Source organism: Streptomyces sp. NPDC002104 (assembly GCF_053593795.1).
The window spans coordinates 110,942-165,428 of sequence record NZ_JBSFDF010000003.1 but is presented as its reverse complement, the minus strand read 5'-3'; the positions used below and the strand labels follow the sequence as shown (position 1 = coordinate 165,428).

Genomic DNA, 54,487 nt, shown 5'->3' with positions numbered 1-54,487 from the left:
CCCGTTGAACGCCACCGACGAGAGCACCAGCGCCAGCAGCAGCCAGATCCAGTGGGACGCGTGGAAGGGGTAGTCGAAGATGACCGCGGCGACGGCCAGGGCCAGCAGGCTCTGGGCCAGTACGAGCGAGACCCCGGCCAGGAGTTTGCCGGCCAGGAAGCGCGACCGGCGCAGCGGCCAGCTCCAGAGCTGGGTGGACACCCCGCTCATCTCCTCCTGGAACATCGCCATGCCCGTGGTTCCGGAGGCGCTGACCACCGACATGGACAGCACCATGGGGAGGAGGAACACGGCGAAGGGGAGGGTTTCGCCGCGGTAGGTGATGTTCCCGACGACGTTGCCCAGCGAGGTGTTCACCAGGAGCAGGTACACGAGCATGGGGGTCAGACCGAGGATGAGGTTGACCCTGTTGCGCGCGAGGAGCGCGTACTCGCGGTAGAACACGGCGGTGAAGTCGGCCGGTTTGCCCGAGGCGACGGGTGCGGTGGTCTTGAATCCGAGGTCGGCCACGGTGTCAGCCCTCGTTCCCGGTCATGCGCAGGAAGACCTGCTCCAGCGAGTCGGTGACGGTGGAGATTCCGGAGATCGCGACGCCGGAGTCGTGGCAGTGCTGGGACAGGTGCGGCAGTACGTCCCGGACCTGTGCGTTCTCGATGCGCACCTCGGCGTCCTGGACCGTGGCGGTCAGTCCTGCCGTGACCGCCCACTCCTTGACGACCTTGGCGCCGACCGCGTCGTCGACGCTGACCAGCAGGTGGGCGCCGCCGAACTCCCGGACCAGTTCGCTCGGCTGGGCGAAGCGGACCACCTTGCCCTGGTTGATGACCAGGACCCGCTGCGCGTTGCGCTCCAGCTCCTGGATGATGTGGCTGGTCCAGATCACGGTCATGCCGTACTCCTCGCGGAGCCACCGCACGAAGCGCTCGATCTGGTGCCGTCCGGCCACGTCCAGACCGGCCGACGGCTCGTCGAGGATGAGCAGTTCGGGGATGGTCAGCAGGGCACGTACGAGCTGCAGCCGCTGGCGCTGTCCGCCGGAGAGCTGGAAGACGAGCCGGGACAGGTGGTCCGCCAGGCCGAGGTACTCGGCCACCTCCATCGCCCAGGGGCGGGTGGTGCGCCACGACAGGCCCTTGAAGCGGGTGGCGATCAGCAGGTTGTCCAGGGCCGAGAGCATCTCGTCGTAGGGGGCGGACTGGTGCATCGCGCCGATGCCCGTCTTGGCGGCGACCGGGTCGCGGGCCGGGTCCACGCCGAACACCCGGATCCGCCCGGTGGTGGGAGGGGTGACGCCGCAGATCATCTTCATCAGGGTGGTCTTTCCGGCACCGTTGGGTCCCAGCAGCCCGATGGTCTCGCCTTTGGCGATGTCGAATGAAATACGGTCGACTGCCGACGTTTCTTTTCCGCGATAACGCTTGGTCAGTTCCTCGGCGTTCACCACACCATGTGCCACGGTCCGCCCTCCAGAATGTGATCGATGTTCCTCTTGGTGTTTCTCCGGTCGGTGTTTCTCCGGTGGCCGATCAGGCTTGCTGCGGCTGGACGTTACGCCCGCGGGACCGCACGGGAGCGGCCACGGCCCAAGCTGCCTCGGAGCTGCCTCCGTTCTGCCTCCTGCCGCGCTGAACCGTTGGCTAGCATGCGCAGATGAGCCGTTCGGAACAGACGGAAGACCGTGACGGCAGATCCGTTGTGGTTCTGGTGAATTGCGCGGGCGGCCGTGAATTGGAGGTCGTACGGGATGCTTTGACGGGCCCTCTGGAAACTCCGGCTCTATTGATCCGGCAGGACGAACTCATGTCGACGGCGATGTCTCTGGACGTGGACACCGGTCTGCTGGACGTCGGCGGGCGCCGGGTCAGACCGGCCGTGGTGTGGGTGCGGCACGGTTCGGCCTGCGCGCTGATGGCGCAGGCGAGGCCCGCCGGTTCGGTGAATCCGCTGCGGGCGGAGTCCTGGTCCGGGTTCCTGCGGCAGGTGGCGGACACGGCGGACACGGCACTGCCCGGCGGCACGGTCGTCGGGCCGGGCCAGCTGGCGCGGGCGCGCGCTCTGGGCGTGCGCACGCCCCGTACTGTCGTCACCAACGACGTGCCGGCGGGGGCGCGCCAGGTGGGGGCGCCCACCCTCGTGGTGAAGACTCCGGACTTCCGGCTGTTCGAGCCGGACCGGCTGGGCTGGAAGGCCTGCCTGCCCTCGGTCGCGGGCCGGGAGGCGGTGGAACGGGGCTCGGGAACGGCCCCGGGCGGCCGGGGAGGGCGCCCGGTCGTGGTCCAGGAGTACGTGCCGCACCAGCGCGAGCTGCGCGTCTACCAACTCGACGGCGGAATCTGCGCCTTCGAGGTTCGAAAGCCCGATCCGTCGAGCCCGATGACGGATCCCGACAGCGTCACCGTGACGCGCGTCGACTGCCCCCGCTCCGCGGCCGAGGCGGTACGCACCCTGTGCGCCGCCTGGAACCTGCGCTACGGGGCGTTCGACCTGCTCGTGTCCGACACCGGGGACGTGGTGTTCCTGGAGGCCAACCCGGACGGGGACTGGCTCTGGTTCGAACGCAAGGCGCGCTGGCACGGCGTCTCGTTCATGGCCGCCGTCATGGTCCGTGAGCTGTTCGTACGCAGTACGTCGTGAGGAGCGCGCCGTGTGGAGTGCGCCGTGAGGAGGCGTCGTGAGGAGTGCGTCGTGAGGAACTCGCGCCGGTGACGGCGTTACGGGGTGCCGAGATCTCCAGCCGGGGCCTGGTGCTCGTGGCCCTGGTGGCGCGGGGTCATACGACCGACCGCGTGGCCCGTGCGCTGCGCCTGAGCAGGCACACCGTGGGCGAGGAGATCAGTGTCCTGCTCGACCGGTTCAACTGCAGGAACAGGGCGGAGCTGGTGGCCTACTGCTACGTCCACCGGCTCCTGCCGATCGATGTCTGGCCGCCGCCGTGCGGCCCCGTGAAAGGGGTGGGTGACGTGTTCGACCCTCTGACCGCTCTGCGCGAGGCCGGGCTTCCGGTCGACCAGTTGAGCACCGCTCAGCGCGAGGTACTGGCGGGCCTGACCGAGGAGGAGACGTCGGTCGTCGTATCGGTCCAGCTGCGGCTGGTCGAGGCGGATTCCGGTGCGGACGCCGAGGTGTGGGCGCACGACCTGAAGCTGCTCTGAGCCCCGCATGAGCCGGAGACTGGTGGTCGTCCTGTTCCTCGATCTGGTCGGGTGGACCCGGCTCGCCGAACGCGTGGACCCGGAGCCGCTGCAACGGCTGCTCGACGAGTACTACGAGATCTGCTCGGTCGCGGTGGAGGAACACGGCGGCGTCGTCGAGAAGTTCATCGGCGACGCCGTCATGGCGGTCTTCGGAGCCGACACCTCCCAGGAGGACGACGCCCCGCGGGCACTGCGCACGGCCACGCGGATCCGCGCCGAGGTCCGCGGCCTGCGCACGCCCGCCACCGGTGCGGCCCCGGTCGAGGTCCACTGCGGAATCGCGGCGGGTGAGGCGCTGGTGACGCGTTCGGCCCGGGCCGGCATCCGGGTCGTCGGCGACGTGGTCAACCTCGCCGCACGCCTCCAGTCCCTGGCCGTGGCCGGGGAGATCATCGTGAACGAGACCGTGGCGCATCTGGCCCGCCCGCACTACACGATGGTCCCGGTGCCGCCCGTGGCGCTGAAGGGCAAGTCCGCACCGGTCCCCGTGCTGGTGGTCACCGGTGAGGCGGCCGCGGACGGGGCCGGCGAGAACTCCCTCATGGTGGACCGCGGCGCCGAACGCCACCGGCTGCGCCGGATCTACCACCGGGTGGCCCGGGACCGGCGCGCGGAACTGGTGACCGTCCTCGGGCCGCCCGGCATCGGCAAGACCCGCCTGGTCCGGGAGGCCGTGGACGACCTCGTGGCGGCCGGGGCGACGCCCGTCGCCGTGTTCGGCAGCTGCCAGGCGTACGGGACCGCCGGGAACTACGGGGCCCTCGTCGAGATGCTGGACGCGCTCACCCGGCGGGCGCCGTCCTGCGCCGAGTTGCTGCGGACGGACGAGCGGATCGCCGGAGTGCTCGCGGCCCTGCGCGACGCCTCCCTCCCCCGGCGGGCCGGTGCCGTCCCGGGCCCGGGCGTGGAGGAGGTGTCCTGGGCGACCCGCGAGCTGCTCACCGCCGCGGCCCGCGACCCGCTCGTCGTGGTGTGGGACAACCTCGCGTGGGCCGGGCAGTCGCTCCTGGGGCTGATCGGCGAGCTGATGGACGGGCTGCGCGAGCTTCCGCTGCTGATGGTCTGCGTGTCCCGGCCGGAGCTCGCCGGGAGGGAACTTCCCTGGTCGCCGCAGGCTCCCGGGGCAGCGCCGGCTCCCGGCCCGCGGGAGGCGGACGTGATCGAGCTCGGAGCGCTGGTCCCGGCCGACAGCGCGCGGCTGGCGTTCTCGCTGGCCGGGCCCGGAAGCGGCGGCGAGGTGGAGCTGCACGGGCTCGACCTCGCCGGGCAGGTGGACCGGGTCGCCCTGTACAGCGCGGGCAATCCGCTGTACATCCGGCTGATGATGGACTGGCTGCGGAACGGCCGGACCGTCGACGAGGTGCCGCCGAGCATCACGGCCATGGTGGGGGCGTTGATCGACCGGCTGCCCGCGCCGGGCCGGCGGCTGCTGGGCGCGGCTTCGGTGATCGGCCCCTCGTTCACCCTGGAGCAGCTCGCGCTGCTGGGCGAGCCGGCTCCGGCGGCGGCGGTCGCGGAACTCGCCGGTCAGCGGCTGTTCCGGGCCACCGCGGAGGAGGGCGGCTACCGCTTCGTCCAGCAGCCCGTGCACGAAGTGGCGTACGGCCGGCTGGAGAAGGAGCAGCGCGTCACCTGGCACCGGCGGCTGGCGGAGCACGGTTTCAGTCCCGGCTTCCATCTGGAGGCCGCCACCCGGCTCCTCGGGGGGCTGCGCCCCGACGATCCGCAGCTGCCCGGGCTGGCCCGGGAGGCGGCCGGGGCCCTGCTGGGCGAGGGAACGGTGGCGCTGCGCCGGCGTGACGTGCCGACGGCGATCGGACTGCTCGAACGGGCGCTCGTCCTGGCGCGGGGCGGGCCCGACCGCTGCCGGTCGGTGGCGGCCGTCCGGCTCAGCGACGCCCTCATGCTGTCCGGGGACACCCGGGGGGCGCTGGAGGTCGTGGAGGAGAGCACGTGGCGCGACACCGGGACCGCCGGCGGGACCGGGACCGGCGCCGCCCCGGACACCGCCCCCGCTCCCGCCCTGGTGCGGGTGCAGCGGCTCCTGCTGGTCGCCCGCCGCGGCAGGGTCTCGGATGCGGACGTGGAGGGGCTGCGGGCCGTACTCGACGGCGAGGAGCCCGACCGGTCGGCCCTGTGCCGGTTCGAGCAGCTGCGGATGCTGATCCACCTGGACCACGGCCGGTTCGGGGAGGCCGAGGAGGCGGTGTCCGCCGCGCTCGCCCACGCCCGGGCCGCCGCCGACGCGTACGAGGAGGACCGGCTGCTGGTGGCCCTGTGCGAGATCCGGCAGTGGTCGCCGAGTCCGATGGCGCAGAAGCTCGCGGGCTGCGCGGAGCTCCTGGAGCGGTTCGCCGCCGACCGTTTCCTGGCCCTGCCCGCGCTGGCCGCCCGCGCCCGCTGCCTGGCGCTGACCGGGGACCGCAGCGGTGCACGGTCGGCGCTGACCGAGGCCGAGTCCGTCGTCGTACAGCTCCGGCTGACGATGGGGCGGGTCCTGGTCGATCAGGTGGCGGCGCTGGCCGCCTCGCTGGACGGTGAGCACGCGGAGGCCGAGCGCCGCTTCGGCCGCGCGGCGGACGCGCTCGAACGGGCCGGCTACGTACCGGTCGCGCTGACCATGCGGGTTCAGGCGGCCCGCGAGTGCGGCCGCCGGGACCGGCCGGAGGAGGCGGCCCGCAGGATCGCCGAACTGCTGGCGCGGCGCGAGGAGATGGACGTCCGGGGCCGGATCCTGTGCCTGACGGCCGCCGTGCTGGGCGCAGCGGCGCGGGGCCGCGCCGAGCCGGTGCGCGCCGAGGTGCCCGCCGAGGTGCTGCGTGCCGAGGTGCTGCGCCTGCTCCGGGACCTCGACGACCCGTGCCTGCGGGGCGAGGTCTGCTTCGACCTGGCCCGGGCCCACCGCCTGCTGGGCGAGGGGACCGAGGCCCGGGCCATGGCCGGGCTGGCGGCCGACAGCTACGCGGCGGTCGGCGCGGTGAAACCGCTGGAGGCGGTACGGGCATGGATGCGGGCATGGAGGTGAACGGCGCGCCCTGGCGGCGCGAGCGGCGGCCGCACGCGTCGGGGATGCCCGCGTGGAGCATGCCGGCCGGCGGGGACCCCGAAGACCCCCTGCCGACGGCCCTGTTCGAAGGGATCGGCCCGCGCTGGGCGTGGGAGGGCGCGAGCGGAGAGGGCGTACGGGTCTGCGTGCTCGACAGCGGCGTCCAGGCCGGGCATCCGCTGGTCGGTACGGTCGAGCGGGCCTGGCAGGTGGTGACCGCCGAGGGCCGGGCTCCGCGCGTGGAGGAGTGCGAGGCGCAGGACGGCGCGGGCCACGGGACCGCCTGCGCGGGGATCATCCGCTCCCTCGCGCCCCGGGTGTCGATCAGTTCGCTCAAGGTGCTCGGCGACGGACGGGCCGGCAGCGCCTCCGCGCTGATCGCCGGGCTGGCCTTCGCGATCGAGGAGGGGTTCGACGTCATCAGCATGAGCCTGTCGACGACCCGGGTCGAATTCCGCGACCGGCTGGCCGAGTTGTGCGACCGCGCCTACTTCCGCCGGACCGCGGTGGTGGCGGCGGCGCACAACCTGCCCCTGGAGAGCTTCCCCTGGAACTTCGCCTCGGTGATCTCCGTCGCCAGCCACGCCGAACCGGACGGCATGCGCTTCTACTACAACGCCGCTCCCCCGGTCGAGTTCCGTGCCCGGGGGGTGCGCGTGCCGGTGGCGAGCCTGGGCGGCGGCACGGTCCGCAACACCGGCAACAGTTTCGCGGCGCCGCACATGGCCGGGATCGCGGCCCTCGTCCTGAGCAAGCATCCGTGGCTCACGCCGTTCCAGCTCAAGAGCGTCCTGTACCACTGCGCCGCGAACGTCCACGCAGAAGGAGAGGGAGAATGAAACCCTGGCCGCACGATCTGATGGCCACCGAACGCCGGCTCCTGCAGTCCGTCGTCACGGTGGCCCGGTACATCTACGGGGCGGCCGCGTCCTCGGTGTTCATGGTGAGCCCCGACACCGGCGAGCTGATCTTCGCGGCGGTGGCGGGAGAGGGCGAACAGGGCCTGGTCGGGCGGCGCTTCGAGCCCGGCACCGGAATCGCCGGCTGGGTGGCGGCCAGCGGACAGCCGCTGATCACGGACGACGTGGGCGCGACGGACCGGTTCGCCCGCGATGCCGCGGCCTCCACCGGATACGTTCCCGCGAGCATCATGGCCGCCCCGCTCATCGCGGACGGGGAGTGCATCGGTGTGATCGAGGTGCTGGACCGCCACGTCCACGGCGAGCACGCTCCCGGGCGGGAACTCGACGACATCGAACTGCTGGGTCTGCTCGCCACGCAGGCCGCCCTGAGCCTCGCGCTGCTGCGGCGCAGCGAGCAGGCCGCGAGCGGCGGGCCGCGCCTGGGAGAGCTGGTGTCCCGGCTGTCCCAGCACGCGGTCGTCGACGCGTCCGACCCCTTGGCCGTCTCCCTGCTGAGCATCTCGCTGGATCTGCTGGACCGGGGTTCGCACCCGGGTTCGAAGGTGGTCTGACGGCCGAAGGAGACGGAGCGCAGACGCGGCGCAGACGCGGCAGCGACGCGGCGGCGACGCGGCGGCGACGCACCGGAGACGCGGCGGGAACGGGTCCCTCCTACCCTCCTGGCCCATGGTCCACCGTGCCGAGGCCGAGGCTCCGTCGTTCCCCGATCTGCTGCGCTCCCAGCGCGTCCGGGCCGGGCTCACCCAGCGGACGCTCGCCGACCTGTCGACGATCAGCCCGCGGACCATCCGCGCCCTGGAGTCGGGCCGGGTGAACGCGCGGATGCAGACCGTCCGGCTGCTCGCCGACGCCCTGGGTCTGGACGGCCTGGCGCGGGAGCTCTTCGTCACCGCGGGCCTGAGCGGCGGCGCGGGGCCCGCTCCGGCCGGGGCCGAGCCCTGCCCGGCGGTGCCCCGGTCCGTCAACGCCCTCCTGGGACGGGACGTCGAGGTCCGGGCGATGGTCGGCGCCCTGGAGTCGGACCACCGCCGGATGGTCTCGATCTCGGGGCTCGCCGGCGTGGGCAAGTCGCGGGTGGCGGCGGAGACGGCGGCCCGGCTCGGCTCCCGGCGCGGCTGGCCGGTGCTGTGGATCGGGTCGGGAACGGTGGCCCCGGCCGCTCAGGGCACGGCCTTCGGCCCCTTGCTGCGCTCCCTGCGCCTGCTCGTCGAGTCGGGCGCCCAGGACGTGTCCGCGGTGTGCCGGCTGATCGGCCGGCACGAGCTGCTGCTCGTGCTCGACGGGGTCGCGGACGCGCGGGACCCGGTCGGCGTGGAGGAGCTGCTGGCGTACTGTCCGGGCATCCGGGTGGTCAGTACGTCACGGGCGCCGTGGAACGCGGCCGGCGTCCAGGGGACGGTGCTCGCGCCGCTGGCCGTCCCCGGTCCGGACGCGGAGGGGACGGGGGCGGGGGCGGGGGCGGGGTCCCCGGACGTCCTGGCCGCCGTTCCGTCGGTGCGGCTGCTCGTGGACCGGCTGTCGGAGGTCCGGCCGGGATTCGTGCTCGGCCGGGCGGACGCGATGGCGGCGGCGCGGCTGTGCCGGACCCTGGACGGCCTGCCGGCCGCGCTGGAAGCGGCGGCCGCGGGCTGCGGGGTACTGAGCCTGCGCCGGCTCGCGGACATGCCGGCGGCCGAGCTGCTCGAACTGCCGGCGGCCCATCGGCCCGTCGGTGCGCCCGGGACGATCGGCTGCCCGATCCGGTCGGGGGTCGACCGGCTGGACCCCGAACCCCGCAAGCTGCTCGGTGAACTGGCCGAGTTCAAGGTGGCGTTGACCGTCTGCGAGGCCGCCGAGGCGTTGCGCCGCCCGATGAGCCGGCTGGTCGACGAACTGGGCGCGCTGACGGGCGGCGGCTTCGTCCGGGCCGCCCACGAGGAGGCGGAGACCCGCCTGCACCTGCCGAACTTGGTGCGGGCGGCCCTCACCTGAGGGGGCCTGAGGGGATACGCGCATGAATCAGCCCAGGTGCTCCGCGAGGAACCGCTCCACGGCGGCGTAGTAGGCCTGCCGGTTGGCGGGCCGGGCCAGCCCGTGCCCCTCGTCGGGGAACAGCAGGTATTCGTAGGGAAGTTGTTTGGCCTCCAGGGCCGCGACGATCTGCTCGGCCTCCGCCCGGGGCACGCGGACGTCGTTGGCGCCCTGGACGATCAGCAGCGGGATGCGGATCTCGTCGACCCGGGACAGCGGGGAACGTTCCCACAGCATGGCCCGCTCCGTCTCCGGGTCCCCCACCTGCGCGTGCATGAAGGAGCGCAGCGCGGTGCGGTAGGGGGCTCCGGCCGCGAGCAGCGTGAGCAGGTTCGACGGGCCGCAGAGATCGATCGCGCAGGTGAACACCTCGGGGGTGAACGCCGCGCCGACCAGGGCCGCGTAACCCCCGTACGAGCAGCCCATAATGGCGATCCGGGCGGGGTCGATGCCGCCGCCCGCGACGAGGTGGTCGACCGCGTCGAGCAGGTCCGTCTGCATCGCGGCGCCCCACTGCTTGGCGCCCAGGTTGCGGAAGTGCTTGCCGTAGCCGGTCGAACCGCGGAAGTTGACCTGGACGCAGGCGTAGCCGCGGTTGGCCAGGAGCTGCGCCTCCTCGTCGAACGCGAAGGTGTGGCGGGCCCAGGGCCCGCCGTGCACGTTCACCACCGCGGGCAGGCCCGTGCGTTCGGCTCCGGGCGGCCAGGTGACGTAGCCATGGACGGTGACACCGTCGCGCGCGGTGAACGCGAAGGGTTCCATCCGGGCCAGCGTGTACGCCTCCAGCTCCCGCTGGTGGCTGAAGAGGTGACGCAGCGTCCCGGCCGGCCGGTCGTAGACGTAGTAGAGGACGGGGCCGGCTCCGGTCACCACCGACACCGTCCACAGCCGGTCGCCCCGGTCGGTGCGGTCCACGTAGATCTCGCCGTCGACCGACAGCAGTGCGAGCTCGCCGCGGATCCGGCCGATGTCCTTGCCGAACTCCTCGTCGAGGAAAACCCGTTCGTCGCGGTCCTTCGCGAACAGCACCGCTTGCGGCCGGCGGCTCACCGGGTCGAACTCGACCTGTTTGACGTCGTACACCGGGTCCTCGGCGAGCAGGGTCCGCCGCCCGGTCGCGAGGTCGACGGCGAACAGGCGGCCGGCGTTGGCTCCGATGGAGGACAGGAGGTGGACGGTGGCGCCGTCGCGCGAGAAGCCGACGACACGCGTCCCCATGGCGTCCTCGTAGGGCACGTCGAGCCAGGGCGGGGCGCCGTCCGGTCCGCCCGGAGCGCCCGGTCCGCCGGGCGGGTCGAGGTACACGGACAGGCCGCCGTCGGGCTTCATCACCGTGCCGCCGCGCACCCGCAGGTCGGTGTCCACGATCCAGCTGAGGTACCCGGGGTTCTCCGCGACCTTCGTGAGCCGGTCCGTGAGCAGGTCCAGGGCGTAGACGTCGTGCAGCCCCGGCCGGTCCTTGTTCAGTGCGATCAGCAGGGTCGTCGGGTGCCACCGGTTGTGGGCCAGCACCCTCGCCTGGACGCCGTCGAAGGGGGTGGCGCAGCGCTCCCGGCCGGTGACCAGGTCGACGAGGTGGACCCGCCAGCTCTCGTCGCCGTCCTGGTCGCGCAGGTGGAAGAGGGTGCGGTCGTCGTGGCACAGCCCGTACGTGCGGATGCCGCGGCCGCGGTCGTGCGTGACGGGCTCCGCCTCCCCGGGGCGGTCGACCGGCGCCGACCACACGTTCAGCACGCCGTCGTCCGGGGCCAGGTAGACGAGCCGGGTCCCGTCCGGGGAGATCTCGGGCACGAGGCGGGACGGGTTGCCGAACAGGACGGAGTGCGGGATCAGCGGTACGGTGCGCGCGGTCACGGTTCCCTTCCCGGGGTGGGTGGTTGGACGCCGCGCTGCGAGAACCACCAGTCGCGCAGACCGGGGAACTGCGCGACCGCCTCGTCGGTGTCGAGCGGCGGGGCCGCGGGGCGGCCGGCGGAGGGTGCGGGGAGGAGGGCCGCCCCGGACGGCACGAGCGTCTGGGCGCGGAACAGCCGGGTCATCAGCACGGGACTGCCGAGCACCGCCCGGGAGACCCTGGCCCGCATCAACTGCCCTGCTGCGGAACGGGTTCCCCGCAGAGACCCTTCCCCGGGTCCCTCCGCGGGCCCTCCGGCGATCCCTTCCGCGGGCCCTCCGGCTGGCCCGTCCGCAGGCCCTCCCGCTGGCCCGTCCGCAGGCCCTCCCTCGGGCCCGTCCGCAGGCCCTCCCGCGGGGCCGGAGCCCTCCGCGACGGCCCGCGCACGGTCCTGTTCGGTCGCCATCCGCCAGGACTCCGAGGCCGTCTCCGCCACCGCGGCCTGGACCGCGGGCAGCACCGAGGGTTCGGCGCCGCGCTCGCTCAGCTCCCGGTCCAGCCGCAGCGCGCCGAGCAGCGCGACGGACATCCCGTGCGAGTAGACGGGGTTGACCGCCGTCAGCGCGTCGCCGATGACCAGGAAGCCTTCGGGCAGGGGCAGCCGTTCGAAGAACCTGCGGCGGTTCGCGGTGGCCCGGAACGGCCGCACCGGGCCCAGGGGTTCGGCCGCGGCGAGCAGGTCCGCCGCGATGGGCGAGCGCAGCGAGCGCGCGCACCGGGTGAATCCCGGCTCGTCCGAAGGCGGTCGGGCCTCGCGCGTGCCGGTCAGCGTGAAGATCCACCGGCCGTCCTCGATGGGGAACAGCGTGGCCCCGTACCCCGGACGGCCGTGCTCCGGCCGCGGGTGCACCATGATGGCCGGGAGGCCGGCGGCGAGGGCGGCGGGCGCCCGGTAGATCCGGGTGGAGTACGCCAGCCCCGGGTCGACCACCTCCTCCTCGACCCGGGGTCCGCCGATCGCGGTCAGCCAGCGTCCGGCCAGGGAACGCCGGCCCGTCGCGTCCACCACGAGATCGGCGCCGAGGGTCTCGCGGGAGCCGTCCTCGTGCGCGACCACGACGCCGGTCACGCGGGACGCGTCCCCGGTGAGTCCCAGGACCCGGGTGCGTTCGCGTACCGTGACCGCCCCGTCGGCCAGGGCCCGCTGCCGGATGACGTGGTCCATCAGCCAGCGGCTGCACGAGACCATGTACGCCCCGGTCTCGTGGCGGCGGAACCAGCCGTCCGCGCTCAGGATCAGCGCTCCGTCCGGCAGGCCCCGGCGGTGCGCGCCGCGGGCGAGGAGCGCCTCCAGGGTGCCGGGGAGCACCGCGTCCAGGGCTTCGGCGCCGGCGGTCACCAGCACGTGGCTGTGGTACGCCTGCGGCAGCTCCGGCCGGATCCCCGGGCCGGCCGGGTACCGGCCGCCCTCGACGACGGTGACCTCGTCGGCGTGCCGGGAGAGCACCTTGGCCACCAGCACCCCCGCGAAGCCTCCGCCGAGGACGACGGCCCTGGTCATGACCGGGCGGCCGGCTCGCTCCGTGGGGACCGCGTGCCGGCCTGCGTCTCCTCGAGGAGGCCCGCTTCGACCATGGTGCTGATGAAGGCGTCCACCTCCGCGCGGATGCGGGCCGTCATCACCGGGTTGTGCCCCCCGAACAGCAGGGACAGGTTCCTGATGACCGTCTCCCGGTCCCCGTCGCTCTCCACGAGCGCCCAGATCTGGGCGGCCGTGGCGTTCAGGGTGCGGAAGTCGCCGGACTCGCTGTGGTAGAGCGAGATGCCGTCCCCGCTCTCCTGCCAGATCACCGCGTCACTGATGTGCAGGGACATCGCCCAGCCTCCTGTTCACCGGCATGATCGGAATCAGTTCGCCCACCTTGATCGCGGGCACGGGCGCCGGCGGGCGGACCCAGGTCTTCCACTGCTCGTGCGCCTCGTGGACCTCGCCGGTGGCGACCAGTCGCGGGACGGTCATCTCCTCGCCGCTCAGGGCGAGTTCGGCGCGGGTCACCCCGGTCTCCTGCCAGAGCTGGGTGGTGACTCCGTGCCGCAGGATCCGGCACAGGTGGCGGCTGTTGCGCCGCAGGTCCCCGGACTCCGACATGTGCGCGGCCCGGCAGCCGCCGCCGCAGCTCGCCTTGATGTAGCACTTCTCGCAGTCGGCGTGGAACTCCCCGCCGTACACGGTGCTCCGGCGCATCGAGGTGAGCACCGTACTGGCGAAGATCTCCGACAGCCGCTGCTTCCTGATGTTTCCGGCGAACTCCCCCTTGCCGGTGACGAGTTTGCACGGGTAGACGTCGCCGAGGGAGTTGACATAGATCTCGTGCCCGCCCATGCCGCAGTTGCCCTTGACCGAGCACGCGGTGACCGGCCTCGGGCCGTCCGGCTTGAGCTTGCCGGCGACCGGCGAGGTCCAGACGAGCTGCTGCACGTCCAGGTGGTCCTGCCACCCGAAGTCGTAGGTGTCGTCGGCGCCCCGGCCCAGGTCGTTGTGGTTCATCAGGCGGACGCTGTGGATCTCGATCCCGTCGAGGAAGGAGGCGAAGTCCTCCAGCTCGTGGATGTTGTCCGAGGTGACGATGTGGTTGATGGCCGGCGCCACCCCGGCCTCGTTGAGGAGCTGGATCGCCCGGTGGGTCTTGGCGAAGGCGCCCTTGCCGCGGGTGCGGTCGTGAGTCTCGGCCGTCCCTCCGTCGAGGCTCACGGTGACGGCGTCGAAGAGCTCGGCGAACCGCCGGGCCTTCTCCGCGGTCCGGATCATCGTCGCGTTGGTGATGACATTGGCCTTCAGGCCGCTGTTCTTGGCGTGCTCGACGATCTGGAACAGGTCCTTGCGGAGCATCGGCTCGCCGCCGGTGAAGATGATCGTCCCGGCGCCGAAGTCGGCGATCTGCGAGACCAGGTCCAGGGACTCGGCGGTGTCGAGCTCGCCCGGAAGGCACTTCTCCGAGGAGGCGTAGCAGTAGGGGCAGCGCAGGTTGCAGCCGTCGGTGATGGCGTAGTACGCGACGCCCAGGGGCGGTTCGCTCAGCTTGACCTTGGGCTTGTTGCCGTTGAAGTACACGATCCAGCTCAGGATGAGCTTGGCGAGGACGCGTTCCGTCTCCTCGTTCTGCTCCAGCGCCGGCTCCTCCCCGCGGGCCCGGGCGGCCGCCAGGGTCTCGAGGACCCGAAACTCACGTCCGGAGAGGACGCGCCGGGCGGCCACCTCCGGGTTGACCACGAGGTGGTCCTCACCGTGCACGAAGTACGTCAGGTCGTTGGGCACCTCGAACAACGACAGGTTCCGAACCAGGTTTCCGCGCATCCCGCCTCCTCTCTGGACTGGCACAGGCGCGGCCCGACGCGGAAGGCCGCCGGACCCCGCCTGTGGAACGGTCAGTTCTCGGCCTGGCCCGATCCCGACCAGAGGCCGCAGGCACACAGCATCGCGGCGTCGAAGCCCTCCTTCGTGGCCTCCGGGGAGGTCCAGTCCTGGGAGTGCGCCACCACGTCGGGCAGGATCGCCGCGAGGCGGGTCTTCGTCGAGATGAGGACCTTGGTCTCCTCGGGGGTCAGGCTGGCGTAGAACTCCTCGAGAGCGGGCGCCATCGTGCCGCCGATGACACCGGCCGCACGCAGGGACTCCAGGGCGTTGAAGGACATGCTTCCACCTTTCGCTGTCGCGTTCGATCGGGGACGCAACCGAGACTGCGCGCGGCGGACCCGTGAAACAACCCCACGAATGTGGGTTGTGCGGGAGCCGCGAAGGGGACATACGCAGCGCGGGCGGGACGTCCTGCGCAGGCGACGGGGACGGCTGGAACGCACCGCTCACGGGTGTTGACGGCCTCCGGACCGTGCCTCACGCTCGTACCACGGCCATTGTGAAGCTCATGTGAAGCGAACGTGGAAATCGGGACCAAGGGAACGCCCACCCGGCGGCCGGCGGCCCAAAGGGCGACCCGAGAGGTGCGATGAACCCCACCGGTTTAGGCATCGTGCACATATCGCTGCTGCCAGGCTTCGTCTGCCGCACCGGCCAACGGGTCGCCGATCTCAGCGACATCCAGCAACGGCTCGTCGCGGCCCTGGTGCTCGCCGACCGTCCGCTCAGGCGCGTCGACCTGGCCGGCCGGCTGTGGCCCGACGCCCCGGCCGACCGGGCCGGCGCCCGGTTGAGACAGACCCTGTGGCGGCTGAATCAGGCCACGGCCGGTGGCCTGTTGCGGGCCTCGCACACCACCATCACCCTCACCGATCACGTCGAGGTGGACTACCGGGCGGCGGCGCGGCTGATCGCGGCGGTGTCCGGGGCGGTCGGGGCGGTCGGGGCGGTGGCCGGCGGGGACCGGCTGCCGCAGGCGTGGAGCGTCCTGCGCAATCCGCTGCTGAACGACTGGGACGACGACTGGCTCGTACCGTTCCAGGAGAAGTGGAGGGTCCAGCGCGTCCAGACGCTGGAACGCCTCGCCGAGAGGTACCTCCAGCGCCGGCAGCACGCGGCGGTGCTCGAACTGGCCGACGCCGCCACCCAGGCCGACCCGCTGCGGGAGGGGCCCCGGCGGATCGCCGTGCAGTCCTGCCTGTTCGCCGGCGAGGTGGCCGACGCGCACCGCCGCTACCGCGGCTATCAGGAACTGCTCTCCGCGGAGCTGGGCGTGGCGCCGAGCGGGGCCATCCCGCAATTGCTCAGGCAGGACCGCGAGCGCCAGCTCGCCCTGGCGGCGGAGCACTGACCGGGAGGCCCCCGGTCGGCGCAGTCCCTCCGGTCGGCGCAGTCCCCGCGGGCAGCGCCGTCCCCCCGGTCGGCGCAGGCCCCCCAGGCAGCGCAGACCCCCCGGTCAGCGCAGGTCGGCCCGGGCGGCCGTGTCGTCGATGGTGTCGTCGATGAAGCCGCCCGACTGGTGCTGCCACAGCTTCGCGTAGGCGCCCTCGGCCGCGAGCAGCTGGTGGTGCGTGCCCTGTTCGGCGATCCGTCCGTGGTCGAGCACGACGAGCTGGTCCATGGTGGCGACCGTACTCAGCCGGTGCGCGACCACGACCGCCGTCCGCCCCTCCATCAGCCGCCACAGCGCGTCCTGGACCAGGACCTCGCTCTCGGAGTCCAGGGCGCTGGTGGCCTCGTCGAGGAGCAGGATCGGTGCGTCGCGCAGGATCGCCCGGGCGAGGGCGACCCGCTGGCGCTGCCCGCCGGACAGCTTCACCCCGCGCTCGCCGACCATGGTGTCGAAGCCGTCCGCCAGGGCGTCGGCGAACTCCGTGACGTGCGCCGCCTCGGCCGCGCGGCGGATCTCCGCGTCGGTGGCGTCCGGGCGGGCGAAGGCGATGTTCTCGCGCAGCGTGCGGTGGAACATCGCCGGGTCCTGGGGGACGTAGGCGATGAGGCTGCGCAGGTCGGCCTGAGCGATCCGGCTGATGTCCTGCCCGCCGATCAGGATCCGGCCCGCGTCGATGTCGGTCATCCGCAGCAGCAGCCGGGTGAGCGTGGTCTTGCCTCCGCCGGAGCGGCCGACGAGGCCGAGCTTCGATCCTGCGGGCACGGCCAGGTCCAGTCCGTCGAAGAGGGGCTTGCCGCCCTCGTGGCCGAAGGTCACCCGGTCGAAGCGCACGTCCGCGGCGGGCGGGCGGCGCAGCGGCTCCGGCTCCACCGGGTCGAGCACGGTCGGCGGGGTGAGCAGCAGTTCGGTGAACTGCGCGGCCTCCGTCATCGAGCTCTCCAGGCGCCGGTAGATCTGGTTGAACTCGAACATGATCCGCGTCGCGCCGGCGTAGTAGGTGAAGGCGACGATGACCGCTTCCACCCCGTGCGCTCCCCCGCCGAGCACGATGGCGAGCATCAGTCCCAGCACGTTGGTGGCCACGGACAGCGGTGCGACCAGGGTGTCGATGCGCAGGTTGCCGTAGTCCCACGAGCGCAGGGTGAGCTTCCTCGACTCCGCGACCCGGGTGCGGTGTTCGGCGGCCTCGCGCGGTTCGGCGGCGAAGGCCCGGACGGTGTCCATGTTCATCAGGCTGTCGGCCACGTGGCCGGACACCCGGGCGATCGCCTCCTCCCGGCGGGCGACGAGCACCTGGCGGCGTCGGATCAGGGGCACCACGCACAGCGCCGTGACCGCGATCATCGTCAGCAGCCCGACGACGAGGAGCGGGTCGTACTGCCACAGCACCACCGAGGCGAACAGCAGCGGCACGAAACTGCCCATGACCGAGAAGGTCAGCGTGTCGACGAACTCCTCGAAGCGGGAGGCGAAGCTGAGGACCCGTTTCGTCAGCGATCCGGCGAAGTTGTCGTGGAAGAACGCGGCGTCCTTGCGGAACAGTTCGTCCATCGCGGTGACGTAGAGCTGCTCGATCCCGCGGGCGTCGAGGCGGTTCAGGCAGTGCAGCCCGATGCGCCAGAACGCCTCCGAGAGCAGCAGGACGCCGGCGAAGCCGAGGACGTAGGGCGTCGCCCAGCCGAGGGTTCCGCCGACGCCCGCCGCGACTCCCTCCCCTCCCGCGATCCGGCCGACGAGCTTCGCGACGACCAGCGGCGCGAGGTAGTGGAGGCCGATGTTGCCCAGCGCCGGGAGCAGCATCGCGGGAGCGGTCAGCCACCGCAGGCGCACCAACTCCCGGCCGTAGTAGCGAAGTGCGAGGAGTACGGGACTCCTGCGCGGTGGATGTGCGTTCGGTGAATTTCCGTGCGATTCGGGCGATCCCATACCAACCCTGCCTTCTCCGACCGTCCTGCCAGAAAGCGGAGTGTCCCGCACGGGCGCCCGCGCGGTCCAAGGCTTTTCGGGCGACAGCCCAAAACCGGCCGACCTTCGTACCGAACCCGACCGGCGTTCGCCTGGTGTACGCGCCGGCGTCACGTCAGGCTCCCTTGGCCGAACCCCGCACGCGCTGTGCTGGGGTACCCAGTCACCCCTCACCACGGAGGTCGTTCGCGCCATGGCAGAACTCAATCGGCGGCGTTTCCTGCAGCTCGCGGGCGGAACCACCGCCCTGACGATGCTGGGCGAGAGCATCGCCCGGGCCGCCGCGATCCCCGCCCAGGGGACCACCGGCTCCATCGCGGACGTGGAGCACATCGTGGTGCTCATGCAGGAGAACCGTTCCTTCGACCACTACTTCGGCGCGCTGCGCGGCGTCCGCGGCTTCGGCGACCCGCGCCCGGTGACCCTGCCCAGCGGCAAGTCCGTCTGGCACCAGTCCGACGGCACGAAGGAGACGCTGCCCTTCCGGCCGCCCTCCGAGGACCTGGGCATGGAGTTCCTCCAGGGCCTCAACCACGACTGGGCGGGCGGCCAGAGCGCCTTCAACCACGGCAGGTACGACAACTGGGTCCCCGCCAAGACCGCCACCACGATGGCCCACCTGACCCGTGAGGACATCCCCTTCCACTACGCCCTCGCGGACGCGTTCACCATCTGCGACGCCTACCACTGCTCGTTCATCGGCTCCACCGACCCCAACCGCTACTACCTCTGGTCGGGCCACACCGGCAACGACGGCAAGGGCGGCGGCCCGGTCCTCAACAACGCCGAGGCCGGATACGGGTGGACCACCTACCCGGAGCGCCTGGAGGCGGCCGGAGTCTCGTGGAAGGTCTACCAGGACATCGGCGACGGCCTGGACGCCGCCGGATCATGGGGCTGGATCGAGGACGCCTACCGGGGCAACTACGGGGACAACTCGCTGCTCTACTTCAACAGTTACCGGGACGCCCAGCCCGGCAGCCCGCTCCACGACAAGGCCCGTACGGGCACCAACGCCGCGGCGGGCGAAGGCTACTTCGACAAGCTGCGCGCCGACGTCGTCGGCGGCACCCTGCCGCAGATCTCCTGGATAGCCGCCCCCGAGGCCTTCAGCGAGCACTCCAACTGGCCCTCCAACTACGGCGCCTGGTACATCTCCCAGGTCCTGGACGCACTCACCGCCAACCCCGACGTGTGGGCCCGTACCGCCCTGTTCATCACCTACGACGAGAACGACGGCTTCTTCGACCACGTCGTCCCGCCGTACGCCCCCGCCAGTACCGCGCAGGGCCTGTCGACCACGCCCACCGCCCTGGACGTGTTCCCCGGCAAGGCCGGCTACGTGGCCGGACCCTACGGCCTGGGCCCGCGCGTGCCGATGCTCGTCGTCTCCCCCTGGAGCACGGGCGGCTACTCCTGCTCGGAGACCTTCGACCACACCTCGGTCATCCGCTTCATGGAGCAGCGCTTCGGCGTCCACGAGCCCAACATCTCGCCCTGGCGCCGTGCTGTCTGCGGCGACCTCACCTCGGCCTTCGACTTCGCCCGCAAGGACACCTCCCCGGCCCCGCTGCCCGGCACCGACGGCTGGTTCCCGCCGGACCGCGAGCGCCACCCCGACTTCCGGGCCACCCCGCCGGCCCGGGCGGCCATGCCGCGCCAGGAGAAGGGCCTGCGCCGCACCCGCGCCCTCAAGTACGCCCCGTACGTGGACGGCGCCGCGCTCGTCTCCGAGGGCAGGTTCCGGCTGACGTTCAGCGGCGGCCCGGAGCTGGGCGCGCAGTTCTACGTCACCTCCGGCAACCGCACCGACGCCCCCTGGACCTACACCACCGAGGCCGGCAAGTCGATCGCGGACACCTGGAACACCGCCTACTCGGGCGGGTCCACCGACCTGACCGTGCACGGCCCCAACGGTTTCCTGCGCGGATTCCGCAACCCCGGCACCACCCCCGGCCCCGAGGTCACCGCCCGCCACGACGCCAGGACCGGCAACCTGGACCTCGTCCTCACCAACGCCGGCCCCACCACCGTCACGCTGACGCTCACCAACGCCTACGGTGGCGGCCCGAAGCGGCTCAAGGTCCCCAAGGGCGCCACCGTCCGGCACACGGTCTCCCTGAAGAACACCCGCCGCTGGTACGACGTGACCGTCACCGCGTCCGGCAACCCGGGCTTCCTGCGCCGCTTCGCGGGCACGGTGGAGACCGGCCGGGCGGGCCTGTCCGACCCGGCGATCCTGACGGGGCCCTCCTCCTGACACCACGACCCGGCCGCCGCCACCCGCCAGGTTGACCGCCACGAGCCGGGCGGGCTGATCAAATGCCTTCTACGGCAGCATGCGGCGGGTGGCGGGCGGAGGAGGCACGTGGCGGACCAGGACGAACCGGACGGACCCGGCGGACTCGGCGAACCGGGCGGCCTCGGCGGACCGGGCGGGCCGGAGGCGCGGCTGCGCTCCATGGACGAGGCCCTGGACCGGATCGGCACCTCTTCCGACGAGCACCAGACCTGCCGGGAGCTGGCCGGATTCCTGCTCCGCACCCTGTGCGACGCCGCCGCCGTGGACCTGATCCGCCCCGGCGGACGGACCGAACGCGTGGCGGCGGCCGGCGCGGCGGCCCTCCTGGAGGGTTCCGCCGCCGGGAGCGCGCCGCTGGTCCGGGCGCTGGACCGCGACCTCCCCCTGGAGACGTGGACCGCGGGCGCCGGTACCACCCGCGCGTACGCCGCCTCGGTCCCCGTGGCGGCCCGGGGCGAGCTGTACGGCAGGCTCCTGACCATCCGTACGCGGGGGGAGTACGGGGACCACGAGCTGGCGACCCTGCACTTCGCGGCGCGCCTGGCGGCCATCCACCTGGGTCACGCCCGGCGCCTCGCCGCGACCGAGAAGACCGCACTGGACCTGCAGCGCGCCCTGGTCGCGGAACCGGGCCGGCCCCACCCCAACCTGGACATCGCCACCCGCTACCTGCCCGCCGGGGCCCGCGCCCTGGTCGGCGGCGACTGGTTCGAGACGATCCGCCTGCACTTCGGCCGCACCCTGCTCGCCGTCGGGGACGTGATGGGGCACGGCCTGGAGGCCGCGGTCGACATGAACGCGTACCGCTCCGTGCTGCGCGAGGTCGCCTCCACCGACCTCGCCCCGCACCGGGTCCTGCGCCAACTCGACTCCCTGTCCGCGTCGGACGCCACCCGCAGGCCCGCGACCTGCCTGCTCGTCCGCGTCGACCCGGCCCGGGGCATGGCCCTCTACGCCAGCGCGGGCCACCTGCCGCCCGCCCTGTTCACCGGAGACGGCACCGGGGAACTCCTGGACGTACCGGTCGGCCCGCCCCTGGGCACCGGCGTCGGCGGCTACGAGGCCCTGGCCCGCCCGCTCACCCCCGACCAGACCCTGCTCCTGTACACGGACGGCCTGGTGGAGCGGCGCAGCGAGGACATCGACACGTCCCTGGCCAGACTCGCCGCGCTCCGCCTGGGCTCCCGGACGAGCCTCCCGGAAGTGGTGGACGCGGTCTGCGCCGGCCTGGACGCGGCCCACGCCGAGGACGACGTAGCCGTACTCGCCGCGCGCCTGCACCAGCGGCCGCCCCATCCCGCCTGAGCGGCCCCGGACGCACGAAAGGCCGCCTTCCCATTTCTGAGAAGACGACCTCCGACTCGCGTGAAGCGAAGTCGGGACGACAGGATTTGAACCTGCGACCCCTTGACCCCCAGTCAAGTGCGCTACCAAGCTGCGCCACGTCCCGATGTGCTTCTGATCTGGGGTTTCCCCCGTCCCGGCGGCACATGCAGAACATTACCCCACACCGGGGGGTGTCCATGCACCGGTTATCGGCGTGAGGGGGATGAAGCGAGGATGGAAGGGTGAACGCACGGGATCGGGACGATGAGGGGCGGGCGCGCAGCGCCAGGCCCAGGGACGGGCTGGGGCGGCCGCTGCCCTACGGGGCACAAGGGGTGGAGCGGCAGCCCGAGGGAGTGGTGCGCACGCCCGGGGAGACGGTGGCGCAGGCGCAGCGGCTGCTGGACGCGGGGATGCCCTTCCACGCGCACGAGGTGTTCGAGGACGCCTGGAAGTCGGGGCCCGGTGCCGAGGCGCCGCTGTGGCGGGCGCTGGCCCAGCTGGCGGTCGGGCTGACGCACGCGGCGCGCGGGAACGCGGTCGGCGGGGCCCGGCTGCTGCGGCGCGGAGCGGACGCCCTGGCCCTGGCCGGGCAGGACGGGCCCGGAGGCGGCCCCCCGTACGGGATGGACCTCCCCGGGCTGGGCCGCTGGGCCCGGGCGCTGGCCGTACGGGTGGAGGCCGGCGCGGCCGTCGACGCGGCGGCCGAGGCCCCGCGCCTCACGGGCGGCCCCGGCCCGGCCTGAGCGCGGAGCCGCAGGGCGCAGGCGCACGGCGGCAGCGGGCGGTCCGGTCCCGGCGGCCCGCCCGGGCCCGGGCGTGCGGCCGCCTCGGGCGCTACGCCGGCTGGAGGAGGTCCCAGCGGTTTCCGTAGAGGTCCTGGAAGACGGCGACCGAGCCGTACGTCTCGTGGCGCGGCTCCTCCAGGAAGCGGACGCCCTCCGCGGTCATCCGGGCGTGGTCGGCGGCGAAGTCGTCGGTGTAGAGGAAGAAGCCGACGCGGCCGCCCGTCTGGTCGCCCACGCGGGAGCGCTGCGCGTCGTCCTTGGCGCGGGCCAGCAGGAGCGCGGACTCCTTGGCGCCGGGCGGGCGCACCACGACCCAGCGGGAGCCGTCCGGGCGCGCGGTGTCCTCGGCGAGGTCGAAGCCGAGCGCGCGGGTGTAGAAGTCGATGGCCTCGTCGTAGTCGTGGACGACGAGGGCGGTGAGGGCGAGGTGGGAGGACATGCCCTCATTGTGCGCCGAGGAGGACCACGTCCAGGGTGCGGGGGCCGTGCACGCCCTCCACCCGGTCCAGCTCGATGTCGCTGGTGGCGGAGGGGCCCGAGATCCAGGTCAGGGCGCGGGCGGGGTCCAGCAGGGGCAGCGCGCGGGGGACGGAGTCCACCACCTGGCCGGGGACGCGGACCACGCAGATGTGGTGGTCCGGAACCAGGGTGATCCGGCGCCGTCCCTGCTCGGGGCCGCCGTCGAGGACGATCGTGCCGGTCTCGGCGATCGCCAGGGCGCAGCCGGTCACCACGCTGTCGACCGCGTCGAGTTGCTGCGGGGTGGAGCCCGCGCGGTCGTGGACCGGGGTCGCGCCGGCGGCGGCCGTCCAGTGCGGGGGCAGCCCGGGCGGGACGAGGACCGAGGCCGCGCCCCGTTCGGCGAGGAGGCGGGCGATCAGCGCGCCGATGCCGTCCTCGCCGACCCGGTGCACCTTCGCCCGGTACTCCGCGAGGTTCGCGGCGAGGAGGTCGACGCTCTGCGCCGGCGTGCGGGCTCCGTGGACCTCGAGGTAGTCCCGGGGGATCGCGATGTCCGGGCGCGGCTCCGGCAGGGCCCGGCGGATGCGGGCCAGGATCTGCTCCCTGGCGCTCATGGGCGTGCCTCCTTCTCGCGCGCCGCCCACCAGTCGCGGAACGAGCGCTCGGGGAGCTCCGGCAGCTCCCTGCTGTCCGTCCAGGCCCGCCCCGGCCCCGGCAGCCGGCGCGGTCGCAGCCGCCGGGCCCGGGCCAGCAGCCGCTCCCCGGCGCGCAGCGCGACGGGGTGGTCGAGCAGGAGCCGGGCGGCCCGCATCGCGGCCCGTTCGGCGGTGTGGCCGTCGGCGGGGCGGAGGCGGACGCGGATCCCCTCGCGGGTCACCGGGCCGCCCTGGACCACGCGTTCGCGCAGGTGGACCAGGACCTCGGGGATGTCGATGGCGACCGGGCAGACCTCGTAGCAGGCCCCGCACAGGGTGGAGGCGAAGGGCAGGGTGGCGTCGATCGCGCTCCCGGTGCCGCGGAGCTGGGGGCTGAGGACGGCCCCGATCGGGCCGGGGTAGACGGAGCCGTAGGCGTGGCCGCCGGCGCGCTCGTACACCGGGCAGACGTTGAGGCAGGCCGAGCAGCGGATGCAGCGCAGGGCCTGGCGGCCCACCTCGTCGGCGAGGGTGTCGGTGCGGCCGTTGTCGAGGAGGACGAGGTGGAAGGCCGAGGGGCCGTCGCCGTCGGTCCCCTTCGACGGCCCCAGCCCGGTCCACATGGTCGTGTACGGGTTCATCCGCTCGGCGGTCGAGGAGCGGGGCAGGGTCTGGAGGAAGATCTCCAGGTCGCGGAAGGTCGGGACCACCTTCTCGATGCCGACCACCGAGATGAGGGTCTCGGGCAGGGTCAGGCACATCCGGCCGTTGCCCTCGGACTCGAAGACGACGAGGGTGCCGGTCTCGGCCACCATGAAGTTGGCTCCGGACACGGCGACTTTGGCCCGCAGGAACTTCTCGCGCAGGTGCAGCCGGGCGGCTTCGGCGAGTTCGCGCGGGTCGTCGCCGAGCCCCTCGGGGGCCGGACGGCCCCAGTCGCCCATCTCCGCGGCGAAGATGTCGCGGATCTCGCCGCGGTTGCGGTGGATGGCCGGGACGAGGATGTGGGAGGGCCGGTCGTGGCCGAGCTGGACGATGAGTTCGGCGAGGTCGGTCTCGTACGCGGCGATCCCGGCCGCCTCCAGGGCCTCGTTGAGGCCGATCTCCTGGGTGGCCATGGACTTGACCTTGACGACCTCCTTCTCCCCGGTGGCCCGGACCAGGTCCGTCACGATGCGGTTGGCCTCGTCGGCGTCGGCGGCCCAGTGGACGGTGCCGCCCGCGGCGGTGACGGCGGCCTCCAGCTGGAGCAGGTACCGGTCCAGGTGCGCCAGGGTGTGGTCCTTGACGGCCTTTCCGGCCGCGCGGAGCCGGTCCCAGTCCTCCAGTTCGGCGACGGCCCGGGCCCGCTTGTCGCGGATGGTGTGGGTGGCGTGGCGGAGGTTGGCGCGCAGCACCTCGTCCCGTACCGCCTCGCGGGCCGCGTCGGGGAAGGCCGGCATGCCCAGGTACGTGCCCGTCACAGGAGCGGTTCCTCTTCCGTCGCGGCCAGGATCTCGGCGAGGTGCAGGGCCCGCAGCGGTGCGCCCCGGCGGCGCAGGATGCCGTCGAGGTGGGCGAGGCAGGAGTTGTCCGCCCCGCAGAGCACGTCCGCGCCCGTGCTGACGGCATGGCCGATCTTGTCGGTGCCCATCGCGGCCGAGACGTCCGGGTTCTTGACGGCGAAGGTCCCGCCGAAGCCGCAGCATTCCTCGGCGCCGGGCAGTTCGCGCAGGTCCAGACCGCGTACGGCGGCCAGCAGCCGGCGGGGCCGCTCGCCCAGCCCGAGGCCGCGCAGGCCGTGGCAGGACGGGTGGTAGGTGACGGTGTGCGGGAAGTACGCGCCGACGTCGGTCACCCCGAGGACGTCGACGAGGAACTCGGTGAGCTCGTACACGCGCGGTACGAGGTCCTCGGCCAGCGCGGCCAGCTCCGGCCCGCGGCCCTCGGCCTCGGCCGCGCGCCCGATCCGGGGGTAGTGGGCGCGGACCATGGCGGCGCAGGAGCCCGAGGGCGTGACCACGTACGGGTATCCGGCGAAGGCCTCGGCGGTACGCCGGACCAGGGGTTCGGCCTCGCGCCGGTAGCCGGTGTTGTACTGCGGCTGCCCGCAGCAGCTCTGCGCGGCGGGGAAGTCCACGCTGACCCCGAGCCGCTCCAGGAGGCGGACGGTGGCGATGCCCGTGCGCGGGTGGAGCGCGTCGTTGACGCAGGTGACGAACAGGGCGGCGCGCATGACGGGCAGAATAGCCGGGTGAAGAAGTTCTCAGTGATCGGCATAGGCGCGGGCGACCCGGACCACCTGACCCTCCAGGCGGTCCGGGCGATCGGCGCGGCGGACGCGTTCCTCATCCTGGAGAAGGGCGAGGAGAAGGCGGATCTGACCGGGCTGCGGCGCGCGATGCTCGACGCGCACGCCCGCCCCGGACACCGGCTGGTGGAGGGCCGCGATCCCGACCGGGACCGGACGCCCTCCGACTACGCCCCGACGGTGGACGGCTGGCGCAGCGCGCGGGCCGAGCTCTTCGAGCGGTTCATCGCCGAGGATCTCGCGGAGGGCGAGACGGGAGCGTTCCTGGTGTGGGGCGACCCCTCGCTCTACGACTCCACGCTCGCGATCCTCGACGAGGTGCTGGAGAAGGGCCGGGTCGCCTTCGAGCACGAGGTGGTGCCGGGCATCAGCAGCATCTCCTCGCTGCTCGCCCGCCACCGCACCACCCTCAACCGGGTGGGCCGCCCGGTCCAGATCACCACCGGGCGCCGGCTCGCGGAGGGCTGGCCGGACGGGGTGGACGACGTGGTGGTGATGCTGGACGCCCGGCACGCCTTCACCGCCCACCTCGACCAGGACCTGTACATCTACTGGGGCGCGTACGTCGGCACGCCCGACGAGATCCTGGTCTCGGGGAAGCTGGCGGAGGTCGCCGGCCGGATCGAGGAACTGCGGACCGAGGCCCGTGCCCGCAAGGGCTGGATCATGGACACGTACCTGCTGCGGCGCGACTGAGCCGCCCGGCTCAGCGCAGGTAGGCGGGCAGGACCGCGGCGAGGTGCTCGTACTCCTCGGCCCGGTTGTAGATCTGCCCGCTCACCCGGATGCCGCCGCCGCCCGGCCAGGGCCAGATGAGCACCCGGATCCGCTGCTCGGCCGCGATCCGCTCGCGCAGAGCGGCGGAGGCCGCCGGGGTTTCGGCCACCCCGGGCGGCAGGCGGAGCGTGCGCAGGGCGAGACCTTCGGTGTGCGGGAGCGGGACGATCCCGGGGATCCGCGCGAGCAGGGCCGCTCCGTAGGCGGCCAGCGCGCTGTTGTGGGCCCGCACCTTGGCCGCGTCGAGCTCCTCCAGCAGGTCGAGGCCTTCCGGGGCGGCGAGCCAGCCGGTGTAGTCGAAGGTGGCCCGGTTCTCCACGGAGCGCGGGTAGCCGTGGTGATCCTCCCAGGAGGGCACGGGCGGCCGGACCCGGGCGCGGTGCCGCGGGGCGACGGACAGGATCGCCGTGCCGGACGGGGCGTAACCCCATTTGTGGAGGTTGCCGAACCAGAAGTCGGCGCCTCCGCCGAGCGGGTCCGGGATCATGCCGGGCGCGTGGGCGCCGTCCACGATGGTGGTGACGCCCCGCTCGGCGAGTTCGGCGAGCAGCCGGGGCGAGGCGATGAGCCGGGCGGTGGGCGAGCTGATGTGGTCGAGGACGGCGACCCGGGTCCGCGGGGTGACTCCGGCCAGCACGGTTTCGCGTACGGCGTCCTCGTCGGGGAGGCCGGTGCCCAGGGACACGGTGGTGAGGGGGGCGCGCCGGGCTGCGGCCGCGACGACGGTGCCGTAGCCGTGGTCGGTGACCAGGATCTCGTCGCCGGCGGCGAACTGCACGGCGTCGAGGGCCACGTTGGCGGCCTCGGTGGCGTTGGAGACGAAGGCGAGCCCGTCCGGATCGGCGCCGAGCCGGGCGGCGATCCGGGCCCGGGCCGCGACGAGCCGGTCGGGGGCGCCGAGGAAGAAGGCGTCGGGGTCGGCGTGCGCCTCGGCGCGCAGGGCGGCCTGCGCTTCCTGGACGGGGACGGGCACCGCGCCGAACGATCCGTGGTTCAGGTGGCGGATCTCGTCGGAGAGCCGGAACAGCGCGCGGCCGCCCGGGAACTCGGCGGGACGTATGAGCCCGGCGGGCTCGGCGGGCTCGGCTGGCGCGGTCACGTGGACCTCCGTGGGTGCGGCGCGGCTGTCGACCCGATCATGCCCCGCCCCCGCCCGGAACGGCACCCCCTCCCCCGGCCATCGGCGCCGCGAAGGCGCGGCGGCACCGCAGGACCAGCTCCCGCAGGGCGGGGCTGCGGGTGTCGCGCCAGACCAGGGACAACAGGGCCGGGATCGTCACGTCCTCGATGGTCCGGGCGGTGAGGCGGTCGCGGTAGGAATCGGCCATCGAGGCGCTCAGGACGGCGACCCCCAGGCCGCGCGCCGCGAGGTCCGCGACGGCATCGGCGGCCCCGGCCTCCAGGGCGATCCCGGGCTTCAGCCCCTGTCCGGCGCAGGCCTGGTCGAGCACCGTACGCAGCCCGGTGCCCGGGGGCATGCAGATGACCGGGTGTCCGCCGAGGTCGCGCAGGGTCACCCGGTCCGCCACGGCCAGCGGGTGCCCTGGCGGCACCGCGACGACCAGGCGCTCGCTGATGAGGGTGAGCGCCTCCAGTCCGTCGGGGGTGGTGGCGGCGGTTCCGGCGAGGGCGAGGTCGACGGCGCCGGTGCGCACCGCCTGGACCAGGCGGTCGGAGTTGTCCTCCAGCAGGGCGATCTCCACGCCGGGGTGGGCCCGGTGGAAGGCGGCGAGGGCGTCGAAGAGGGGGGTGATGGTGCAGCCGACGACCATGCCGACGGTGAGGCGGCCCCGGATCAGGCCGGTCACCTCGCCCACCGCCTGGGCGAGGGCGCCGGTGGCGGCCAGCGCGGTGCGGGCGTGGTCCAGGGCGGCCTTGCCCGCGACGGTGAGGGTGGCGGTGCGGGAGGACCGGTCGAAGAGCTCGGCGCCCAGTTCCTCTTCGAGGCGGCGGATCTGGGCGCTGACACCGGACTGGCTGATGTGGACGCGTTCGGCCGCGCGGGTGAAGTTCTGCTCCTCGGCCACCGCGATGAAGTATTCGAGCTGCCTCAGTTCCATGACTGGAGATTCTAGCTCTCAGCAGAACCAGCTGTTGGACTTCTGATCCGGCGGGCGCGAGGCTTGGAGCACAGCACGGAGGACCGAGCACACCGGATCGAGCACGGATCGAGCACAGGAGGCAGCGATGTCGGACTACGCGTCGTACGAGAAGGCCCTGCACCCCGAGGACATCACCCGTCTGTTCGTCGAGCGGTCCAACGCCGGCGACGCCGCCGGGGTCGCCGCGCTCTACGAGGAGGACGCCGTGATGGCCTTCCCGCCCGGCGAGCTGACGGTGGGCCGGGAGGCCATCCGCGCCCTGTGGGAGCAGGTACTGGTGCACCGGCCCCACTTCGAGCCGGAGCCCCCGCTGCCGACGCTGGTGAGCGACGGCATCGCCCTCACCTCCACCCCGCCGAGCGACGGCACCGGGGCGCGGGCCCAGGTCGTACGCCGCCAGCCGGACGGAAGCTGGCTGCGGCTGCTGGACCAGCCGGAGTTCGCCTCGGCCCCCGGCGCGTCCGCCTAGACCGCCCGGTGTCGGGCGGCCGGCGGCCGCATGGTCTGGCGGAGGGTGGGTCCCGCGCCCAGGTCCGCGAGCCAGGCGTCCAGGCCGTCCATCGCGGTCGGGTCCAGCAGGGCCGGGTCCACGGTGGTGCGGAGCTGGTGGGGCACCCCCGAGGCGAGCAGGAGGCGCAGGCTGCGCTCCGCCGAGGCGGCCGCGTGGCCGAGGCCGGTGACCCGTTCGTAGCGGCCGGGCGGGGCCTTGACGTCGAAGCCGACCCAGTCCAGCAGGCCCGCGTCCAGCAGCCGGGCCAGGCGCCGGGGGAAGGCTCCCCCGGTGTGGAGCCCGACCTCCAGGCCGAGCGCGCGGGCTTCCCTTGCGGCTTGCGGCAGACCGCGCTGGAGCAGCGGTTCCCCGCCCGAGAAGACGATCCCGTCGAGCAGCCCCGTACGGCGGGCGAGGTGGCCGAGCACCTCGTCCCAGGAGACGGCGGCGGGGGCGCGGGCGGGCAGCAGGGCGGGGTTGTGGCAGTAGTCGCAGCGCCAGGGGCAGCCCTGGCAGAAGACGGTGGTGACCAGCTTGCCGGGCCAGTCGCAGGTGGACAGCCGGGACCAGCCGCCGATGCGGACGGCCTCCCCGGCCGCCGCCGGGGCGGTCACACCGCCGCCTTGAAGTGGACGCGCTCGGCGTGTTCGCCCTTCTTGCCGATGTTGAAGGAGGACACCGGGCGGTGGTAGCCCATGACCCGGGTCCAGACCTCGCACACGGCCCCGCAGGTGGGGCAGTGGGGCTGCTCCCCCGCCAGGTAGCCGTGGTCCGCGCAGATGGAGAAGGTCGGGGTCACCGTCAGGTACGGGAGCCGGAAGGTCTCCAGCGAGCGCCGGACGAGCTTGCGGCAGGCCTCCGCCGTCGGGATCCGCTCGGGGGTGTACAGGTGCAGGACGGTGCCGCCCGTGTACTTGCCCTGCAGCTCGTCCTGGCGCTCCAGCGCCTCGAACGGGTCGTCGGTCCAGCCGACGGGCAGCTGCGAGGAGTTGGTGTAGTACGGGTTGGCGTCGGTGCCGGCCTGGAGGATGCCGGGGAAGCGGGCCCGGTCCTCCTTCGCGAAGCGGTACGTCGTGCCCTCGGCGGGGGTGGCCTCCAGGTTGTAGAGGTGGCCGGTGCTCTCCTGGAACTCGACCATCCGGGCCCGGACCCGGTCCAGGAGGCGGACCGCGAGGGCGTGGCCCTCGGGCGCGGTGATGTCGTGGGCGTCCCCGCTGAAGTTGCGGACCATCTCGTTGACGCCGTTGACGCCGATGGTGGAGAAGTGGTTGCGCAGGGTGCCCAAGTACCGCTTGGTGTAGGGGAGGAGACCGCCGTCGATCAGGTCCTGGACGGTGATCCGCTTGAGTTCGAGGCTGTCCCTGGCGAGTTCGCACAGCCGGTCCACCGCGGCCAGCAGCCCCGTCTCGTCGCCCGCGTGAAGGTGGCCGAGCCGGGCGCAGTTGAGGGTGACCACGCCGAGCGAGCCGGTCTGCTCGGCGCTGCCGAAGAGGCCGTTGCCGCGCTTGAGCAGTTCGGTCAGGTCGAGCTGGAGCCGGCAGCACATGGAGCGGATCATGTGGGGTTCGAGCGCGGAGTTGATGAAGTTCTGGAAGTACGGGAGCCCGTACTTGGCGGTCATCGCGAAGAGCCGCTCGGCGTTCTCGCTCTCCCAGGCGAAGTCCTTGGTGATGTTGTAGGTCGGGATGGGGAAGGTGAACACCCGGCCGGTGGCGTCGCCCTCCGTCATCACCTCGATGTACGCCCGGTTGATCATGTCCATCTCGGCCTGGAGCTCGCCGTAGGTGAAGCCGGTCTCCTCCCCCGCGACCACCGGGACCTGCTCGCGCAGGTCCTCGGGGCAGATCCAGTCGAAGGTGAGGTTGGTGAAGGGGGTCTGGGTGCCCCAGCGCGAGGGCACGTTGAGGTTGTGCACGAGCTCCTGGACGCACTGCCTGACCTGGTCGTACGTCAGCGCGTCGAGGCGGACGTAGGGCGCGAGGTAGGTGTCGAAGGAGGAGAAGGCCTGGGCGCCCGCCCATTCGTTCTGCAGGGTGCCGAGGAAGTTCACGATCTGGCCGACGGCCGAGGACAGGTGCCTCGGCGGGGCGGAGTCGATCTGTCCGGGGACTCCGTTGAAGCCCTCGGCCAGCAGGGTGCGCAGGGACCAGCCGGCGCAGTAGCCGGAGAGCATGTCCAGGTCGTGGATGTGGAGGTCGCCCTCGCGGTGGGCGCGGGCCACGGCGTCGGGGTAGACCTGTTCCAGCCAGTAGTTCGCCGTGACCTTGCCGGCGGCGTTGAGGATGAGGCCGCCGAGCGAATAGCCCTGGTTGGCGTTGGCGTTCACCCGCCAGTCCCGGCGGTCCAGGTATTCGGTCACGGTCTCTACGGCGTCGACGACAGCAGTCACGGCAGCCCTCCCACGAGGCTCGGCACGGAAGAATGGCGGGCCCTCCTCGAAGGCCCGTGCCGGCAGGTGTCGGACTCGTCCGCCTCTGGCGGACTCACCGTTGCGGGGCAGTCCCGGATTCCCACCGGGTTCCCTGTTGCCTCGGTCGGGGAGAGGCCCCGCCGAACCGGCAGAACCAACACTACATATAGATGCGGGAGTGGATGGCCACCACTACATATGGGGTGACGAAGGTCCCGAACCACGGGACTTCGGCCCCTGCGAGTCCACGCCGGGGCCCCTGCGGGCGCACGCCGGGGCCCCCGCGGACTCAGCTCCGGCCGCTGGTGGCGGCGTAGTACTGGAGGTCCTGGACCTCGACCGTGCGGTCCACCCGGTACGGCAGCTCCACCCGGACCCCGGTCCTGCCGTCCCGCACCACGGCCGCCGAGCCGGTGCCCGGACTCAGGGGCAGCAGCTCGGAGTGGACCCCGGCCGGGGCCGCGTGCGCGCCGCCGTCCGCCCCCACGGCCGTACGGATGCTCGCGGGCGCGGTCAGGAAGCTCAGCACCTCCACCGTGTCCCGGGCCGCGGCGCTGCCGCCCCGCAGCGACATCACGAGGGACTGGCCGCCGCTCGGGTCGGCGGCGGCGAACTGGGTGCGCGAGCTCAGGTACAGCGTGTCGCGGACGACCTCCGGCCAGCCGCCCGTCTTGAACCGGGTGAGGTAGTAGGAGGAAAGGTCGAGGTAGGCATGGCCGTTGTGCAGGGAGGGCGCGAACTGGCTGCCCTCGCTGTAGTCGTTCCAGGTGGTGAGCTGGACCCAGTCGGCCCCGTCCTCGATGGCGCGGTTCCATGTGGCGCGCAGGGTAGCGGTGTTGCCGGCCTCGTCGTAGATGCCCTGGTTGGGGCGGGCGTCCTGGACCGACACGGGCTGCATCCAGATCCTGCCCGCGGCGTGGGCGCGCCGGACGTCGCGCGTGGAGCTCTCCTGGCCGACGTAACTGCGGCTGCCCCACTCGGAGAATCCGTAGCTGATGGGCTCGAACTCCCCGCTGTGCGAGCCGAAGTCGAGGAAGAGCGGGACGAAGGCGGTCCGGATGCCGTGCCGGGACTTCAGGACGTCCATGACCCGCGTCCACCAGGCGGCGCTCTTCTCCTCCGCCTTGAACGGCGAGACGACCAGCCGTCCGTCGGGCAGCCGGTGCGCGGCCGGGGACGCGGCGAGGTCCGCGAGCAGGCCGGCGAGCACGGCCGGGTCGTCGGTGCCCAGGGAGGTCATGTCCGGCATCAGCATGATCTTGAACCCGGGGTCCACCGAACGGGCCGCCTCCATCAGGAGCTTGCAGCGTTCGAGGTTCTTCCCGGAGAGCGAGAGCAGGTCGAGGGTGAATCCGTCGAGGCCGGCGGCGCGGGCCGTACGGACCTCCTGCTGGAGGTTGGCGAGCTCCCAGTTCCCGCCCTTGGGCGCGACGGGCAGCGGCCGGTCGCGCAGCAGGCCGCCGTAGCGCTCGTGCTTGCCGTTCTCACCGTCCGGTTGCAGGTAGTTGCGGGTGTAGTAGTCGGCGTCGGCGCTCGCGTTGTCCAGGGAGAGCGGGTACGGGGTGAAGTAGTGCGCGAAGACCAGCTTCTTGCCGGCGGCGCCGGAGCGCAGGGCGGCCGGCTGCGGCATGTCGAAGGGCAGGGGTCCGGAGGGCCGCACCCCGTCGCCCGTACCGGGCCCGGGATCCTCGGGTTCCGGGGACGGCCCGGCCGGGCTCTGCGGGGCGGTGGCGCCCGGACCGCCGGCGGCGGGGCCCGTGGCCGTGGGCGCGGGGCTGTCGCCCGGGGTCCCGGGCAGGGTGGCGTCCGGGACCGGTTCCGGGCGGACCTGCGCGCCCGCGACGGTACGGGTGTCCCAGGCGATCCCCGCCGCGGAGCACACGCCCACGAGGAGGAAGGCCGACAGGAAGAAGCTCAGCAGGGGTCTTCGGCTCCGCAAGCCCGCACGGCGCCGGTGCGACGCGCGCCGCGCGCCCCGCCCTGCACGACGCCGGTCCGCACTCATCCTGGCCCCTCCCCCGCATGTCCGCGCCATGCCCGAACACCGGGCCGCACAGCAGCAGTACAGCGGATTACGGGCCCCCGGACAACCAGGGTGGACAAAGGCATGTGACCTGTACAACTCCGGCGATCACCGGGCGCCACGGTCCTTTCACCGGAATAGGGAATTCCCCTGGCCTTTCCCGAAAACTGGCGCATAATCGTCTTCATGCGGCTTGAAACAACCCTCTTGCCGCAGGTCACGCATGCAGGGGGGCATCGTGCCGATGAGGGATTCCAGAGGAGCCGGTACGTTCCCGGCGACCTCCGCCGAGCTGTCCCGTCTTTTCACCGCCGTGCGCCGGGGCAAGGTGCTGACCGTCACCGGTCGGTTCCGGGAGCCCCGCAGCCAGTTGGTGCGCGAGATCGGGCAACGGCTCTCGTCCAATTTCTACGACGGCGTGGCCGTGGTGTCCATGGACCGGCGGTTCGGGATCCGCGATCTGACCGCCGCACTGGGCTGTCTGCCGGGCATGCCCTTCCTGCCGTGCGGGACGTCGAACGCGGCGTCGTGGCTGGCGGAGCGCGACATGCTGCTCGTCCTCGACGGCTGCGAGCACCTCGCGTCCGAGACGGTCGACTGGCTGCGCGAGCTGCTCGCCGTGGCCCCCGGGCTGCGGATCCTGGCCGCCGGGCCCGGCCCGCTGGCCTTCTCCACGGATCAGGTGCACCGGCTCTGACCGGGCACGCGAACGGGTCCGCCCCGGCCGGCTGATGCCGGCCGGGGCGGACCCGTGCACGCGGTGCGGTGGACCTCAGCCGAGGAGCGCGAGCGCCGCGTTCAGCGTCGCGGACGGCCGCATGATCGCCGAGGCCTTGGCGGCGTCGGGCTGGTAGTAGCCGCCGATGTCGGCCGGGGAGCCCTGGACGGCGATGAGCTCGCCGACGATCTTCTCCTCGGACTCGGCCAGCGTCTTGGCGAGCGGGTCGAACGCCGCGGCCAGCTTCGGGTCGTCGGTCTGGCGCGACAGCTCCTGCGCCCAGTACAGGGCGAGGTAGAAGTGGCTGCCGCGGTTGTCGATGCCGCCCAGCTTGCGGCTCGGCGACTTGTCCTCGTTGAGGAAGGTGCCCGTCGCCCGGTCCAGGGTGTCGGCCAGCACCTGGGCGCGGGCGTTGCCGGTGGTGGTGGCGAGGTGCTCGAAGGAGACGGCCAGCGCGAGGAACTCACCCAGGGAGTCCCAGCGCAGGTAGTTCTCCTTGACGAGCTGCTGGACGTGCTTCGGGGCGGAGCCGCCGGCGCCCGTCTCGAAGAGGCCGCCGCCGTTCATCAGCGGGACGACCGACAGCATCTTGGCGCTGGTGCCCAGCTCCAGGATCGGGAACAGGTCGGTCAGGTAGTCGCGCAGCACGTTGCCGGTCACCGAGATGGTGTCCTCGCCGCGGCGGATCCGCTCCAGGGAGTAGGCGGTGGCCTCGACCGGGGACAGGATCTTGATGGTCAGACCGGCGGTGTCGTGGTCCGCGAGGTACGTCTTGACCTTGGCGATCAGCTGCGCGTCGTGGGCGCGGCCCTCGTCGAGCCAGAAGACGGCCGGGACGCCGGTGGCGCGGGCGCGGGTGACGGCGAGCTTGACCCAGTCCTGGATCGGCGCGTCCTTGGTCTGGCAGGCACGGAAGATGTCGCCGGCGGCGACCTCCTGCTCGATGACCGTGGCACCCGAGGCGTCGACGACGCGGACGGTGCCGGCGGCGGCCAGCTCGAAGGTCTTGTCGTGGCTGCCGTACTCCTCGGCCTTCTGGGCCATGAGGCCGACGTTCGGCACCGAGCCCATCGTGGACGGGTCGTACGCGCCGTGCTTGCGGCAGTCGTCGATGACGGCCTGGTAGACACCGGCGTAGCTGCTGTCCGGGAGGACGGCGAGCGTGTCGGCCTCGGCGCCGTCCGGGCCCCACATGTGGCCGGAGGTGCGGATCATGGCCGGCATCGAGGCGTCGACGATGACGTCGGACGGCACGTGCAGGTTGGTGATGCCCTTGTCGGAGTCCACCATCGCGAGGGCCGGGCCCTCCGCGATCTCGGCGTCGAAGGAGGCCTTGATCGCGTCGGCGTCGGGCAGCGCGCCCAGGCCGTTCAGGATGGTGCCGAGGCCGTCGTTCGGGGACAGACCGGCGGCCGCCAGGGTCTCGCCGTAGCGGGCGAAGGTCTTCGGGAAGAAGGCGCGGACCACCTGGCCGAAGATGATCGGGTCGGAGACCTTCATCATCGTGGCCTTGAGGTGCACGGAGAACAGGACGCCCTCGGCCTTGGCACGCTCGATCTGGTCGTTGAGGAAGGTGCGCAGCGCGTCGACGTGCAGGACGGACGCGTCCACGACCTCGCCGGCGAGCACCGGTACGGAGTCGCGCAGCACCGTGACGGCGCCGTCGGCGTCGACGTACTCGATGCGCAGCGTGCCGGCCTCGGCCATCACGGCGGACTTCTCGGTGGAGCGGAAGTCGTTCTCGCCCATGGTGGCGACGTTCGTCTTCGACTCGCCGGTCCAGGCGCCCATGCGGTGCGGGTGGGCCTTGGCGTAGTTCTTGACCGAGGCGGGGGCGCGGCGGTCGGAGTTGCCCTCGCGCAGGACCGGGTTGACGGCGCTGCCCTTGATCTTGTCGTAACGGGCGCGGTTCTCCCGCTCCTCGTCGCTCTTCGGGTCGTCCGGGTAGTCCGGAAGCGCGTAGCCCTGGCCCTGGAGCTCGGCCACCGCGGCCTTGAGCTGCGGGATCGACGCCGAGACGTTGGGCAGCTTGATGATGTTGGCCTCGGGCGTCTTCGCCAGCTCGCCGAGCTCGGCGAGGGCGTCCGCGATGCGCTGGCCCTCTTCCAGGTACTCGGGGAAGCTGGCGATGATCCGGCCTGCCAGGGAGATGTCACGGGTCTCGACATTCACACCGGCCGTCGACGCGTAGGCCTGGATCACAGGCAGGAACGAATACGTCGCGAGGGCCGGGGCCTCGTCAGTGTGCGTGTAGATGATGGTCGAGTCAGTCACCGGATGCTCCGCTCCACAGTCTGCGTCTCTCGTCTGCAACATTGCTCGACATCAAGATATCTCGTGATCGGGCCGGTCTGGACAGCCCCCTGCGCAAGGTCGGACGAGACGCGCGTCACGCAGGGTGCCCGGAGCGCCCTGGACGCCGAAAGCGCCGCCACCGGCTGTTTCCAGCCAGGGGCGGCGCTCGGGTACCACTCGGGCACTATTCGGCCACTACGGGTTCACGGACCCGCTCAGGCGTGGACGGCCTTCGGGCTCGGGCCGTACTGGTTCGGGCCGGGGGTGCCCTCGGTGGCCATCAGGACGATGGCCCAGATCCAGCCGACGAGGGGGATGATGCCGACCAGGATCCACCAGCCGGACTTGCCCTGGTCGTGCAGGCGGCGGACGCCCACCCCGAGCGAGGGGAGGAAGAGGCCGAGCGCCAGGAGGGAGTACAGCAGCGGGTAGGTGGTGAGCACGAGGTCGACGATCATGACGGCGATCAGCAGCACCACGTAGATGAGGGTGTACATCCAGTATTCCTGGCGCCGGGCGCGGCCGTTGAAGTCCGCGTACCGCTTGACGACATCGGTGAAGTAGTGCATGGGTCCCCCCAGAGGACGACGTTCCGGCCCACCCGGACGGAGCAAGCCGGGGCAGAACTTATGCCCCGCTTACGTCGCGGTCAAGCCAGTTGACGCGGCACCAAAAAGGTTACTTTTCGCCGCTCGGTGGCCCAAACACTCCAGTACCGGGCGCACCTTGGGACCCCCTGCCCCCATGTGCTCACCGCCCGTGACGAAATGACCTGACGGAAGTCTTACGGCGGGGCGTGGGAGCCCCCTCCGCGCCCCGGCAGTCCGTAACGTCCCGGTCATGCGCGTACTCGTCACCGGCGGATCCGGGTTCATCGGGTCCCACATCGTTACCACTCTGCGTCTCCACGGCCACGACCCCCTCGTCCTGGACCTCGTCCCCCCGGCGGACGGCGGCGAGTTCGTCCGGGCGGACGTCCGCGACCCCGAGGCCGTCCGCACGGCCCTGCGCGGCGTGGACTCCGTCTGCCACCAGGCCGCGATGGTCGGCCTCGGCAAGGACTTCGCGGACGCCCCGGCCTACGTCTCCCACAACGACCTCGGCACGGCGGTGCTGCTCGCCGCGATGGCGGACGGCGGGGTCCGGGACCTGGTCCTCGCCGGCTCGATGGTGGTCTACGGGGAGGGCCGGTACGAGTGCCCGCGCCACGGTGTGGTCCGCCCGGGCCCGCGCCGCGCCGCCGACCTGGCCGCGGGCCGCTTCGAACCGCACTGCCCCGTCTGCGACTCGGAACTGGCGCCGGGGCTGGTGGCCGAGGACGCGCCGACCGATCCCCGCAACGTGTACGCGACCACGAAGCTGGCCCAGGAGCACCTGGCGGCCTCCTGGGCCCGCTGCGTGGACGGCCGCGCGGTGTCGCTGCGCTACCACAACGTGTACGGCCCGGGGATGCCGCGCGATACCCCGTACGCGGGCGTGGCCTCCTTCTTCCGCTCCTCGCTGGCGCGGGGCGAGGCCCCGCAGGTGTACGAGGACGGCGGCCAGCGCCGGGACTTCGTCCACGTGACGGACGTCGCGCAGGCCAACGTCCTGGCCCTGGAGGCCTCGACCCCGCCCGGCCTGTGCACCGCGTACAACACCGGCAGCGGAACCCCGCACACGGTGGGCGAGATGGCCACCGCCCTGGCCACGGCCCACGGCGGCCCCGCCCCCGTGGTCACCGGCGCGTACCGTCTCGGCGACGTCCGCCACATCACGGCCGACTCCCACCGCCTGCGCACGGACCTGGGCTGGCGCGCGGAAGTCGATTTCGCGAAGGGCATGACGGACTTCGCGCACGCCGCACAGCGCCCCTGAGGCGGGCGAGGAGCGGGGCCGCCGCGGGCCGTGGCCGCGGCGGCGCCCCCGGGGCTCCGGCCCCGGGCCGGCGCCGCCTCAGGCCGGCACCGGCAGGGTCACCTCGAAGCGGCACCCTCCGGGAACGTTCCGTACCGCCGCCCGCCCCTCGTGCGCCTCCACGATGCCCCGTACGATCGCCAGCCCCAGCCCCGCGCCCGCCGGAGGCGCCGGCACCGCGGCCGCCCCCGCCGAGGCCACCCCCGCCGGAGGCGTCCGCGCCTGCGTGCCCCGCCAGCCCGTGTCGAAGACCCGCGGGAGGTCCTCCGCCGGGATCCCGCCGCAGCCGTCCGTCACGGAGACGACCACCGCTCCCCCGTCGGCCCGCACCGAGGCCGCGATGGCCACGGTGCCGTCCGCCGGGGTGTGCCGGATCGCGTTGATCAGCAGGTTGGCCAGGACCCGGGTCATCTCCTTGCCGTCGACCTCCACCGGCACCCGGTCCACCGCCGCGCCGTCGAGCCGCACCCCGCGCTCCCGCGCCAGCGGGTGCACCCCGGACAGCGCGTCGCCGACCAGGTCGTACACGGACATGCGGCTCGGGCTCAGCGCCAGTGCGCCCGCGTGGATGCGGGACAGCTCGAAGAGGTCGCCGACCATGGAGTTGAGCCGCTCGACCTCGGTGCGGATCTGCCGGTGGTAGCGCGCCGGATCCTCCGCCATGCCGTCCTCCAGCGCCTCGGACATCGCCCGCAGCCCCGCCAGCGGGGTCCGCAGATCGTGCGAGATCCAGGCCACCAGCTCCCGCCGCGAGGTCTCCAGCGCCCGCTCCCGCTCCCGGGACACCGCCAGCTTCTCGCTGGTCGCCGCAAGCTCCCGCGACAGCGAGGCCAGTTCCGCCGTGGCCGGCGCGGGCGGCGCCGCGAAACTGCCGCCGTCACCGAAGTCCCGTGCGGCCAGCGACAGCTCCCGGCTGCGCGCCACCACCCACCGCCCCAGCACCAGCGCCACGGCCAGCGAGACCACCGCCGCCATGGCCACGACCAGGGTGACCACCCCGAGGTCGTGCCGGGAGAGGAACATCGCCTGGGCCACCGCGAGCGTTCCGGCCAGCATCGCGGTGACCGTCACCGCGGCGATCACCGTCAGGGACACCGCCACCGACCGGTGCCGCACCAGCCTCAGCACGAGCGCGCCGAACGCCCCCGCGCAGACGGCCCCGCCGAACGCGAACAGCGCGATGAGCAGTATGTCCTTCATGCCGCGGCCCCCTCACCCGGTTCGCCCGCATCACCTGGCTGGCCCGCATCACCTGGTGCGCCCGGTTCACCTGGTTGGCCCGCATCACCTGATTCGCCCGGTTCACCCGGTTCGAAGCGATAGCCGACGCCCCACACCGTCTGGATCAGCTGCGGCCGCCCCGGGTCCTCCTCGACCTTGGCGCGCAGGCGGCGTACGTGCACGGTCACCGTCGACAGGTCACCGAAGTCCCAGCCCCATACCTCGCGCATCAGCTCCTCGCGCCCGTGCGCCTGCCCGGGATGCCGCAGGAAGTGCGCCAGCAGGTCGAACTCCCGTACGGTGAGAGCCAGTTCGCGTCCGTCCTTGGCGGCTCGGTGGGTGGCCGGATCGAGGGTGATCCCGGCGCCCGTGAGCCGGTCCCCTCCCCCGCCGGTCCCCGGCGCGGCCTCGGCCCCGGCGGCCGCCGCGCGGCGCAGCACGGAGGCGACCCGCAGGACGAGCTCGCGCGGGCTGAAGGGTTTCGTGACGTAGTCGTCGGCGCCCAGTTCCAGTCCCGCGATCCGGTCGTCCTCGTCGCCCCGCGCCGTCAGCATGATCACGGGCACCGGGCCGGCCGCGCGGAGCCTGCGGCACACCTCCAGCCCGTCCAGGCCCGGCAGCATGAGGTCCAGGACGACCAGGTCCGGGCGGATCAGGGCGGCGCGGGCGAGGGCCGCCGGGCCGTCCGCCGCGCTCTCCACCGTGTAGCCGGCGCGCCGGAGGTAGCCGGTGACGACCTCCGCCACCGTCGGGTCGTCGTCGACGACCAGGATGCGCGCGGGCGCGGGCCGCGCGCCGTCCGCGCCGCCGAGGCCACCTCCACCGCTCCTGCTGCCGCCGCTGCTGCTCACGCCGTCACCGCTCATACGGTCCAGCCTCCCACCCGCGGGCGCCCGCCAGGGCCCCGGACCGCGTCCGTGGGGGCGACGTCCGCGTTTCGTAAGGAGTCCACGGCCCTTTTCCGGGGCCGCGGTTCCTACGGTGAATCCGTGAGCGAAACCGTGACGGTAGACGTCGTACTTCCCTGTCTGAACGAGGCCGAGGCCCTGCCCTGGGTCCTCGCGCGCATCCCGGACGGCTGGCGGGCCCTGGTCGTGGACAACGGGTCCACCGACGGCTCCGCCGAACTCGCGCGGTCCCTCGGCGCGACCGTGGTCACCGAGTCGCGGCGCGGTTTCGGCGCCGCCTGCCACGCCGGGCTGCTCGCCGCCGAGGCGGACGTCGTCTGCTTCTGCGACTGCGACGCCTCGCTGGACCCCGGGCTGCTGACCGGCTTCGTGGCGGCCGTCGCCGCGGGCCGGGCCGATCTGGTGCTCGGACGGCGCCGTCCGCAGGGCCGCGGCGCCTGGCCCGCGCACGCCCGGGCCGGGAACATGGCGCTGGCCCGGCTGCTGCGCCGGCGGACCGGACTGCGGCTGCGCGATCTGGGCCCGATGCGGGCCGCACGACGGGAGGCCCTGCTCGGGCTCGACCTGTCGGACCGGCGTTCGGGCTATCCGCTGCAGATGGTGGTCCGGGCCGCGGACGCGGGCTGGCGGATCCGGGAGGTGGACGTGCCGTACCTGCCGCGCTCGGGGAAGTCGAAGGTGACGGGCACCTGGCGGGGCACCTGGCAGGCGGTGCGCGACATGAGCCGGGTCCTGGCGCAGCCGGCCGGCGGCCCCGTCGGCGCACCGGCCGTCGACCGGTCCGGTGCGGCTGCACCCTCGGGCGGTGCCCGATGAGCACGACCACCCTGCTGGTGATCGCGAAGGAGCCGGTCCCGGGCCGGGTCAAGACCCGCCTCACCCCGCCGTTCACCCCGGCCGAGGCGGCCGCGCTGGCCGAGGCCTCGCTCGCCGACACCCTCGCCGCCGTGGCCGCGGCTCCCGCGCGGCGCCGGGTCCTGGTCCTGGAGGGCCGCCCCGGTCCGTGGCTGCCGCCCGGCTTCGAGGTGGTCCCGCAGTGCTCCGGGAGCCTGGACCTGCGGCTCGCCGCCGCGTTCGGGGCCTGTGACGGGCCCGCGCTGCTGATCGGCATGGACACCCCGCAGGTCACGCCGGAGCTGCTGGACGTCGACTGGTCGGCGTACGGGGCCTGGTTCGGGCCGGCCGTCGACGGCGGGTTCTGGGCGCTCGGGCTGGCCGTCCCCGACCCGGCGCTGCTGCGCGGGGTACCGATGTCGGTGCCCGGGACGGGCGCGGTCCAGTACGAGCGGCTGCGCGCGGCCGGGCTGCGCACCGGCCGGCTGCCCGTCCTGCGGGACGTCGACACCGCCGAGGACGCCCGCCTGGTCGCCGCCGAGGCCCCGGCGAGCGGCTTCGCCGCGCGGCTGGCGGAGTTCGCCCCGCGCCCGACCCGGCCGGTGCTGCGATGACCACGCTCACCTCGGGCGGCGCCCGGGCCGGCGGTCCGGTCAGCGCCTGGTCGGCCGATCCGTACGCGGTGGCCCTGCGCCGCGGCCGCGGGCCGCTCTACCTGCGGCGGGGCGACGGGTGGCTGCTCCCACTGGACGTGGAGCGCTGGTGCGAGGCTCCGGACGGCGCCGACCGGACGGTGCTGGGCCGCTGCCGGGGCGCCGTCCTGGACATCGGCTGCGGCCCCGGCCGGCTGGTCGGCGCGCTGGCCGCCCGCGGGCACCGGGCCCTGGGCATCGACGTCAGCCCGGAGGCGGTGGCCCGGACCGCCCGCTCGGGCGCCGCCGCCCTGCACCGGTCGGTCTTCGACGCCCTTCCCGGCGAGGGCCGCTGGGACACGGCGCTGCTCATCGACGGGAACATCGGCATCGGCGGGGATCCCACCGCGCTGCTGCACCGGGCGGCCGAGGTGCTCGCGGTGACGGGCTCGCTGATCGTGGAGTGCGTGCAGGCGGAGGCCGGGGCCGATGTGGACGAGCGCTGCGAGGTCCGGGTGGCCGACGGCCGCGGCGGCCTGGGCGCTCCGTTCCCCTGGGCCCGCGTCGGCCCGGCGGCCCTGGCCCGGCACGCGGCGGCCGCGGACTGGACCCCGTCGGGCCACTGGACCTCGGCGGGCCGGGCCTTCACCGTACTGACGCGGGGAGCGGCCGACCCCGTAGCCCCGACCTCGTAGCCCTGACCCCGTAGCCCCGACCTCGTAGCCCTGACCCCGTAGCCTCGACCTCGTAGCCCCGACTTCGTAGCCGCAGCCCCGGAGCCGGGGCCGTCAGCGCAGCCCTCCGTACGCGGCCCTCACGATTTCCCTGCCGCGGTCGTCCTGCTGACGGTCCCGGTCGGTCGGCTGTGGATCCCGGTCGAGCGGATCCACAGCCGGGAGCACCGCGGCCGGCGCCAGGAGCGGGTCGCGCCCGCGGAGCGGTCAGCCGATGTGGAACGGGTCCCCGTAGACCTTCCAGTCCAGGGGGGTGTTGAGGTTGAGGTTGCCCTTCTTGAGCCACACCCGCTGGGCCGTGTCGACGCGGCTGGTGTCGCTGTGCGCCTCCTCCTGCTTCATCGCCCAGACCCTGGCGTCGAGGAACGCGTTGAGCCAGGTGGTCTCGTTGCCGCCCTGGGCCGGGGGCTTGGCCTTGGACAGGGCCCGCTTGCGGATGTTGCGGAAGCTGGTGGAGTCATCGCCGTCGCCGTGCATGACGATGGCGTCGTAGTAGGTGAACTGGCCCAGCACGCCGACCCCGTCGGCCTTGCCCTGGTTCACCGCCGGGTTGAAGTAGACCCGGTCGCGCTCGTGGTCCTGGGCCTTCTTGAAGTCGGAGTCGGAGGCCGCCTTCACCCAGTCCTTGGTGAAGTTGGGGTCGAGGCCGGCGTGCGAGTCGCTGCCGTCGACCTTCCGCAGGGCGGGAAGGTACTTGGCGAGCACGTTGCCCGGCTTGATCTGCGTGTAGTACTCGACGAGTTCGAGCATGTCGTGGGTGCCGGAACAGAACCCGATGATGCCGGCCGTGTAGCCGCGGCCGTCGTCTATGTCCTCGATGTACTTGTACTGCGCCTTCCAGTTCAGCGAGGAGTTCTCGGCGCTGGAGACGATCTGCATCGCGATGTCCTTCTTCACCGGGTCGTCGAGTCCGACGGCGGCGGGCAGCACCTGCGCGGAGACCGGTGCCGCGGCGGGGGCGGCGGCCGGGGCGGTCGCGTGGGCGGTGACGGGCACGGCGAGAAGGGCGGCGCCGAGCACGGTACTTACGGCCAGTCGCTTGCGGTGGGGGGTGAACACAGTTCCTCCATGGGGGAGTTGTTGCTCTGGCGACTTCGTTAGGAAACTTTACTACCAGAACTCGCGCCACCTCAAGACCCCGGCACGACCCGCTCCGGCCGGACGGGGTTCGACATTCCCACCCCTGGCATATGAGAGGCTGCGCGGTGCATGCTTACGCAGATGCGGCCGTTTCCGGTCACTGGCACCTCATATGCACGATCAACAGCACGCGCACGACGCAGGAAAGGAAGGCGCCGATGGCCGTCCTCGTCATCGGAGACGCACCCACCGCCGCCATCGAGGCGGCCGGACTGCGGATCCACCCGTGCCGGCCCGACGCCGACGACCCGCTGCCGGACTCCCTTGCCGGGATCGACGCGCTGATCCTCTCCCCCGGGGCCACCCCCGCCGCCCTCCCCCTCGTCGGGCCGGCGCTCGCCGCCGAAGTGCCCGTTCTCGCCCTCGGCGAGGGAGCCCGGCTGCTCACGGAGGCGGCGGGTACGGCAGGTTCGTCGGGTACGGCAGGTCCGGCGGGTACAGCAGGTCCGGCGGGTGCGGCAGGTCCGGCGGGTACCCGGGGCGCCGGAGGTGGCACCGATCCCCTCCTCGGGGGCGGCCGCGCCCCGCACGGGTTCCGCGTGGGCGCCAGCGCCTGGGGGCTTCCCGTCCTGGGCGAGGCCGACCGCGAACTGCTGCGCCGCTTCGCCGAGCTGGTCGCCGGGCGGGCCCAGACCACGGCCACCCGCGCCTTCTTCACACCCCGGGCCGCCGCCTGGGAGGAGCGGTTCGCCTACCAGACCCCGGCCTACGAGGCCGCCGTCGCCCGGATGGGGCTGCGCCCCGGGCAGTGCGCGCTCGACCTGGGCTGCGGCAGCGGCCGCGCCCTGCCCGCACTGCGGGCCCTGGTCGGCGCCACCGGCACGGTGATCGGCGTCGACGTCACGCACGCCATGCTCGACGCCGCCACCCGCGCGGGCCACGGCGGCCCGGCGCGGCTGCTGCTCGCCGACTGCGTGCGGCTCCCGCTGCCGGCCGGCGCCGTCCACGGCATCTTCGCCGCCGGGCTGCTGGACCACCTGCCGCGGCCGGCCGCCGCCCTGCGCGAGTGGGCCCGCGTCACCGCCCCCGGCGGGGAGCTGCTGCTCTTCCACCCCTCCGGCCGGGCGGAGCGCGCCGCCCGGCACGGGCGCGCCGTCAGCCCGGACGACCCGCTGGCCGAACCGAACCTCCGCCCGGCCCTCGAAGCGGCGGGCTGGCACGTGGCCACGTACGAGGACGCCCCCACGCACTTCCTGACCCGCGCCACCCGCTGACCGGGCACGCCGAGGCGGCCGCGGGGCGGGGCGGGGCCGCTCTCAGCCTTGCGGGCCGTCGGCGCTGTGGGCCGCCAGGCGGGCCCGCAGACCCCGCTCCACTTCCGGCCACTCCGGGCGCGTGATGCTGTACACCGCCGTATCGCGGATCCAGCCGTCCCGCATGACCATGTGGTGCCGCAGCACGCCCTCGTGCTGTGCGCCGAGCCGGGTGATCGCCGCCCGCGACTTCGCGTTGCGCACGTCCGTGAGCAGCTCGACGCGGTTCATCCCCATCGTCTCGAAGGCGTGCCGCAGCATCAGCAGCTTCGCCTCCGCGTTCGCACCGCTGCGCTGCCGGGACGCGGCCAGGAAGGTCCAGCCGATCTCCAGCCGCCGGTTCGCGGTGTTGATCACCATCAGCCGGGTGGACCCGATGACCCGCCCGGTCCGCGCGTCCACCGTGGCATACGGGATCTGGTGGCCCTGCGCCCGCGCCTCGACGGCGTCCTCGATGAAGCCCCGTACGTCGTCCGGGTGCGGGACGATCGTCACCGCGAGCTCCCAGAGACTGCCGTCGCGGACCGCCTCGCACAGCCCGTCGTGGTGCCGCGGCTCCAGCGGCTCCAGCCGCACAAGGTCCCCGGCCAGCTCCGCCGTCGCCACCGCGCCCACCGCTGCCTGCTGCATGTCCCGACCTGCCCCATTCCTCGTGGTTGCGCGCCGCCACGGGGACCCTACCGGGCCCGGCGGGCCGGCCTCGCGGGGTTTTCCCGCGGTCCGGCCCTCCCGCCGGGACCTTCAGAGCCAGCCGTTGCGCCGGAAGCCCCGGTGGATGACGAAGCACGCGACCGCCATCACGCCGAGCACGAGGGGATATCCGTAGGTCCAGTGCAGCTCGGGCATGTGATCGAAGTTCATGCCGTAGACCCCGCAGACCATCGTGGGGACGGCGACGATGGCCGCCCATGCGGTGATCTTGCGCATGTCCTCGTTCTGGGCGACGGTCACCTGCGCGAGATGGGCCTGCAGTATCGAGTCGAGCAGGGCGTCGTACGCGTTGATCTGGTCGGTGGCGCGGGTCAGATGGTCGGCGACGTCCCGGAAGTACGTGCGCATCTCCGGCGGGATGACCGGTATCGGCTGGGTGCTCAGCTGATGGAGCGGACGGGCCAGCGGGGCCACCGCCCTGCGCAGTTCCAGCAGTTCGCGCTTGAGCTGGTAGATCCGGCCGGCGTCCCCGCGTCCGCCGTGCTCGCTGAAGACCATGGTCTCGACGTCGTCTATGTCGTTCTGCACCGCGTCCGTGACGGCCACGTACTCGTCGACCACGTGGTCGGCGAGGGCGTGCAGGACGGAGACCGGCCCCTTGGCCAGCTGCTCGGGGAGCGCCTCCAGCTCCTCGCGGACCGACCCGAGGGTGCCGCGCCCGCCGTGCCGGATGGTGATGACGAAGTCACCGCCGGCGAAGGCCATGAGCTCCCCGGTCTCCACCACCTCACTGGTCGCGGTCAGTTCCTCGTGCTCCACGTACCGCACGGTCTTGAACACGGCGAAGAGCGTCTCGTCGTAGCGCTCGATCTTGGGCCGCTGGTGGGCCCGGACCGCGTCCCCGACGGCGAGCGGGTGCAGGCCGAGCAGCTCGGCCAGCACGGCGAACTCCTCCTGCGAGGGCTCGTGCAGGCCGACCCAGACGAAGCCCTCGCCCGTCTTGCGGACGCGGCGCAGTGCCTCGCCCACGTCGGCGTGGCCGTGGCCGTCCTGGCGTACGCCGTCCCGGTACACGATGCAGTTGACGACGGCGCTGCCGAGCGGGGAGCGGGCCGGGTGGCTGAGGTCGACGGTCCGCCGGTAGGTGCGGCGCACGGCCCGGCGCAGGGTGCTGAACATGGACAACGGACGTACTCCCCTTCGGCGGATCAGCGGCCAGTGTGCCACCGGTACGCGGACCGCCCCACCAGCCGGGCAGGATCCGAAGGGGACGGACCTAGGTCCGGTCGATGAAGACGCTCGTCGACTTCACCCGCGCGGTCGCCCTCGCTCCGACCTCCAGGCCGAGTTCCTCCACGGCCTCCCGGGTCAGCAGGGACACGACGCGGTGCGGTCCGGCCTGGATCTCGACCTGCGCGTCGACCGTGCCCAGTTTCACGCCCGTCACGATGCCGGCGAAGGCGTTGCGCGCCGAGGTGTACGGGGCCCCCTCGCCGTCGGCGCCCTCCTGGGCGACCTCCACGCAGAACGCGGCGAGGTCCGGCCCGTCGACCATCCGCCGGGTGCCGTCCCGACGCGTCGGGAACCTTTCCGCGTCGGCCCACCGCCGGGCCGTGTCTACGCTGACGCCGAGCAGCCGCGCCGCCTGGCCGATGGTGTAGGACTCCATGCCCGCAGCCTAAGCCCTCCCCCGGCCGGTCCTCGCAGGCCACAGGGCCCGGCCCGCGCCGGCCCGCGATCCCGCGCAGGATCCCCGCAGGACCCCATGGACACTGCCCGAGTGGGTACGGATCACCGTGCCACCGCAGCCACCCTTCCAGGAGCCCCCGTGCCGGATCAGCCCCCGACGCCCCCACGCCCGTCCCCGTACACCGACTCGGTCCGCGCCTACTACGCCGCCCAGCCGTCCCCCCTCGTGGCCGCCACCGGGATCGTGCTGGACCCGCGCGGGCGGGTGCTCGTCCTCACCACCTCGTACAAGGAGGAGCTGGAGCTCCCGGGCGGGTGCGTGGAGGACACCGAGACTCCGGAGGAGGGGCTGGCCCGCGAGCTGAAGGAGGAGCTGGACCTGAGCGTGCGGGTGGGGCGGCTGCTCGCCGTGGACTCCCGCCCGCCGGGGCCCCTCGGGCGCTCCCTCGTCGTCCACGTCCACCTGGTCGGCCCGCTGACGCCCGAGGAGACGTCCGCGATCTCCTTCCCGGACGGGGAGGTCACCGAGGCGCACTGGCTCACCCCGGAGGAGGCCTGCGCGGCCCTGGAACCCCGCCGGGCTGCCCGCGTGCGCGCCGCCCTGGCAGCCCTGCGCTCCGGCTCGCTCGCCCACCTGGTCGAGGGCGCGCCGCAGCCCGGCTCCCCGGCGGGCTTCGACCCCGTGCGCCGCGCCGAGCTGGAACACGCGGGCGCCTACGACGCCGCCGGCCACCGCGCCGCCCGCCCCAAGGCCCTCACGGCGGCCAGCGTGCTGTTCACCGACTCCGCGGGCGGGGTCCTGCTGGTGCGGCCCGCGTACGGCGATCCGGACCGCTGGAACCTGCCCGGCGGCGGCATCGACAGCGACCTCGGCGAGATCCCGCGCGCCGCGGCCCGCCGCGAGGTCCTCGAAGAGCTCGGCCTCGACCTCGCCCCGGGCCGGCTGCTCGCCGTCAACTGGTCCCACCGCCCCGGCTATCCGGCCCGGGTCCGGTTCCTCTACGACGGCGGCACCCTCGACGCCGCCACCCTGTCCCGGATCCGCCTGCCCGGTACGGAGCTCCTCGCATGGCGCACGGTTCCGCCATCCGAACTGCGCCGCTGCACGAAACCGTCCCTGCGCCGCCAGATCGAGGCCTCCCTCACGGCCCGCGCCACGGCCACCGGCCCCCTCGAACTGCACGCGGGACGGCCGGTGGACCAGCCCTAGGCCGTCCCTTTCGGATCGTGCCGGGCCCGCGGGCTACTTCGGCTCGGTCGCGAGCTGGATCAGGTTGCCGCAGGTGTCGTCGAAGACGGCGGTGGTGACGGGGCCCATCTCCAGCGGCTCCTGGGTGAAGCGGACGCCGAGGCCGCGCAGGCGCTCGTACTCCGCCGTGACGTCGTCGACGGCGAACTGGGCGAGCGGGATGCCGTCCTCGACGAGGGCGTCGCGGTAGGTCCTGGCGGCGGGGTGGCCGGCGGGCTCCAGGAGGAGTTCGGCGGCGCCGGGCTCCTCGGGGGAGACCACGGTCAGCCAGCGGGCGCCCTCGCCCAGCGGGACGTCGTGCTTCTTCACGAACCCGAGGATCTCGGTGTAGAAGTGCAGGGCCTTGGCCTGGTCGTCGACGAAGACGCTGGTCATGTGGATCTTCATGGGGTGCTCTCTTCCGGTCCGGACGGGTCGGGCATGGGCCATCGCTCGGCGATCTGCCGCAGCGGGGCGGTGTTCAGGTCGTGGAACTTGTACCGGCCCTCCCGCCTCGTCTCGACGAGTCCGGCGGCCTCCAGCACGGCGAGGTGCTGGGAGACGCCCTGGCGCGAGAGGCCGAGCCGGTGCTTCATGGTCAGCCGCGAGCAGATCTCGAACAGTGTCTGCCCGGACTTCTCCGCGAGCTCGTCGAGGATCGTGCGGCGTGTCGGGTCGGCCAAGGCTCTGAAGAGTTCGTCGGCCACCGCTCCAGCATAGGCAAGCAACCACTTGCCTATCAACTCCGGACCGCCCCGAATCCTTTTCGGACCTCCCCGCCTCTTGTCCCCGTACCGGCCGAACGGGCCGGCGGATCCAGGAGGAAACACCCATGATGATCACCAGCCTCGTCGTGATCGGAGCCCTGCTCGTGGGCGCGTGCACCCTGCACCTGGTGCGGCGCCGCAAGAGCCGGGCCTGACCGGAGCCGGCGACAGGTACGGGTATGGGTACGGGAGACCTTCCACGAATGAGCAGGACATGAATCCACGCTTCCGCTGGCCGGACGAACGGCTGATCAGAGCCGCCCAGGACGGTGACGTCGCGTCCCTCACCACCGTCGTCATGGAGTCACAGCCCCATGTGCGCAAGTTCGCGCTCTCGCTCTGCGCCTCGCCGCAGGACGCGGAGGACGCGGCGCAGGAGGCGCTGATCATCCTCTACCGGAAGATCGGGACGTTGCGGGCCACGGGCGCCCTCGCCTCGTGGATGTTCCGGATCGTGCGCAACGAGTGCCTGCGGCAGGTACGGCTCGTGGTCCCGCGGAGCGACGGAACCCCGGCCCCGGCCGGGCCGGGGCCCGCGGAACCGTCCGCCGAGGACTTCGTGCTGCACCGGCTGGAGGCGGAGCGGGTCGCGGCCGCGATCAGCGCCCTGCCCCGTGACCAGCGCCAGGTCCTGATCCTGCGGGACGTCCAGGGCCTGCCCGGCCGGCGGGTCGCCGATGCGCTCGGCCTGAGCACCACCGCGATGAAGTCACGGCTGCACCGGGCACGCGCGGCACTGCGCCACTCGCTGGCCGCGGCCGACCCGTCGATCGAGGGAGCGGAACGAGCAGGAGGAGGAGACGCATGACCGTGAAGCCCATGAACTACGCCAGCACATCCGTTCCGCGCCACCTGGCGCGCGGGGCCATCGGCTTCGGGCTGATCGCCGGCTCGATCGCGCTGGCGCCCGCCGTCGGTCCGGTCGCCCTGCTGGCGGCCCCACTGGCCCTCGTCGCCTTCCGCGGCTGCCCCACCTGCTGGATGGTCGGGCTGGCGCAGACCATCTCGCGCGGACGCCTTGAGCGCCAGTGCGTGGACGGCGTCTGCACCCTGGCCAAGGCCCACCCGGCGGCCGGGACCACGGTTCCATAACCGGGGCGAGGGGCAGGGCGGGGCGGGGGCAGGGCGGGGGAACACCCCCGCCCCGCCCCGCCCTGCCCCGTCCGTCCCGCCGTCAGCAGGTCGTGCGGCGTCGTCCCCTCAGCGTCCCGGTGCCCCTGAGGGTGCGGCGGTGATGATGGTGTCGAGGATCGCGCGCGAGGCCTGCAGGTCTTCGATGGTGCGGGTGATCCGCTCGCCCTCCTGCCGCAGTTGGGCGAGCAGGTCCGGGCAGGCGGGCACGAGGCGCTCGTCGTCTGCCCGGATGCAGGGCAGGACCTGAGCGATCAGAGCGGTCGAAAGGCCCGCCGCCAGCAGACAGCGGATGCGTCGCACCGTCTCGACGTCGGACGCGTCGTAGACGCGGTAGCCGCTGGTGAGCCTTCCGGGTGTCAGGAGCCCCTGCTGTTCGTAGTAGCGCAGCAGCCGCTCGTGGACCCCGGTCCGCCGCACCATCTCCTTCATGCGCATGCCGCTCGCCTCATCCCCGCTCCCCCGCCCACGCCGCGACGTGACCGACGTGACCGACTTGACTCTGACATGGATGTCAGAGTTTAGCGTCGGAGCCATGACCACTGATCGCGCACTTCCCGCCCCTCACCTCGACGTTCTCGTACGGGGGCGCGGCCCTGCGCTTCTGCTCGCGCACGGCGCCGGCGGCGGCATCGAGGGGAATTTCGGCCTCGTCCTCGACGACCTCTCCCGGGACCACACGCTCGTCGGCCCGCACTACCCCGGGGCCGGTCGCTCTCCCGTGGCCGTCGCCCCCCTGGACCTGGACGACCTCGCCGACCGCCTGGTCGCGGCCGCCGTCGCGGCCGGCCAGGATTCGTTCGCCGTCCTCGGGGAGTCCCTCGGCAGCGCCGTGGCCGTCCGGATCGCCACCCGGCACCCCGGCCGCGTCCGGGCCCTCGTACTCACCGCCGGCTTCGCCGTTGCCGACCCCGTCCTGGACCTCGCCGCTCGGCTGATCAAGTCCCTGGCAGCCGCCGCTCAGTGGGAGGACGTGGCACGGCTCGCCCTCCTGTCCTGCATGGCCCCGGCGGACCTGGCGGGTCTCGGACCGGCCGCCCTCGGCGACGCTGTCGCCCGGACCCTGACCGTGATGCCGCCGGGCATCCTGGACCACTTCGACCTGGTGTCCCGCGTGGACGTCAGGGCCGACCTGGCGAAGGTGTCCGCCCCGACCCTGGTGGTGGCGCCCACCGGCGACCGGCTGGTGCTGCCCGACAGCTCGTACCGTCTGGCGGCCGGCATCCCGGGGGCCCGGCTGGTCGACCTGCCCGGCGCCGCCCACGTCCTGGGCCCGGCCGACCGGGCCACCTGGCTCCGCCACGTCCGCACGTTCCTCGCGGCCCTCCCCGCGACGCCGGCGTGAGTGCACCACGCCTCGGGCACAAGCCGGCAGGAGGGGCACCTAGGGCTTGATGTTCTGGTTCAGGTGGAAGAGGTTGCCCGGGTCGTAGGTTGCCTTGACCGCGGCCAAGCGGTCGTAGTTGCCCTTGTAGTTGGCGCGGATGCGGTCCTGGTCGTCTTCCGCCATGAAGTTGACGTAGCCGCCCTCCTCCGAGTGCGGGGCGGTGGCCGCGTAGTAGTCGCGGACCCAGACGGTGTTGGCGTCGTTGTCGGCGGGGTCCGGCCACATGCCCGCGATGACGGTGGCGAAGGAGGCGTCCCGGTAGGCGAAAGCCGTGGCGTCCGGGGCGACGCGGTGGCAGGCGCCGTTGATCGGGTAGATGTGGACCGTCGAGTTCACGGCGGGTACGCGCGGGCCGTACACCAGGTGCGCCTCGATGGCCTCGTCGCTCAGCTCCGTGACGAAGTTGGCCTTCCAGTAGTGCTGCAGCCCGGGCGGCACCAGCGCGTCGAAGGCGCTGTTGAGTGCCGGGTACGGCATGACGCCTACGTGTTCCGCGACGACCGGTGCGAAGTCGCGGATGGGCTGGAGGGCGCGCTCGCCCTCCTCCGTCGGGCCCGCCCAGCACGCCACGATCAGCAGGAAGGTGTCGCCGTGCCGGTCCTGCGGGATGAACGGCAGCGGCGGCGCGATCTGGAAGGCCGGGAACGCGCCGAGCTGCTCCGGCGCGTCGGCGATGAACTCCCGGTAGGCGCGCAGCACGGCGCCGGCGCTGTCCAGCTCGAAGAGGATCGGCCCGCCGTAGATATCCTTGACGGGGCCGAGCCGGAAGGCGAAGGAGGTCACCGCGCCGAAGTTGCCACCGCCTCCGCGCAGGGCCCAGAAGAGGTCCTCGTGCTCCTGCTCGCTCGCGACGACGAGCTGTCCGTCCGCCGTCACCACATCCGCGGAGATCAGGTTGTCGCAGCTCAGGCCCATTCCGCGGTCGAGGTAGCCGATGCCGCCGCCCAGGGTGAGGCCGCCGACGCCGGTGGTGGAGATGATCCCGCCCGTCGTCGCCAGGCCGAACGCGTAGGTGGCCGCGTTGAAGTCGCCCCAGGTCGCGCCGCCCTCGGCGCGCGCCGTCCGCCGTACGGGGTCGACGCGCACGCCGCGCATCGCGGACAGGTCGGCGACCACGCCGTCGTCACAGGTCCCGAAGCCGGGCACGCTGTGGCCGCCGCCGCGGACCGCCAGGTCGAGCTCGTTCTCCCGGGCGAAGTCGACGGCCGCCATGACGTCGCCCGCGTTCGCGCAGCGCACGACCGCGGCCGGCCGCCTGTCGATCATGGCGTTGTAGACCGTGCGGGCTTCGTCGTAGTCCTCGTCCCCCGGAGTGACGACGGTGCCGCGCACCCGTTGACTCAGCTGGTCCACAGTGAAGTTGCCCATGGCCATCGCTCCTCGCGCCCCGGCCCGGGACGGTGCGACCTCCGGCGGGCCCGGGGCTGTCCGCCGGTGGATGGGCCCCCAATTCACGCTACGCCGGATGGGTGGAGCGGCAATCCGGACGCGACGGGCGCGACGCCCGCGGCGGGCTCGGCGGGCTCGGCGGGCGCCGCGTGTTCACGCCTCGTCCCCGGCGCCGGCGCCCCAGCCCGCGCGCCGGAGGATCTCGGCCAGCTCCCCGGGGTCCGGGACGGCCTCCGCCGGCTCGTCGGGCCACTGCTCCACGACGGTGGTCGCCCACTCGGCCCAGGTGGCGACGAGCCGGTAGTAGTCGGTGAGGAAGCGGCCGACGAGCATGGTCTGGGCGGCCCGCTCCTGGAACGGGGCCCGCCCGGCGAGATGGGCCCGCGCGGCCGCCGCGTTCTCCCGGTTCCGCTCGTCGGCCCAGTCCCGGGCTCCGCGGAGGGTGGCCAGGGTGTCGGCTCTGGTGCCGGAGTCCGCGAAGAACACCTTCAGGAGCTGTTCGGATTCCAGGACCGGGCCGGCACTCGGCCCGGTCAGCCAGTCGGCCAGCGCGCGCCGCCCCTCGGCGGTGATGCGGTAGACGGTGCGCGGCCGCCGTCCGACCGCTTCCTTCGCCGCCTCGGCCAGGCCGTGGCGGACGAGCTTCTTCGGCTCCTCGTACAGCTTGCTCTGGGCCCGGGGCCAGATGCGGCCCAGGCTCCGGTCCATCTGCTGCGCGAGCTCGTACGTGCTCCAGGGCCGGATCGAGAGCAGGCCGAGGATCGCGTAGGACGTGGTGGTGAGCGCCGGACCCCTTGACATCGCCATCCTCCAGGCGTAATCCGGAAATAGCCCAAATACTCCCTTTGGTACTGTTTTCCCAGCATAGGCGGTGGTGGTCATGACCAGCACCCTCCGGGTCGATCCCGTCAACACCGAACAGGCCCGCGCCTGGGACGGCCGGGAAGGCGCCCACTGGGCGCGGCACGCCGATCGCTACGACCGCGCCGTACGCCGCTATCGCACGCACCTCCTCGCCGCGGCCGACGTGTCCGCCGCCGATCAGGTGCTGGACATCGGCTGCGGCACCGGCGAGACCACCCGCGACGCCGCGCGCCGGGCGGGCGCCGGCCGGGCCCTCGGTGTGGACCTCTCGGCGGCGATGCTGCGGGTGGCCCGCCGGCGAGCGGCGGCCGAGGGAGTGCGCAACGCCGGCTTCGTGCAGGCCGACGCCCAGGTCCACCCCTTCT

The 54,487-nt window shown here is 73.1% G+C and carries 54 protein-coding genes, 1 tRNA gene and 1 riboswitch (2 of these 56 cut by a window edge); of the genes, 24 read left to right on the top strand and 31 right to left on the bottom strand.

The annotated features are described in order from the left end of the window. Positions 1–510 carry the 5' portion of an ABC transporter permease gene (locus ACWCP2_RS04425; RefSeq protein ID WP_450907073.1) on the bottom strand. It extends 300 nt beyond the left edge of the window, so 510 of the gene's 810 nt are visible here — the first part of the coding sequence; the start codon lies at positions 508–510; its stop codon lies beyond the left edge, outside the window. 4 nt (positions 511–514) lie between these two features. Further along, positions 515–1,456: an ABC transporter ATP-binding protein gene (locus tag ACWCP2_RS04420; protein WP_450907072.1), complete on the bottom strand. Its 942-nt coding sequence runs from the start codon at positions 1,454–1,456 to the stop codon at positions 515–517. A 344-nt stretch (positions 1,457–1,800) separates the two neighbouring features. Here ACWCP2_RS04420 and ACWCP2_RS04415 point away from each other — a divergent pair, with 344 nt between their 5' ends. The 6 genes from ACWCP2_RS04415 (at position 1,801) to ACWCP2_RS04390 (ending at position 9,134) form a co-directional block, all read left to right on the top strand. Then, positions 1,801–2,634: a hypothetical protein gene (locus ACWCP2_RS04415; RefSeq protein WP_450907071.1), complete on the top strand. Its 834-nt coding sequence runs from the start codon at positions 1,801–1,803 to the stop codon at positions 2,632–2,634. Positions 2,635–2,678: 44 nt separating this feature from the next. Further along, on the top strand, positions 2,679–3,152 hold the full coding sequence (locus ACWCP2_RS04410) for an aroma-sacti cluster domain-containing protein (protein WP_450907070.1): 474 nt from the start codon (positions 2,679–2,681) through the stop codon (positions 3,150–3,152). A gap of 7 nt (positions 3,153–3,159) precedes the next feature. Continuing rightward, positions 3,160–6,219, top strand: coding sequence for an AAA family ATPase (locus ACWCP2_RS04405; protein ID WP_450907069.1), 3,060 nt, complete (start codon positions 3,160–3,162; stop codon positions 6,217–6,219). Next, a complete protein-coding gene (locus ACWCP2_RS04400) occupies positions 6,210–7,079 on the top strand; it encodes a S8 family serine peptidase (protein WP_450907068.1) in 870 nt (289 codons plus the stop codon). Before ACWCP2_RS04405 ends, ACWCP2_RS04400 begins: the two co-directional genes overlap by 10 nt. After that, the gene (locus ACWCP2_RS04395) at positions 7,076–7,714 is read left to right on the top strand and encodes a GAF domain-containing protein (protein ID WP_450907067.1); all 639 of its coding nucleotides are present in this window, start codon (positions 7,076–7,078) and stop codon (positions 7,712–7,714) included. The genes ACWCP2_RS04400 and ACWCP2_RS04395 overlap by 4 nt, the downstream gene beginning before the upstream one ends. 115 nt (positions 7,715–7,829) lie before the next feature. Continuing rightward, complete coding sequence (locus ACWCP2_RS04390) at positions 7,830–9,134, top strand: helix-turn-helix domain-containing protein (RefSeq protein ID WP_450907066.1); 1,305 nt, start codon at positions 7,830–7,832, stop codon at positions 9,132–9,134. A gap of 27 nt (positions 9,135–9,161) precedes the next feature. On the opposite strand, the gene ACWCP2_RS04385 is transcribed toward ACWCP2_RS04390, so the two are convergent. The 5 genes from ACWCP2_RS04385 to ACWCP2_RS04365 all read right to left on the bottom strand — a co-directional run bounded on the left by ACWCP2_RS04385 (position 9,162) and on the right by ACWCP2_RS04365 (position 14,700). Then, positions 9,162–11,027, bottom strand: coding sequence for a S9 family peptidase (locus ACWCP2_RS04385; protein WP_450907065.1), 1,866 nt, complete (start codon positions 11,025–11,027; stop codon positions 9,162–9,164). Beyond that, on the bottom strand, positions 11,024–12,568 hold the full coding sequence (locus ACWCP2_RS04380; RefSeq protein WP_450907064.1) for an NAD(P)/FAD-dependent oxidoreductase: 1,545 nt from the start codon (positions 12,566–12,568) through the stop codon (positions 11,024–11,026). Before ACWCP2_RS04380 ends, ACWCP2_RS04385 begins: the two co-directional genes overlap by 4 nt. After that, positions 12,565–12,882 carry a PqqD family protein gene (locus ACWCP2_RS04375; RefSeq protein WP_450907063.1) on the bottom strand — a complete coding sequence of 106 codons (318 nt, stop codon included), beginning with the start codon at positions 12,880–12,882 and terminating at the stop codon, positions 12,565–12,567. Before ACWCP2_RS04375 ends, ACWCP2_RS04380 begins: the two co-directional genes overlap by 4 nt. Continuing rightward, on the bottom strand, positions 12,863–14,362 hold the full coding sequence (gene stsB / locus ACWCP2_RS04370) for a StsB family radical SAM/SPASM domain sactipeptide maturase (RefSeq protein ID WP_450907062.1): 1,500 nt from the start codon (positions 14,360–14,362) through the stop codon (positions 12,863–12,865). Before stsB ends, ACWCP2_RS04375 begins: the two co-directional genes overlap by 20 nt. Positions 14,363–14,433: 71 nt before the next feature. Further along, positions 14,434–14,700 carry a StsA-related sactipeptide RiPP gene (locus ACWCP2_RS04365; protein WP_266884495.1) on the bottom strand — a complete coding sequence of 89 codons (267 nt, stop codon included), beginning with the start codon at positions 14,698–14,700 and terminating at the stop codon, positions 14,434–14,436. A 311-nt stretch (positions 14,701–15,011) separates the two neighbouring features. Here ACWCP2_RS04365 and ACWCP2_RS04360 point away from each other — a divergent pair, with 311 nt between their 5' ends. Beyond that, positions 15,012–15,773: an AfsR/SARP family transcriptional regulator gene (locus tag ACWCP2_RS04360; RefSeq protein ID WP_450907061.1), complete on the top strand. Its 762-nt coding sequence runs from the start codon at positions 15,012–15,014 to the stop codon at positions 15,771–15,773. A 105-nt stretch (positions 15,774–15,878) separates the two neighbouring features. Here ACWCP2_RS04360 and ACWCP2_RS04355 read toward each other — a convergent pair whose 3' ends face one another. Then, the gene (locus tag ACWCP2_RS04355; protein ID WP_450907060.1) at positions 15,879–17,741 is read right to left on the bottom strand and encodes an ABC transporter ATP-binding protein; all 1,863 of its coding nucleotides are present in this window, start codon (positions 17,739–17,741) and stop codon (positions 15,879–15,881) included. 232 nt (positions 17,742–17,973) lie between these two features. On the opposite strand from ACWCP2_RS04355, the gene ACWCP2_RS04350 reads away from it, so the two are divergent. Both ACWCP2_RS04350 and ACWCP2_RS04345 read left to right on the top strand, forming a co-directional pair. After that, positions 17,974–20,040, top strand: a complete 2,067-nt coding sequence (locus ACWCP2_RS04350; RefSeq protein WP_450907059.1) for a phosphocholine-specific phospholipase C — start codon at positions 17,974–17,976, stop codon at positions 20,038–20,040. 108 nt (positions 20,041–20,148) lie between these two features. Beyond that, a complete protein-coding gene (locus tag ACWCP2_RS04345; protein ID WP_450907058.1) occupies positions 20,149–21,387 on the top strand; it encodes a PP2C family protein-serine/threonine phosphatase in 1,239 nt (412 codons plus the stop codon). A 71-nt stretch (positions 21,388–21,458) separates the two neighbouring features. Here ACWCP2_RS04345 and ACWCP2_RS04340 read toward each other — a convergent pair. Next, a tRNA-Pro gene (locus ACWCP2_RS04340) sits at positions 21,459–21,532 on the bottom strand. 118 nt (positions 21,533–21,650) lie between these two features. Between ACWCP2_RS04340 and ACWCP2_RS04335 the strand changes: the two genes are divergently transcribed. Next, a complete protein-coding gene (locus ACWCP2_RS04335; protein WP_450907057.1) occupies positions 21,651–22,154 on the top strand; it encodes a DUF309 domain-containing protein in 504 nt (167 codons plus the stop codon). Positions 22,155–22,245: 91 nt separating this feature from the next. Here ACWCP2_RS04335 and ACWCP2_RS04330 read toward each other — a convergent pair whose 3' ends face one another. The 4 genes from ACWCP2_RS04330 to ACWCP2_RS04315 are packed head-to-tail and all read right to left on the bottom strand — an operon-like array spanning position 22,246 to position 25,508. Further along, positions 22,246–22,635, bottom strand: coding sequence for a VOC family protein (locus ACWCP2_RS04330; protein WP_389433002.1), 390 nt, complete (start codon positions 22,633–22,635; stop codon positions 22,246–22,248). 4 nt (positions 22,636–22,639) lie between these two features. Further along, the gene (locus tag ACWCP2_RS04325; protein ID WP_450907056.1) at positions 22,640–23,272 is read right to left on the bottom strand and encodes a LutC/YkgG family protein; all 633 of its coding nucleotides are present in this window, start codon (positions 23,270–23,272) and stop codon (positions 22,640–22,642) included. Further along, the gene (locus ACWCP2_RS04320) at positions 23,269–24,756 is read right to left on the bottom strand and encodes a lactate utilization protein B (RefSeq protein WP_450907055.1); all 1,488 of its coding nucleotides are present in this window, start codon (positions 24,754–24,756) and stop codon (positions 23,269–23,271) included. Before ACWCP2_RS04320 ends, ACWCP2_RS04325 begins: the two co-directional genes overlap by 4 nt. Next, entirely contained in the window at positions 24,753–25,508 is a 756-nt protein-coding gene (locus ACWCP2_RS04315; RefSeq protein ID WP_450907054.1) for a (Fe-S)-binding protein, read from the bottom strand. Before ACWCP2_RS04315 ends, ACWCP2_RS04320 begins: the two co-directional genes overlap by 4 nt. Before the next feature lie 18 nt (positions 25,509–25,526). Here ACWCP2_RS04315 and cobF point away from each other — a divergent pair, with 18 nt between their 5' ends. Continuing rightward, positions 25,527–26,279, top strand: coding sequence for a precorrin-6A synthase (deacetylating) (cobF, locus tag ACWCP2_RS04310; RefSeq protein ID WP_389433006.1), 753 nt, complete (start codon positions 25,527–25,529; stop codon positions 26,277–26,279). A gap of 10 nt (positions 26,280–26,289) precedes the next feature. On the opposite strand, the gene ACWCP2_RS04305 is transcribed toward cobF, so the two are convergent. Both ACWCP2_RS04305 and ACWCP2_RS04300 read right to left on the bottom strand, forming a co-directional pair. Further along, positions 26,290–27,459, bottom strand: coding sequence for an aminotransferase class V-fold PLP-dependent enzyme (locus ACWCP2_RS04305; RefSeq protein ID WP_450907053.1), 1,170 nt, complete (start codon positions 27,457–27,459; stop codon positions 26,290–26,292). A gap of 37 nt (positions 27,460–27,496) precedes the next feature. Then, entirely contained in the window at positions 27,497–28,420 is a 924-nt protein-coding gene (locus tag ACWCP2_RS04300) for a LysR family transcriptional regulator (protein ID WP_450907052.1), read from the bottom strand. Positions 28,421–28,547: 127 nt separating this feature from the next. Between ACWCP2_RS04300 and ACWCP2_RS04295 the strand changes: the two genes are divergently transcribed. Beyond that, complete coding sequence (locus ACWCP2_RS04295; RefSeq protein ID WP_450907051.1) at positions 28,548–28,931, top strand: YybH family protein; 384 nt, start codon at positions 28,548–28,550, stop codon at positions 28,929–28,931. Here the strand turns inward: ACWCP2_RS04295 and ACWCP2_RS04290 are convergent. The 3 genes from ACWCP2_RS04290 to ACWCP2_RS04280 form a co-directional block, all read right to left on the bottom strand. After that, a complete protein-coding gene (locus ACWCP2_RS04290) occupies positions 28,928–29,566 on the bottom strand; it encodes an anaerobic ribonucleoside-triphosphate reductase activating protein (protein ID WP_450907050.1) in 639 nt (212 codons plus the stop codon). The genes ACWCP2_RS04295 and ACWCP2_RS04290 overlap by 4 nt on opposite strands. Further along, positions 29,563–31,341 (bottom strand): ribonucleoside triphosphate reductase, encoded by a 1,779-nt coding sequence (locus ACWCP2_RS04285; RefSeq protein WP_450907049.1) that lies wholly within the window; start codon positions 31,339–31,341, stop codon positions 29,563–29,565. The genes ACWCP2_RS04290 and ACWCP2_RS04285 overlap by 4 nt, the downstream gene beginning before the upstream one ends. Positions 31,342–31,385: 44 nt before the next feature. Next, positions 31,386–31,527, bottom strand: a riboswitch (cobalamin riboswitch). A 124-nt stretch (positions 31,528–31,651) separates the two neighbouring features. Further along, complete coding sequence (locus tag ACWCP2_RS04280; RefSeq protein WP_450907048.1) at positions 31,652–33,301, bottom strand: endo-1,3-alpha-glucanase family glycosylhydrolase; 1,650 nt, start codon at positions 33,299–33,301, stop codon at positions 31,652–31,654. A gap of 328 nt (positions 33,302–33,629) precedes the next feature. On the opposite strand from ACWCP2_RS04280, the gene ACWCP2_RS04275 reads away from it, so the two are divergent. After that, positions 33,630–34,082, top strand: a complete 453-nt coding sequence (locus ACWCP2_RS04275; protein ID WP_450907047.1) for a hypothetical protein — start codon at positions 33,630–33,632, stop codon at positions 34,080–34,082. A 75-nt stretch (positions 34,083–34,157) separates the two neighbouring features. On the opposite strand, the gene ACWCP2_RS04270 is transcribed toward ACWCP2_RS04275, so the two are convergent. Both ACWCP2_RS04270 and ACWCP2_RS04265 read right to left on the bottom strand, forming a co-directional pair. Further along, positions 34,158–36,377, bottom strand: a complete 2,220-nt coding sequence (locus ACWCP2_RS04270) for an NADP-dependent isocitrate dehydrogenase (protein WP_450907046.1) — start codon at positions 36,375–36,377, stop codon at positions 34,158–34,160. Between the two features lie 236 nt (positions 36,378–36,613). Next, positions 36,614–36,967: a DUF805 domain-containing protein gene (locus tag ACWCP2_RS04265; RefSeq protein WP_450907045.1), complete on the bottom strand. Its 354-nt coding sequence runs from the start codon at positions 36,965–36,967 to the stop codon at positions 36,614–36,616. Between the two features lie 271 nt (positions 36,968–37,238). On the opposite strand from ACWCP2_RS04265, the gene ACWCP2_RS04260 reads away from it, so the two are divergent. After that, positions 37,239–38,255 (top strand): NAD-dependent epimerase/dehydratase family protein, encoded by a 1,017-nt coding sequence (locus ACWCP2_RS04260; protein WP_450907044.1) that lies wholly within the window; start codon positions 37,239–37,241, stop codon positions 38,253–38,255. Positions 38,256–38,333: 78 nt separating this feature from the next. On the opposite strand, the gene ACWCP2_RS04255 is transcribed toward ACWCP2_RS04260, so the two are convergent. Both ACWCP2_RS04255 and ACWCP2_RS04250 read right to left on the bottom strand, forming a co-directional pair. Then, complete coding sequence (locus tag ACWCP2_RS04255) at positions 38,334–39,494, bottom strand: sensor histidine kinase (protein ID WP_450907043.1); 1,161 nt, start codon at positions 39,492–39,494, stop codon at positions 38,334–38,336. Next, complete coding sequence (locus ACWCP2_RS04250; RefSeq protein ID WP_450907155.1) at positions 39,491–40,288, bottom strand: response regulator; 798 nt, start codon at positions 40,286–40,288, stop codon at positions 39,491–39,493. The genes ACWCP2_RS04255 and ACWCP2_RS04250 overlap by 4 nt, the downstream gene beginning before the upstream one ends. A gap of 216 nt (positions 40,289–40,504) precedes the next feature. Between ACWCP2_RS04250 and ACWCP2_RS04245 the strand changes: the two genes are divergently transcribed. The 3 genes from ACWCP2_RS04245 to ACWCP2_RS04235 are packed head-to-tail and all read left to right on the top strand — an operon-like array spanning position 40,505 to position 42,584. Continuing rightward, positions 40,505–41,239: a glycosyltransferase family 2 protein gene (locus ACWCP2_RS04245; RefSeq protein ID WP_450907042.1), complete on the top strand. Its 735-nt coding sequence runs from the start codon at positions 40,505–40,507 to the stop codon at positions 41,237–41,239. Beyond that, complete coding sequence (locus ACWCP2_RS04240; protein WP_450907041.1) at positions 41,236–41,871, top strand: TIGR04282 family arsenosugar biosynthesis glycosyltransferase; 636 nt, start codon at positions 41,236–41,238, stop codon at positions 41,869–41,871. Before ACWCP2_RS04245 ends, ACWCP2_RS04240 begins: the two co-directional genes overlap by 4 nt. Then, the gene (locus ACWCP2_RS04235) at positions 41,868–42,584 is read left to right on the top strand and encodes a class I SAM-dependent methyltransferase (protein WP_450907040.1); all 717 of its coding nucleotides are present in this window, start codon (positions 41,868–41,870) and stop codon (positions 42,582–42,584) included. Before ACWCP2_RS04240 ends, ACWCP2_RS04235 begins: the two co-directional genes overlap by 4 nt. A gap of 246 nt (positions 42,585–42,830) precedes the next feature. On the opposite strand, the gene ACWCP2_RS04230 is transcribed toward ACWCP2_RS04235, so the two are convergent. Next, the gene (locus ACWCP2_RS04230) at positions 42,831–43,643 is read right to left on the bottom strand and encodes a chitosanase (RefSeq protein WP_450907154.1); all 813 of its coding nucleotides are present in this window, start codon (positions 43,641–43,643) and stop codon (positions 42,831–42,833) included. A 278-nt stretch (positions 43,644–43,921) separates the two neighbouring features. Between ACWCP2_RS04230 and ACWCP2_RS04225 the strand changes: the two genes are divergently transcribed. Then, positions 43,922–44,977: a class I SAM-dependent methyltransferase gene (locus ACWCP2_RS04225; protein ID WP_450907039.1), complete on the top strand. Its 1,056-nt coding sequence runs from the start codon at positions 43,922–43,924 to the stop codon at positions 44,975–44,977. Between the two features lie 42 nt (positions 44,978–45,019). On the opposite strand, the gene ACWCP2_RS04220 is transcribed toward ACWCP2_RS04225, so the two are convergent. From ACWCP2_RS04220 to ACWCP2_RS04210, 3 genes are all read right to left on the bottom strand, one after another. Next, on the bottom strand, positions 45,020–45,646 hold the full coding sequence (locus ACWCP2_RS04220; RefSeq protein ID WP_450907038.1) for a GNAT family N-acetyltransferase: 627 nt from the start codon (positions 45,644–45,646) through the stop codon (positions 45,020–45,022). Between the two features lie 111 nt (positions 45,647–45,757). Further along, the gene (locus ACWCP2_RS04215; protein WP_450907037.1) at positions 45,758–46,846 is read right to left on the bottom strand and encodes a magnesium and cobalt transport protein CorA; all 1,089 of its coding nucleotides are present in this window, start codon (positions 46,844–46,846) and stop codon (positions 45,758–45,760) included. A gap of 97 nt (positions 46,847–46,943) precedes the next feature. After that, positions 46,944–47,336, bottom strand: a complete 393-nt coding sequence (locus ACWCP2_RS04210) for a TOBE domain-containing protein (RefSeq protein ID WP_450907036.1) — start codon at positions 47,334–47,336, stop codon at positions 46,944–46,946. 159 nt (positions 47,337–47,495) lie between these two features. Here ACWCP2_RS04210 and ACWCP2_RS04205 point away from each other — a divergent pair, with 159 nt between their 5' ends. Next, the gene (locus ACWCP2_RS04205; RefSeq protein WP_450907035.1) at positions 47,496–48,566 is read left to right on the top strand and encodes an NUDIX domain-containing protein; all 1,071 of its coding nucleotides are present in this window, start codon (positions 47,496–47,498) and stop codon (positions 48,564–48,566) included. A 33-nt stretch (positions 48,567–48,599) separates the two neighbouring features. Here the strand turns inward: ACWCP2_RS04205 and ACWCP2_RS04200 are convergent, their stop codons facing one another. Continuing rightward, entirely contained in the window at positions 48,600–48,992 is a 393-nt protein-coding gene (locus ACWCP2_RS04200) for a VOC family protein (RefSeq protein ID WP_450907034.1), read from the bottom strand. Next, positions 48,989–49,291: an ArsR/SmtB family transcription factor gene (locus ACWCP2_RS04195; protein WP_450907033.1), complete on the bottom strand. Its 303-nt coding sequence runs from the start codon at positions 49,289–49,291 to the stop codon at positions 48,989–48,991. The genes ACWCP2_RS04200 and ACWCP2_RS04195 overlap by 4 nt, the downstream gene beginning before the upstream one ends. Before the next feature lie 125 nt (positions 49,292–49,416). Between ACWCP2_RS04195 and ACWCP2_RS04190 the strand changes: the two genes are divergently transcribed. From ACWCP2_RS04190 to ACWCP2_RS04180, 3 genes are read left to right on the top strand one after another with little or no spacing between them, the layout of a single operon-like run. After that, positions 49,417–49,506, top strand: a complete 90-nt coding sequence (locus ACWCP2_RS04190; RefSeq protein ID WP_450907032.1) for an LPXTG cell wall anchor domain-containing protein — start codon at positions 49,417–49,419, stop codon at positions 49,504–49,506. A 59-nt stretch (positions 49,507–49,565) separates the two neighbouring features. Next, positions 49,566–50,159, top strand: coding sequence for an RNA polymerase sigma factor (locus ACWCP2_RS04185; protein WP_450907031.1), 594 nt, complete (start codon positions 49,566–49,568; stop codon positions 50,157–50,159). Next, positions 50,156–50,443, top strand: coding sequence for a hypothetical protein (locus ACWCP2_RS04180; RefSeq protein ID WP_450907030.1), 288 nt, complete (start codon positions 50,156–50,158; stop codon positions 50,441–50,443). The genes ACWCP2_RS04185 and ACWCP2_RS04180 overlap by 4 nt, the downstream gene beginning before the upstream one ends. 108 nt (positions 50,444–50,551) lie before the next feature. On the opposite strand, the gene ACWCP2_RS04175 is transcribed toward ACWCP2_RS04180, so the two are convergent. After that, positions 50,552–50,920 (bottom strand): MerR family transcriptional regulator, encoded by a 369-nt coding sequence (locus ACWCP2_RS04175; protein WP_450907029.1) that lies wholly within the window; start codon positions 50,918–50,920, stop codon positions 50,552–50,554. A 97-nt stretch (positions 50,921–51,017) separates the two neighbouring features. Between ACWCP2_RS04175 and ACWCP2_RS04170 the strand changes: the two genes are divergently transcribed. Continuing rightward, positions 51,018–51,827, top strand: coding sequence for an alpha/beta fold hydrolase (locus ACWCP2_RS04170; protein ID WP_450907028.1), 810 nt, complete (start codon positions 51,018–51,020; stop codon positions 51,825–51,827). A 39-nt stretch (positions 51,828–51,866) separates the two neighbouring features. Here ACWCP2_RS04170 and ACWCP2_RS04165 read toward each other — a convergent pair whose 3' ends face one another. Together ACWCP2_RS04165 and ACWCP2_RS04160 are read right to left on the bottom strand one after the other, a co-directional pair. Then, a complete protein-coding gene (locus ACWCP2_RS04165; protein ID WP_450907027.1) occupies positions 51,867–53,243 on the bottom strand; it encodes an FAD-binding oxidoreductase in 1,377 nt (458 codons plus the stop codon). Between the two features lie 168 nt (positions 53,244–53,411). After that, positions 53,412–54,059: a PadR family transcriptional regulator gene (locus tag ACWCP2_RS04160; RefSeq protein ID WP_450907026.1), complete on the bottom strand. Its 648-nt coding sequence runs from the start codon at positions 54,057–54,059 to the stop codon at positions 53,412–53,414. A gap of 79 nt (positions 54,060–54,138) precedes the next feature. Here ACWCP2_RS04160 and ACWCP2_RS04155 point away from each other — a divergent pair, with 79 nt between their 5' ends. Continuing rightward, positions 54,139–54,487 carry the 5' end (the start) of a class I SAM-dependent methyltransferase gene (locus ACWCP2_RS04155; protein WP_450907025.1) on the top strand. The gene runs 503 nt beyond the window's last position, so 349 of the gene's 852 nt are visible here — the first part of the coding sequence; the start codon lies at positions 54,139–54,141; its stop codon lies off the right edge, out of view.

What these genes read in the sequence shown, in the direction of transcription:
- ACWCP2_RS04415 (WP_450907071.1), top strand. Translation starts at nt 1,801, where the DNA reads ATGTCGACGGCGATGTCTCTGGACGTGGACACCGGTCTGCTGGACGTC.
- ACWCP2_RS04405 (WP_450907069.1), top strand. Translation starts at nt 3,160, where the DNA reads ATGAGCCGGAGACTGGTGGTCGTCCTGTTCCTCGATCTGGTCGGGTGG.
- ACWCP2_RS04400 (WP_450907068.1), top strand. Translation starts at nt 6,210, where the DNA reads ATGGAGGTGAACGGCGCGCCCTGGCGGCGCGAGCGGCGGCCGCACGCG.
- ACWCP2_RS04395 (WP_450907067.1), top strand. Translation starts at nt 7,076, where the DNA reads ATGAAACCCTGGCCGCACGATCTGATGGCCACCGAACGCCGGCTCCTG.
- ACWCP2_RS04390 (WP_450907066.1), top strand. Translation starts at nt 7,830, where the DNA reads ATGGTCCACCGTGCCGAGGCCGAGGCTCCGTCGTTCCCCGATCTGCTG.
- ACWCP2_RS04380 (WP_450907064.1), bottom strand. Translation starts at nt 12,568, where the DNA reads ATGACCAGGGCCGTCGTCCTCGGCGGAGGCTTCGCGGGGGTGCTGGTG.
- ACWCP2_RS04375 (WP_450907063.1), bottom strand. Translation starts at nt 12,882, where the DNA reads ATGTCCCTGCACATCAGTGACGCGGTGATCTGGCAGGAGAGCGGGGAC.
- stsB (WP_450907062.1), bottom strand. Translation starts at nt 14,362, where the DNA reads ATGCGCGGAAACCTGGTTCGGAACCTGTCGTTGTTCGAGGTGCCCAAC.
- ACWCP2_RS04365 (WP_266884495.1), bottom strand. Translation starts at nt 14,700, where the DNA reads ATGTCCTTCAACGCCCTGGAGTCCCTGCGTGCGGCCGGTGTCATCGGC.
- ACWCP2_RS04360 (WP_450907061.1), top strand. Translation starts at nt 15,012, where the DNA reads ATGAACCCCACCGGTTTAGGCATCGTGCACATATCGCTGCTGCCAGGC.
- ACWCP2_RS04355 (WP_450907060.1), bottom strand. Translation starts at nt 17,741, where the DNA reads ATGGGATCGCCCGAATCGCACGGAAATTCACCGAACGCACATCCACCG.
- ACWCP2_RS04350 (WP_450907059.1), top strand. Translation starts at nt 17,974, where the DNA reads ATGGCAGAACTCAATCGGCGGCGTTTCCTGCAGCTCGCGGGCGGAACC.
- ACWCP2_RS04330 (WP_389433002.1), bottom strand. Translation starts at nt 22,635, where the DNA reads ATGTCCTCCCACCTCGCCCTCACCGCCCTCGTCGTCCACGACTACGAC.
- ACWCP2_RS04325 (WP_450907056.1), bottom strand. Translation starts at nt 23,272, where the DNA reads ATGAGCGCCAGGGAGCAGATCCTGGCCCGCATCCGCCGGGCCCTGCCG.
- ACWCP2_RS04315 (WP_450907054.1), bottom strand. Translation starts at nt 25,508, where the DNA reads ATGCGCGCCGCCCTGTTCGTCACCTGCGTCAACGACGCGCTCCACCCG.
- ACWCP2_RS04300 (WP_450907052.1), bottom strand. Translation starts at nt 28,420, where the DNA reads ATGGAACTGAGGCAGCTCGAATACTTCATCGCGGTGGCCGAGGAGCAG.
- ACWCP2_RS04295 (WP_450907051.1), top strand. Translation starts at nt 28,548, where the DNA reads ATGTCGGACTACGCGTCGTACGAGAAGGCCCTGCACCCCGAGGACATC.
- ACWCP2_RS04275 (WP_450907047.1), top strand. Translation starts at nt 33,630, where the DNA reads ATGAGGGATTCCAGAGGAGCCGGTACGTTCCCGGCGACCTCCGCCGAG.
- ACWCP2_RS04265 (WP_450907045.1), bottom strand. Translation starts at nt 36,967, where the DNA reads ATGCACTACTTCACCGATGTCGTCAAGCGGTACGCGGACTTCAACGGC.
- ACWCP2_RS04260 (WP_450907044.1), top strand. Translation starts at nt 37,239, where the DNA reads ATGCGCGTACTCGTCACCGGCGGATCCGGGTTCATCGGGTCCCACATC.
- ACWCP2_RS04255 (WP_450907043.1), bottom strand. Translation starts at nt 39,494, where the DNA reads ATGAAGGACATACTGCTCATCGCGCTGTTCGCGTTCGGCGGGGCCGTC.
- ACWCP2_RS04240 (WP_450907041.1), top strand. Translation starts at nt 41,236, where the DNA reads ATGAGCACGACCACCCTGCTGGTGATCGCGAAGGAGCCGGTCCCGGGC.
- ACWCP2_RS04235 (WP_450907040.1), top strand. Translation starts at nt 41,868, where the DNA reads ATGACCACGCTCACCTCGGGCGGCGCCCGGGCCGGCGGTCCGGTCAGC.
- ACWCP2_RS04225 (WP_450907039.1), top strand. Translation starts at nt 43,922, where the DNA reads ATGGCCGTCCTCGTCATCGGAGACGCACCCACCGCCGCCATCGAGGCG.
- ACWCP2_RS04220 (WP_450907038.1), bottom strand. Translation starts at nt 45,646, where the DNA reads ATGCAGCAGGCAGCGGTGGGCGCGGTGGCGACGGCGGAGCTGGCCGGG.
- ACWCP2_RS04215 (WP_450907037.1), bottom strand. Translation starts at nt 46,846, where the DNA reads ATGTTCAGCACCCTGCGCCGGGCCGTGCGCCGCACCTACCGGCGGACC.
- ACWCP2_RS04210 (WP_450907036.1), bottom strand. Translation starts at nt 47,336, where the DNA reads ATGGAGTCCTACACCATCGGCCAGGCGGCGCGGCTGCTCGGCGTCAGC.
- ACWCP2_RS04200 (WP_450907034.1), bottom strand. Translation starts at nt 48,992, where the DNA reads ATGAAGATCCACATGACCAGCGTCTTCGTCGACGACCAGGCCAAGGCC.
- ACWCP2_RS04190 (WP_450907032.1), top strand. Translation starts at nt 49,417, where the DNA reads ATGATGATCACCAGCCTCGTCGTGATCGGAGCCCTGCTCGTGGGCGCG.
- ACWCP2_RS04185 (WP_450907031.1), top strand. Translation starts at nt 49,566, where the DNA reads ATGAATCCACGCTTCCGCTGGCCGGACGAACGGCTGATCAGAGCCGCC.
- ACWCP2_RS04180 (WP_450907030.1), top strand. Translation starts at nt 50,156, where the DNA reads ATGACCGTGAAGCCCATGAACTACGCCAGCACATCCGTTCCGCGCCAC.
- ACWCP2_RS04175 (WP_450907029.1), bottom strand. Translation starts at nt 50,920, where the DNA reads ATGCGCATGAAGGAGATGGTGCGGCGGACCGGGGTCCACGAGCGGCTG.
- ACWCP2_RS04170 (WP_450907028.1), top strand. Translation starts at nt 51,018, where the DNA reads ATGACCACTGATCGCGCACTTCCCGCCCCTCACCTCGACGTTCTCGTA.
- ACWCP2_RS04165 (WP_450907027.1), bottom strand. Translation starts at nt 53,243, where the DNA reads ATGGCCATGGGCAACTTCACTGTGGACCAGCTGAGTCAACGGGTGCGC.
- ACWCP2_RS04160 (WP_450907026.1), bottom strand. Translation starts at nt 54,059, where the DNA reads ATGTCAAGGGGTCCGGCGCTCACCACCACGTCCTACGCGATCCTCGGC.